General features: G+C 72.5%; 57 protein-coding genes (2 of these 57 only partly in view). 27 read left to right on the top strand and 30 right to left on the bottom strand.

From position 1 onward, the window contains the following. The 3 genes from ACGFI1_RS08090 to ACGFI1_RS08100 form a co-directional block, all read left to right on the top strand. Window positions 1-799: the 3' portion of a serine/threonine-protein kinase gene (locus tag ACGFI1_RS08090; protein ID WP_138639861.1), read on the top strand. It extends 656 nt beyond the left edge of the window; 799 of the gene's 1,455 nt are visible here — the last part of the coding sequence; its start codon lies off the left edge, out of view; it ends in the stop codon at window positions 797-799. 93 nt (window positions 800-892) lie between these two features. Then, on the top strand, window positions 893-1,804 hold the full coding sequence (gene mshB / locus ACGFI1_RS08095; protein WP_301175241.1) for an N-acetyl-1-D-myo-inositol-2-amino-2-deoxy-alpha-D-glucopyranoside deacetylase: 912 nt from the start codon (window positions 893-895) through the stop codon (window positions 1,802-1,804). 34 nt (window positions 1,805-1,838) lie between these two features. Continuing rightward, window positions 1,839-2,342 (top strand): DUF6113 family protein, encoded by a 504-nt coding sequence (locus ACGFI1_RS08100; protein WP_301175242.1) that lies wholly within the window; start codon window positions 1,839-1,841, stop codon window positions 2,340-2,342. 28 nt (window positions 2,343-2,370) lie between these two features. Here the strand turns inward: ACGFI1_RS08100 and ACGFI1_RS08105 are convergent, their stop codons facing one another. The 4 genes from ACGFI1_RS08105 to rocD form a co-directional block, all read right to left on the bottom strand. Then, window positions 2,371-3,987 (bottom strand): DHA2 family efflux MFS transporter permease subunit, encoded by a 1,617-nt coding sequence (locus ACGFI1_RS08105; RefSeq protein WP_301175243.1) that lies wholly within the window; start codon window positions 3,985-3,987, stop codon window positions 2,371-2,373. Continuing rightward, on the bottom strand, window positions 3,984-4,613 hold the full coding sequence (locus ACGFI1_RS08110; protein WP_392784068.1) for a PadR family transcriptional regulator: 630 nt from the start codon (window positions 4,611-4,613) through the stop codon (window positions 3,984-3,986). The genes ACGFI1_RS08105 and ACGFI1_RS08110 overlap by 4 nt, the downstream gene beginning before the upstream one ends. A 120-nt stretch (window positions 4,614-4,733) precedes the next feature. Then, the gene (locus ACGFI1_RS08115; protein ID WP_386872626.1) at window positions 4,734-5,705 is read right to left on the bottom strand and encodes an LCP family protein; all 972 of its coding nucleotides are present in this window, start codon (window positions 5,703-5,705) and stop codon (window positions 4,734-4,736) included. Window positions 5,706-5,871: 166 nt separating this feature from the next. Next, window positions 5,872-7,038: an ornithine--oxo-acid transaminase gene (gene rocD / locus ACGFI1_RS08120; protein WP_392784563.1), complete on the bottom strand. Its 1,167-nt coding sequence runs from the start codon at window positions 7,036-7,038 to the stop codon at window positions 5,872-5,874. A gap of 207 nt (window positions 7,039-7,245) precedes the next feature. Between rocD and ACGFI1_RS08125 the strand changes: the two genes are divergently transcribed. From ACGFI1_RS08125 to ACGFI1_RS08140, 4 genes are all read left to right on the top strand, one after another. Beyond that, window positions 7,246-7,719, top strand: a complete 474-nt coding sequence (locus ACGFI1_RS08125) for an Lrp/AsnC family transcriptional regulator (RefSeq protein ID WP_138641159.1) — start codon at window positions 7,246-7,248, stop codon at window positions 7,717-7,719. Between the two features lie 9 nt (window positions 7,720-7,728). Then, complete coding sequence (gene rraA / locus ACGFI1_RS08130) at window positions 7,729-8,211, top strand: ribonuclease E activity regulator RraA (protein ID WP_138641158.1); 483 nt, start codon at window positions 7,729-7,731, stop codon at window positions 8,209-8,211. Between the two features lie 118 nt (window positions 8,212-8,329). Then, on the top strand, window positions 8,330-10,396 hold the full coding sequence (locus ACGFI1_RS08135; RefSeq protein ID WP_392784071.1) for a M6 family metalloprotease domain-containing protein: 2,067 nt from the start codon (window positions 8,330-8,332) through the stop codon (window positions 10,394-10,396). Window positions 10,397-10,535: 139 nt separating this feature from the next. Beyond that, the gene (locus ACGFI1_RS08140; protein ID WP_392784073.1) at window positions 10,536-11,771 is read left to right on the top strand and encodes a hypothetical protein; all 1,236 of its coding nucleotides are present in this window, start codon (window positions 10,536-10,538) and stop codon (window positions 11,769-11,771) included. 5 nt (window positions 11,772-11,776) lie between these two features. Here ACGFI1_RS08140 and ACGFI1_RS08145 read toward each other — a convergent pair whose 3' ends face one another. The 6 genes from ACGFI1_RS08145 to ACGFI1_RS08170 all read right to left on the bottom strand — a co-directional run bounded on the left by ACGFI1_RS08145 (window position 11,777) and on the right by ACGFI1_RS08170 (window position 20,982). After that, window positions 11,777-12,961, bottom strand: a complete 1,185-nt coding sequence (locus ACGFI1_RS08145) for a Cmx/CmrA family chloramphenicol efflux MFS transporter (protein WP_392784075.1) — start codon at window positions 12,959-12,961, stop codon at window positions 11,777-11,779. A gap of 78 nt (window positions 12,962-13,039) precedes the next feature. Next, the gene (locus ACGFI1_RS08150; RefSeq protein WP_138641155.1) at window positions 13,040-13,615 is read right to left on the bottom strand and encodes a TetR/AcrR family transcriptional regulator; all 576 of its coding nucleotides are present in this window, start codon (window positions 13,613-13,615) and stop codon (window positions 13,040-13,042) included. A gap of 43 nt (window positions 13,616-13,658) precedes the next feature. Then, window positions 13,659-17,972: an SAV_2336 N-terminal domain-related protein gene (locus tag ACGFI1_RS08155; RefSeq protein WP_392784077.1), complete on the bottom strand. Its 4,314-nt coding sequence runs from the start codon at window positions 17,970-17,972 to the stop codon at window positions 13,659-13,661. Then, the gene (locus tag ACGFI1_RS08160; RefSeq protein WP_364547035.1) at window positions 17,969-18,943 is read right to left on the bottom strand and encodes an AAA family ATPase; all 975 of its coding nucleotides are present in this window, start codon (window positions 18,941-18,943) and stop codon (window positions 17,969-17,971) included. Before ACGFI1_RS08160 ends, ACGFI1_RS08155 begins: the two co-directional genes overlap by 4 nt. Continuing rightward, window positions 18,944-20,617, bottom strand: coding sequence for a VMAP-C domain-containing protein (locus tag ACGFI1_RS08165; RefSeq protein ID WP_392784079.1), 1,674 nt, complete (start codon window positions 20,615-20,617; stop codon window positions 18,944-18,946). A gap of 8 nt (window positions 20,618-20,625) precedes the next feature. Beyond that, a complete protein-coding gene (locus ACGFI1_RS08170; protein WP_138637516.1) occupies window positions 20,626-20,982 on the bottom strand; it encodes a CU044_2847 family protein in 357 nt (118 codons plus the stop codon). Window positions 20,983-21,063: 81 nt separating this feature from the next. Here ACGFI1_RS08170 and ACGFI1_RS08175 point away from each other — a divergent pair, with 81 nt between their 5' ends. Beyond that, the gene (locus ACGFI1_RS08175; protein WP_240807764.1) at window positions 21,064-21,411 is read left to right on the top strand and encodes an MmcQ/YjbR family DNA-binding protein; all 348 of its coding nucleotides are present in this window, start codon (window positions 21,064-21,066) and stop codon (window positions 21,409-21,411) included. 27 nt (window positions 21,412-21,438) lie between these two features. Here ACGFI1_RS08175 and ACGFI1_RS08180 read toward each other — a convergent pair whose 3' ends face one another. The 8 genes from ACGFI1_RS08180 to ACGFI1_RS08215 form a co-directional block, all read right to left on the bottom strand. Further along, window positions 21,439-22,179, bottom strand: a complete 741-nt coding sequence (locus ACGFI1_RS08180; RefSeq protein ID WP_387069602.1) for a hypothetical protein — start codon at window positions 22,177-22,179, stop codon at window positions 21,439-21,441. Between the two features lie 48 nt (window positions 22,180-22,227). Next, the gene (locus tag ACGFI1_RS08185) at window positions 22,228-24,078 is read right to left on the bottom strand and encodes an endonuclease/exonuclease/phosphatase family protein (RefSeq protein WP_392784082.1); all 1,851 of its coding nucleotides are present in this window, start codon (window positions 24,076-24,078) and stop codon (window positions 22,228-22,230) included. Window positions 24,079-24,184: 106 nt separating this feature from the next. Beyond that, the gene (locus tag ACGFI1_RS08190; RefSeq protein WP_392784084.1) at window positions 24,185-25,606 is read right to left on the bottom strand and encodes a hypothetical protein; all 1,422 of its coding nucleotides are present in this window, start codon (window positions 25,604-25,606) and stop codon (window positions 24,185-24,187) included. Window positions 25,607-25,878: 272 nt separating this feature from the next. Further along, entirely contained in the window at window positions 25,879-26,916 is a 1,038-nt protein-coding gene (locus ACGFI1_RS08195; protein ID WP_392784085.1) for a DUF3466 family protein, read from the bottom strand. Window positions 26,917-26,975: 59 nt separating this feature from the next. Beyond that, window positions 26,976-28,043, bottom strand: a complete 1,068-nt coding sequence (locus ACGFI1_RS08200) for a DUF6348 family protein (RefSeq protein WP_392784087.1) — start codon at window positions 28,041-28,043, stop codon at window positions 26,976-26,978. Between the two features lie 113 nt (window positions 28,044-28,156). After that, the gene (locus ACGFI1_RS08205) at window positions 28,157-28,900 is read right to left on the bottom strand and encodes an alpha/beta hydrolase (RefSeq protein ID WP_392784089.1); all 744 of its coding nucleotides are present in this window, start codon (window positions 28,898-28,900) and stop codon (window positions 28,157-28,159) included. Between the two features lie 203 nt (window positions 28,901-29,103). Beyond that, on the bottom strand, window positions 29,104-29,637 hold the full coding sequence (locus tag ACGFI1_RS08210) for an AAA family ATPase (RefSeq protein WP_392784091.1): 534 nt from the start codon (window positions 29,635-29,637) through the stop codon (window positions 29,104-29,106). 61 nt (window positions 29,638-29,698) lie between these two features. Continuing rightward, window positions 29,699-30,835, bottom strand: a complete 1,137-nt coding sequence (locus ACGFI1_RS08215) for an FAD-dependent oxidoreductase (RefSeq protein ID WP_392784092.1) — start codon at window positions 30,833-30,835, stop codon at window positions 29,699-29,701. Between the two features lie 80 nt (window positions 30,836-30,915). Between ACGFI1_RS08215 and ACGFI1_RS08220 the strand changes: the two genes are divergently transcribed. From ACGFI1_RS08220 to ACGFI1_RS08235, 4 genes are read left to right on the top strand one after another with little or no spacing between them, the layout of a single operon-like run. Continuing rightward, window positions 30,916-31,407, top strand: a complete 492-nt coding sequence (locus tag ACGFI1_RS08220) for an RNA polymerase sigma factor (protein WP_392784094.1) — start codon at window positions 30,916-30,918, stop codon at window positions 31,405-31,407. Beyond that, window positions 31,404-31,838, top strand: a complete 435-nt coding sequence (locus tag ACGFI1_RS08225; protein ID WP_392784096.1) for a hypothetical protein — start codon at window positions 31,404-31,406, stop codon at window positions 31,836-31,838. Before ACGFI1_RS08220 ends, ACGFI1_RS08225 begins: the two co-directional genes overlap by 4 nt. 56 nt (window positions 31,839-31,894) lie before the next feature. After that, on the top strand, window positions 31,895-32,710 hold the full coding sequence (locus ACGFI1_RS08230) for a metalloregulator ArsR/SmtB family transcription factor (protein ID WP_392784098.1): 816 nt from the start codon (window positions 31,895-31,897) through the stop codon (window positions 32,708-32,710). Between the two features lie 17 nt (window positions 32,711-32,727). Then, entirely contained in the window at window positions 32,728-33,285 is a 558-nt protein-coding gene (locus ACGFI1_RS08235) for a dihydrofolate reductase family protein (RefSeq protein WP_392784099.1), read from the top strand. 394 nt (window positions 33,286-33,679) lie between these two features. On the opposite strand, the gene ACGFI1_RS08240 is transcribed toward ACGFI1_RS08235, so the two are convergent. Together ACGFI1_RS08240 and ACGFI1_RS08245 are read right to left on the bottom strand one after the other, a co-directional pair. Beyond that, on the bottom strand, window positions 33,680-33,865 hold the full coding sequence (locus ACGFI1_RS08240; protein WP_392784101.1) for a DUF397 domain-containing protein: 186 nt from the start codon (window positions 33,863-33,865) through the stop codon (window positions 33,680-33,682). Continuing rightward, complete coding sequence (locus ACGFI1_RS08245; RefSeq protein WP_392784103.1) at window positions 33,856-34,638, bottom strand: helix-turn-helix domain-containing protein; 783 nt, start codon at window positions 34,636-34,638, stop codon at window positions 33,856-33,858. The genes ACGFI1_RS08240 and ACGFI1_RS08245 overlap by 10 nt, the downstream gene beginning before the upstream one ends. Window positions 34,639-34,779: 141 nt before the next feature. Here ACGFI1_RS08245 and ACGFI1_RS08250 point away from each other — a divergent pair, with 141 nt between their 5' ends. Further along, window positions 34,780-35,160, top strand: coding sequence for an ATP-binding protein (locus ACGFI1_RS08250; RefSeq protein WP_392784105.1), 381 nt, complete (start codon window positions 34,780-34,782; stop codon window positions 35,158-35,160). Then, window positions 35,157-36,053, top strand: a complete 897-nt coding sequence (locus tag ACGFI1_RS08255) for a hypothetical protein (RefSeq protein WP_392784107.1) — start codon at window positions 35,157-35,159, stop codon at window positions 36,051-36,053. Before ACGFI1_RS08250 ends, ACGFI1_RS08255 begins: the two co-directional genes overlap by 4 nt. A gap of 125 nt (window positions 36,054-36,178) precedes the next feature. On the opposite strand, the gene ACGFI1_RS08260 is transcribed toward ACGFI1_RS08255, so the two are convergent. From ACGFI1_RS08260 to ACGFI1_RS08270, 3 genes are read right to left on the bottom strand one after another with little or no spacing between them, the layout of a single operon-like run. After that, window positions 36,179-38,020: a serine/threonine-protein kinase gene (locus ACGFI1_RS08260; protein ID WP_392784109.1), complete on the bottom strand. Its 1,842-nt coding sequence runs from the start codon at window positions 38,018-38,020 to the stop codon at window positions 36,179-36,181. Next, entirely contained in the window at window positions 37,924-38,685 is a 762-nt protein-coding gene (locus tag ACGFI1_RS08265) for a hypothetical protein (RefSeq protein ID WP_392784111.1), read from the bottom strand. Before ACGFI1_RS08265 ends, ACGFI1_RS08260 begins: the two co-directional genes overlap by 97 nt. Window positions 38,686-38,708: 23 nt before the next feature. After that, a complete protein-coding gene (locus ACGFI1_RS08270) occupies window positions 38,709-39,302 on the bottom strand; it encodes a hypothetical protein (protein ID WP_364546981.1) in 594 nt (197 codons plus the stop codon). 156 nt (window positions 39,303-39,458) lie between these two features. On the opposite strand from ACGFI1_RS08270, the gene ACGFI1_RS08275 reads away from it, so the two are divergent. After that, complete coding sequence (locus ACGFI1_RS08275; protein ID WP_392784113.1) at window positions 39,459-40,412, top strand: zinc-binding dehydrogenase; 954 nt, start codon at window positions 39,459-39,461, stop codon at window positions 40,410-40,412. Here ACGFI1_RS08275 and ACGFI1_RS08280 read toward each other — a convergent pair. The 3 genes from ACGFI1_RS08280 to ACGFI1_RS08290 form a co-directional block, all read right to left on the bottom strand. Next, window positions 40,409-41,584: an alpha/beta hydrolase family protein gene (locus ACGFI1_RS08280; protein ID WP_392784114.1), complete on the bottom strand. Its 1,176-nt coding sequence runs from the start codon at window positions 41,582-41,584 to the stop codon at window positions 40,409-40,411. The two genes, ACGFI1_RS08275 and ACGFI1_RS08280, sit on opposite strands and share 4 nt — an antisense overlap. Window positions 41,585-41,690: 106 nt before the next feature. Further along, window positions 41,691-42,344 carry a hypothetical protein gene (locus ACGFI1_RS08285; RefSeq protein WP_301175793.1) on the bottom strand — a complete coding sequence of 218 codons (654 nt, stop codon included), beginning with the start codon at window positions 42,342-42,344 and terminating at the stop codon, window positions 41,691-41,693. 32 nt (window positions 42,345-42,376) lie between these two features. Beyond that, entirely contained in the window at window positions 42,377-43,183 is an 807-nt protein-coding gene (locus ACGFI1_RS08290; RefSeq protein WP_301175792.1) for a class I SAM-dependent methyltransferase, read from the bottom strand. A gap of 46 nt (window positions 43,184-43,229) precedes the next feature. Between ACGFI1_RS08290 and ACGFI1_RS08295 the strand changes: the two genes are divergently transcribed. Both ACGFI1_RS08295 and ACGFI1_RS08300 read left to right on the top strand, forming a co-directional pair. Beyond that, window positions 43,230-43,565: a hypothetical protein gene (locus ACGFI1_RS08295; RefSeq protein ID WP_301175791.1), complete on the top strand. Its 336-nt coding sequence runs from the start codon at window positions 43,230-43,232 to the stop codon at window positions 43,563-43,565. Window positions 43,566-43,631: 66 nt separating this feature from the next. Beyond that, complete coding sequence (locus ACGFI1_RS08300; RefSeq protein ID WP_392784565.1) at window positions 43,632-44,504, top strand: crotonase/enoyl-CoA hydratase family protein; 873 nt, start codon at window positions 43,632-43,634, stop codon at window positions 44,502-44,504. A 33-nt stretch (window positions 44,505-44,537) separates the two neighbouring features. On the opposite strand, the gene ACGFI1_RS08305 is transcribed toward ACGFI1_RS08300, so the two are convergent. Continuing rightward, a complete protein-coding gene (locus ACGFI1_RS08305) occupies window positions 44,538-45,602 on the bottom strand; it encodes a CU044_5270 family protein (protein ID WP_392784117.1) in 1,065 nt (354 codons plus the stop codon). Further along, window positions 45,602-46,201: an RNA polymerase sigma factor gene (locus ACGFI1_RS08310; protein ID WP_392784119.1), complete on the bottom strand. Its 600-nt coding sequence runs from the start codon at window positions 46,199-46,201 to the stop codon at window positions 45,602-45,604. Before ACGFI1_RS08310 ends, ACGFI1_RS08305 begins: the two co-directional genes overlap by 1 nt. A gap of 178 nt (window positions 46,202-46,379) precedes the next feature. Between ACGFI1_RS08310 and ACGFI1_RS08315 the strand changes: the two genes are divergently transcribed. Then, entirely contained in the window at window positions 46,380-47,261 is an 882-nt protein-coding gene (locus ACGFI1_RS08315) for a polysaccharide deacetylase family protein (RefSeq protein WP_392784121.1), read from the top strand. 55 nt (window positions 47,262-47,316) lie between these two features. Here the strand turns inward: ACGFI1_RS08315 and ACGFI1_RS08320 are convergent, their stop codons facing one another. Continuing rightward, window positions 47,317-47,586, bottom strand: coding sequence for a putative acetyltransferase (locus tag ACGFI1_RS08320; protein WP_138639076.1), 270 nt, complete (start codon window positions 47,584-47,586; stop codon window positions 47,317-47,319). Window positions 47,587-47,698: 112 nt separating this feature from the next. Between ACGFI1_RS08320 and fdxA the strand changes: the two genes are divergently transcribed. The 8 genes from fdxA (at window position 47,699) to ACGFI1_RS08360 (ending at window position 54,217) form a co-directional block, all read left to right on the top strand. Further along, a complete protein-coding gene (fdxA, locus tag ACGFI1_RS08325; protein ID WP_149260792.1) occupies window positions 47,699-48,025 on the top strand; it encodes a ferredoxin in 327 nt (108 codons plus the stop codon). 161 nt (window positions 48,026-48,186) lie between these two features. Beyond that, window positions 48,187-49,272, top strand: a complete 1,086-nt coding sequence (gene dapC, locus ACGFI1_RS08330) for a succinyldiaminopimelate transaminase (RefSeq protein WP_364546959.1) — start codon at window positions 48,187-48,189, stop codon at window positions 49,270-49,272. Window positions 49,273-49,492: 220 nt separating this feature from the next. After that, window positions 49,493-50,098, top strand: coding sequence for a DUF4178 domain-containing protein (locus ACGFI1_RS08335; RefSeq protein WP_364546956.1), 606 nt, complete (start codon window positions 49,493-49,495; stop codon window positions 50,096-50,098). Beyond that, window positions 50,085-50,600: a DUF2617 family protein gene (locus ACGFI1_RS08340; RefSeq protein ID WP_240808196.1), complete on the top strand. Its 516-nt coding sequence runs from the start codon at window positions 50,085-50,087 to the stop codon at window positions 50,598-50,600. The genes ACGFI1_RS08335 and ACGFI1_RS08340 overlap by 14 nt, the downstream gene beginning before the upstream one ends. Beyond that, complete coding sequence (locus ACGFI1_RS08345) at window positions 50,597-51,031, top strand: DUF4247 domain-containing protein (RefSeq protein ID WP_392784124.1); 435 nt, start codon at window positions 50,597-50,599, stop codon at window positions 51,029-51,031. The genes ACGFI1_RS08340 and ACGFI1_RS08345 overlap by 4 nt, the downstream gene beginning before the upstream one ends. 10 nt (window positions 51,032-51,041) lie before the next feature. After that, window positions 51,042-51,482 carry a DUF350 domain-containing protein gene (locus tag ACGFI1_RS08350; protein ID WP_364546955.1) on the top strand — a complete coding sequence of 147 codons (441 nt, stop codon included), beginning with the start codon at window positions 51,042-51,044 and terminating at the stop codon, window positions 51,480-51,482. 56 nt (window positions 51,483-51,538) lie between these two features. Beyond that, a complete protein-coding gene (locus ACGFI1_RS08355) occupies window positions 51,539-53,131 on the top strand; it encodes a polyamine aminopropyltransferase (protein WP_387069806.1) in 1,593 nt (530 codons plus the stop codon). Window positions 53,132-53,266: 135 nt separating this feature from the next. Beyond that, window positions 53,267-54,217: a DUF1259 domain-containing protein gene (locus tag ACGFI1_RS08360; RefSeq protein ID WP_392784126.1), complete on the top strand. Its 951-nt coding sequence runs from the start codon at window positions 53,267-53,269 to the stop codon at window positions 54,215-54,217. A gap of 78 nt (window positions 54,218-54,295) precedes the next feature. Here the strand turns inward: ACGFI1_RS08360 and ACGFI1_RS08365 are convergent, their stop codons facing one another. Next, window positions 54,296-54,997 (bottom strand): MerR family transcriptional regulator, encoded by a 702-nt coding sequence (locus ACGFI1_RS08365; protein ID WP_387069562.1) that lies wholly within the window; start codon window positions 54,995-54,997, stop codon window positions 54,296-54,298. A gap of 78 nt (window positions 54,998-55,075) precedes the next feature. On the opposite strand from ACGFI1_RS08365, the gene ACGFI1_RS08370 reads away from it, so the two are divergent. After that, window positions 55,076-55,280 carry the beginning of an acyl-CoA dehydrogenase family protein gene (locus tag ACGFI1_RS08370; RefSeq protein WP_364546945.1) on the top strand. It continues 938 nt past the right edge of the window, so 205 of the gene's 1,143 nt are visible here — the first part of the coding sequence; it begins with the start codon at window positions 55,076-55,078; its stop codon lies off the right edge, out of view.

The raw sequence follows: 55,280 nt of genomic DNA on the forward strand, positions 1-55,280 counted from the left end.
GATCAACCGGGTGATGCACGAGCCGCCGATGCTGGACGGCGTCCCGCCCGACCTGCACCGGCTGATCGCGGCGTGCCTGGTCAAGGAGCCCGAGCGGCGGCCGACCGCGCAGCAGATCATGATGGCGCTGATCGGCAGCGGGCCGGGCGGCGCCGGGCAGACCCGCATGGACGACCCCGCGCAGGCCACCACGATGCTCGCGGAGGGCTCCACGCTCGCCGCGGGCGGGCTCGGCGCGGCCGGGCTCGCGGGCGCGGGCGCCACCCACCCGGGCGGCCCCGCCGGCGGGACGCGCCGCGTCTCACCGTCGGAGTACACCGGGAGCCTGCCGCCCGCGGGGCCTCCGGGCGGCGGCGCCGGCCGGGCCCGGTACGACGACTGGGAGCCCGAGCGCAAGTCCAAGTGGCCGATCGTCGCGGCCGTCGCCGCGATCGCCGTGCTGGCGCTCGTCGTCGGCGTGTACGCGGCGACCCGCGGCGGTGGCGACTCGCCGAACGCGCCGGTCACGCCGTCGGTGAGCGAATCGTCGGAGGTCTCCGAGACCCCGACGTCCGAGGAGCCGGAAGAGCCGACGCCGACCCGTACCCGGACGCGCCGCAACACTCCGCCGCCGCAGCAGTCGACCGCGCCGACCTCCGAGGCGCCCACCAGCGAGACGCCGACGTCCGAGGCGCCGACCAGCGAGACGCCCACGTCCGGCCCGCCGACCGGTGACGGCGGCGACGGCGGTGACGGCGGCGACGGTCCCGGCCCCGGTGCGGGCGGCGGCGGTGGCGGCGGGCCCGGCTCGGGCGGCTGACCCGCCGTCAGGACCCGCCGCGGGGACCCGCCGGACCGTGCGGGGCAGGGCGGTCATCGCCGCCGCCCCGTGCTCTGAGTAGGCTCGTTGACTATGAAGGAGCCGCGGATCCTGTTCGTCCACGCCCATCCGGACGACGAGTCCATCGGGACCGGGGCGACCATGGCCAAGTACGCCGCCGAGGGCGCCCACGTCTGTCTCGTCACCTGCACCCTGGGCGAGGAGGGCGAGGTGATCCCGGAGGAGCTGCGCCACCTGGCCTCCGACAAGGAGGACAGCCTCGGCGAGTACCGGATCGGGGAGCTGGCGGCGGCGTGCGCGGCGCTCGGCGTCCGCGACCACCGCTTCCTCGGCGGCGCGGGCCGCTGGCGCGACTCCGGCATGATGGGCGCGCCCACCAACGACGACCCGCGCTGCTTCTGGCGGGCGGACGTCGACACCGCCGCCGCCGACCTCGTCCCGGTGATCCGGGAGGTCCGGCCGCAGGTGATCGTCACCTACGACGAGCGCGGCAACTACGGGCACCCCGACCACATCCAGGCGCACCGCGTCGCGTGGCGGGCGTTCGAGCTGGCCGCCGACCCGTCGTTCACGGAGGGCGGTGAGCCGTGGCGGGCCGCCAAGTTCTACGCCTACGCCACCCCGCGCACCGTCCTCGCGCGGGCGATCGCGGTGATGCGGGAGGCGAAGCTGCCGTTCGCGCGCGTCGCCGGGCTGGACGAACTCGGCTCCGGCGTGCCCGACGGGCAGGTCACCACGGTGGTGGACGCCCGCGCGCACCTGCCCGCCAAGCTCGCCGCGCTGCGCGCCCACCGCACCCAGATCGTCGTGGCGCCCGACCAGGTCGGCCCGTTCTTCGCGCTGTCGAACAACCTGGGGCAGCAGGCGTTCGGCACCGAGTACTACATCCTCCAGGCCGGCGAGCAGGGCCCGGTCGGCCCCGGCCGCCGCGAGCGCGACCTGTTCGCGGGCCTCGCCGAGCAGGGCCCCGGCGACGACGCCTGACCGCCGCGGGACCCGCGGCCGGTAGCCTGAATCCGTGCACAAGGACGACGACGAGGCGCGGGTGAGCCTCGCCAAGGACGGCCCCCCGGCGGACGGTGCGGCGGGCGCGTCCCTCGCGCGGGAGCCCCGCGCCGAGGGCCCGCTGGACGCGTTCGTGTCCGGCGCCGCCTACGCCGCGCTCGCCCTGCTCGGCGCGGTCTTCGGCGTGGTCGGCTCGTTCAGCCAGGACTGGACGCTCGGCCCGGTCCCGGTCGCCGCGATCGTCCTGGTCGCGCTGGTCTTCGCGATGGCCCGGCTGGCCGGGCACGGGATGGGCGGCCGGCTCGGCGCGACGGTCCCGGCGGTGGTGTGGGGCGTGGTGGTGTTCGTCCTGTCGATGCGCCGCGGCGAGGGCGACCTCGTCATCCCCGGCACCCTCCCGGGATACCTGTTCATCGTCGGCGGCATGCTCGCCGCGGTTGCCGGCATCATGACGGTGCCGCCGGCCCGCCCGCCGGGCGACTGGCTGCTCGGCAGGGCGGGCCGGGTCCGCGACTAGCGGTTCCGGTCGGGGCCGGCTGTCCCGGTCAGGACGCCATCGGGGCGGGCTCTGCGTCGAGCCGCGGCATGGCCGTGTTGTCCTTGTGCCCCTTCAGGGTGAGGCACGCGGCCGCGCTGAGCAGGATCACGACGATCGGCAGCCACATCGTCGGCTTCATCGCGTGCACGAAGCCGTGCGAGAAGACCTGCCCGGCCAGCTCGTGGACGCGGTGCGCGACGTTCGGCGGGATGCCCGGCGGGAGCTGCTGCTTCGCGCCGCTCTGGCCCGCGCCGACCTCCAGGCCGCTCTTGGCCGCGTTGGCGAACCCCTGCACGAACCCGGGGCGCACGTCGGCGGGCAGCGCCGCCGAGCGGGTCGCGGCCTCGTCCCGCAGCGAGGAGGCGAGCTGGTTCTGCAGGACGGCGCCGACCGCCGCGCTGCCGAGCACCGACCCGACCTGCCGGATCGTGTTGTTGACGCCGGACGCGGCGCCCGCGAGGCGCGGCGGGACGTTCCGGGTCGCCTCGGTGGCCATCGGCGCGAACACGCCGCCGATGCCGATGCCGGACACGACGAGCGCGGGGATGAACGCCTTCCAGTCCGTCCCGACCTCGGCGGCGAGGACGATCCACACCATCCCGGCGCCGTAGAGGGTGAGGCCGCCCATCAGGATGAACTTGCCGCCGATCCGGTCCGAGAGCCGGCCCGCGACGGGCGCGAGGAACATCGACACCAGCGACGACGGCGCCATGACGAGCCCGGCCTTGAGGGCGCTGAAGCCCAGCACCGACTGCAGGTAGATCGTCATCGGCAGGAACATGCCGACCATGCCGACCGAGACGGCCGCGCCGACGAGGTTCAGCACGGTGAAGTTGCGGTCCTTGAACAGGGAGAACGGGACGAGCGGCTCGCCGTCCTGGCGGGACCGCTGCTGCACGACGAAGATCACGAACAGGGCGAGCCCGGCGCCGATCAGGCCCCAGATGCCCGCGTTCCACTCGTACTTCTGGCCCTCGGTGAGCGCGAACGTGAGGCAGAACAGGGCGGCGGACGCCAGCAGCACGCCGACGATGTCGAACCGGTGCCGGACGCCGGGGGTGCGGCCGGGCAGGATCGGCACCGCCATGGCCAGCACGAGGATCCCGATGGGCAGGTTCACGAAGAAGATCCAGCGCCAGTCGAGGCTGGTGACGAGCAGCCCGCCGATCGTCGGGCCGGCGATCGTGGAGACCCCGGCGACCGCGCCCCACACGCCGAGCGCGGCGCCGCGCCGCTCCGGCGGGAACACCCCGATGATGATCGACATGGTCTGCGGCATCAGCAGCGCGGCGCCGAGGCCCTGCACGGCGCGGGCGGCGATCAGCTGCGTGGGGTCCTGCGCGATCCCGCACGCGAGGCTGGCCACCGTGAACAGCGCGACCCCGGAGATGAACAGGTTCTTCTTGCCCCACAGGTCGCCGAGGCGGCCCGCGGTGATGAGCAGCACCGCCAGCACCAGGATGTAGGCGTTGACGACCCACAGCACCTCGTCCAGCGAGGCGTGCAGCTTGTCGGTCATGCTCGGGATCGCGATGTTCACGATCGTCAGGTCGAGCAGGGTCATGAAGAATCCGAGGGAGAGCGTCAGCAGGATCGCCCAGGGATTTCCGCGCCATTTGCTCATGGGGCCCCCTTGTCGTCGTGGCGTGGTGGTCGGGGGCGCGGGTGGCAGCGGATCTGCCCCTCGTCGTCCCTCCAGGTGAGGCGGCCGGAATCCAGGTCGTCGACCAGGCCCCGCACGTGGTCGAGCTCGCCGCGCAGCCGGGCGATCTGCCACTCCTGGTCGAGCAGTTTGTAACGCTCCAGGCCCTGCTTGAGGAGCGCGTCGTGCGCCGTCTGGTGCGCGGCCAGCGCCGCCTCCAGCGCGACCGTGCGGCTGCGCAGCAGCCGGGCGACCTCTCCCTCCGACAGCAGGTTGATGAACGCCAGCCCGGTGCCGAAGAGCGGGAACTCCTCGGCGGGGTGGCGCAGCAGCTCGGCGAGCCGCATCTGCGCGGCGTCCCGCCCGGCGGCGGTCACCGCGTAGATGGTGCGCTCGGGCCGGCGGCCCTCCCGGCTCGTCTCCAGCGGCTCGATCAGCCCGGCCGCGGCGAGCCGCTCCACCGAGTGGTACAGCGACCCGTGGGTGATCTTGACGGCCTGGTCGTAGGCGTGGTCGCGGATGCGCTGCTGCATCTCGTACGGGTGCATCGGGCTGTCGCAGAGCATCCGCAGCACGGTCAGCGCGAGCGGTGTCAGCGGTCGGGACATGGTTCCGGCCCTATGGTCGATTCCGATTAGTCCAGACAGACTAATCCAACCGGACCGAACTCGTCACCTTGACCGCGAAGCCGGACATGTCCGTGCAGGTCCGTACCGTTCGGAGGGGCGTCAGCGCACGGCGTCCACCGAGTTGGCCGCGCCGTTGCGGGCGACGTAGTCGCCCACCGTGTCGTCGCGGACGGCGGTGAACAGGGCCCGCACGCCATCATCGTTCAGGAGTACGACACTCTGCCCGTCCCGTTCGGCGGGCCTGTCGACCGGGGCGGTCAGGTACTCCACCAGCGAGGTCTTGAGGAGCCGGTGCGCGAGCCCGCGCAGCGTCCCGGCGGTGACCGAGTCGTCCACGGTCACCGCGCCGGTCACGGCCCGGACGAACCGGTCGATCTTGATCGGGTTGCGGGTGTCGAGGGCCTTGGCCGCGAGCGCGTGCAGGAACGCCTGCTGCCGCTTGATGCGGTCGAGGTCGCCGTCCGGCAGGTTCCACCGCTGCCGGACGAAGTCGAGCGCCTCGACGCCGTTCAGGTGCTGGCTCCCCGCCTTCCACCGGCGCTCGTGCATCGGGTCGTAGGTGTCCTTGGTGATGGTGACGTCCACGCCGCCGAGCGCGTCGGTCATCTTCACGAACCCGCCGAAGTCGAGCGCGGCGTAGTGGTCGACGCGCACGCCGCTGAGCCGCTCCACGGTGCGGATCAGCAGCGAGGGCCCGCCGTGGGCGAACGCCGCGTTGATCTTCGTGGTGCCGTGCCCGGGGACCGGCACCCAGCCGTCCCGGGGGATGGAGATCAGCGACACCCGGTCGCCGCGCCCGGACAGGTGCACCAGCATGATCGTGTCGGCGCGGGCGCCCATCGACGGGATGTCCGCGCGCCGGTCGGAGCCGATCAGCAGCCAGTTCTCGCCGCGCCCGGTGGACGCCGGGCGGCCCGCCCCGCTGGGCAGCGCCCCGGCGACCCTCCTGACCTCCCCGTTGTAGGCCCGTTGCAGCAGGTAGAGGCCGCCCGCGAGCAGTATCAGGACGCCCACCGCGAGCCCGCCGCAACCGATGGCGACCCGGCGCCGGCTCGTGTTCCGCAACAGCATGCCGCCCACCCTGCCGCCGCGGGCGCCGCGCGCCGCGCCGCCGGGCGGGCGGGGGCCAACTCTTTGACGACTCGCGGGTTTCGCGTTAGCCGGGCGAGACGCCGCCGGGCGCCGTTGACCGGCGGCGTCTCGGGCCGTGGGGACCGCGCGCCCGCGCGCGGCGCTGCTAACCCTTGAGGGCGATCTCCAGCTGGTCGAGGGCCCAGTCGAGGTCGTCGCGCTCGATGACCAGCGGCGGCGCGAGGCGCAGCGTGGTCTCGTGGGTCTCCTTGGCGAGGACGCCGAGGTCCATGAGCCGCTCGCTGACCGGGCGGGCCGGGCCGGCCAGCTCGACGCCCGCCCACAGCCCGCGCCCGCGCACCTCGCGGACGAGGTCGCCGGGCAGCCGGCCGAGCCGGTCGTGCAGGTGCGCGCCGAGCGTGCGGGAGCGCTCCTGGTACTCGCCGGTCTTCAGGATCGCGATGACCTCGCGGCCGATCGCGCAGGCGAGCGGGTTGCCGCCGAACGTCGAGCCGTGCTGGCCGGGCTTGAACACGCCGAGCACGTCGCGGTCGGCGACGACGGCGGACACCGGCATGATGCCGCCGCCGAGGGCCTTGCCGAGGATGTAGACGTCCGGGACGACGCCCTCGTGCTCGACGGCGAACGTGGTGCCGGTGCGGCCGAGGCCGGACTGGATCTCGTCCGCGATCATCAGCGTGCCGTTGGCGGTGCACAGCTCCCGCACCGCGCGCAGGAACCCGCTCGGCGGGACGTTCACGCCGGCCTCGCCCTGGATCGGCTCGATCAGCACGCCGACGGTGTGCTCGTCCATCGCGGCCTTGAGCGCCTCGGCGTCCCCGTACGGGACGGTCCGGAAGCCCGGCGTGTAGGGGCCGTAGGAGTCGCGGGCGTCGGGGTCGGTGGAGAAGCTGATGATCGTGGTGGTGCGGCCGTGGAAGTTGCCCTCGAACGTGATGATGTTCGCCTGGCCGGCCGGGACGCCCTTGACCTCGTAGCCCCACTTGCGGGCGGTCTTCAGCGCGGTCTCGACGGCCTCGGCGCCGCTGTTCATCGGCAGCACCATGTCCTTGCCGCACAGCTCGGCCAGCTCGCTGACGAACGGGCCGAACTGGTCGTGGTCGAAGGCGCGGCTGACCAGCGTGACGCGGTCGAGCTGCCGGCGGGCGGCGTCCGCGAGGCGGGGGTTGCGGTGCCCGAAGTTGACCGCGGAGTAGGCGGCCAGCATGTCGAGGTAGCGGCGGCCCTCGGCATCGGTCAGCCAGGCGCCGTCCGCCTCGGCGACCACGATGGGAAGGGGATGGTAGTTGTGCGCGCTGTGGTCCTCGGACATCGCTCGCAGCTGGTCGGTTTGCGTCACGACGCTCCTTCGCGGCTCGGCCCGGCCGGTCGGGCCGGGGCATGGCTGGACACCGGACGAAGGGTCCGGTGCCGAGGGGAGGGCCGGGCGGGGTCCGGGTGGCCGCCGGTCCACTTCCCAGCGTATGTTCGGAAATGACCGCCGACCAATGACGAAAACCGACTTCGGGGGTGTTATTTGTTGCGTCTTGACGACCTGGACCGTCGAATCGTTGCGCGACTCCTGGAGGACGGGCGCGCCTCGTACGCGCAGATCGGGGACAAGGTCGGGCTGTCGGCCCCGGCGGTGAAACGGCGTGTCGACCGGCTGCGCGCGGACGGTGTGATCAACGGTTTCGCGGCGGTCGTCGACCCGGCCGCGCTCGGCTGGACGACCGAGGCGTTCATCGAGATCTTCTGCACCGGCGCGACGTCCCCGGAGCAGATCTACTCCAGCGTGCGCGGCCACCCGGAGGTCGTCGCGGCGTACACGATCAGCGGGGACGCCAGCGCGCTCGTGCACGTGCGGGCGCGCGACATCCAGCATCTGGAGCAGGCCCTCGAACGGCTGCGCCGGGAGGACAACATCACCGCGACCAAGACGGCGATCGTGCTGTCCCGGCTGATCGGCCGGCCGACCGACGCGCCGTCCGGCGGTCCGGTTACCGAGCAGTAGGCTGCCGTCATGGACTTCGCGACCGCTGACCTCATCGACGACTTCGGGGCCGAACTGCGCAGCTGCGAGACCCAGTTCCGGCAGTACGGCGGCCGGACGGCGTTCGCCGGCCCGGTCTCGACCGTGCGCTGCCACCGCGACAACGGCCTGGTGAAGAAGCTGCTCAACACGCCGGGCGGGGGCCGGGTGCTGGTCGTGGACGGCGCCGGCTCGCTGGCGTCCGCGCTGATGGGCGACATGATCGCGGCGGCGGCGGTGGCGAACGGCTGGTCCGGCGTGGTGATCAACGGCGCGGTGCGGGACGTGGCGGCGCTGCGCGCGCTGGACCTCGGCGCGAAGGCGCTCGGCTCGAACCCGCGCAAGAGCGCCAAGGACGGCGCCGGCGAGGTGGACGTCCCGGTGTCGTTCGGCGGCGTGGAGTTCCGCCCCGGCGACTGGCTCTACAGCGACGAGGACGGCATCGTGGTCGCGGAGCGCGAACTTCCGCGCTGACCTGCGCGCATCGCGCGACATGACACGCTATTCGGTACAAGATCGGCTAAATCGGCCCTAGCCGGTCGGAACCGTGTGGTCTTTCCTGCTCTCAGCAACCACCAGAGGTAGGGGAGACATGCGCGTCAAACAGATGCTGCTGGTACCCGCTTCGGCGCTGCTGCTGGTCGCGGGGCTCGCCGCCGCCCCGGCCGCCGCGCAGGCGAAGCCGCCGATCCCGGACGAGACCGCGAACCCCTGGCAGATGCGGCACTGGCCGCAGACGCAGCCGTGGCAGCGCGAGCAGCCGTCCGCCCGCACGTTCGCGGCGGGCGCCCCGCGCCCCATCGACCCGCAGAACTACGAGCTTCCCGACACGATGACCTGGGACGACTACAAGCGCATCCCCGGCACGTCGTGGGCGGACCCGTCCCGCAAGGGGTCGGTGGAGAACTTCGACGTCGCGATCGTCCTCGTCGACTACCCGAACCAGCCGTTCGAGGTGACGCAGCCGCAGAACTCCTCCATCTTCGGCAACCCGGTGAAGGTCGGCGACGTCCCGCGCGAAGGGGTCGCGAAGTTCTACCAGGACCTGCTCAACAGGCCGCAGGAGCTGAACCACGGCCACACCCTCCACGAGTACTGGATGGAGGACTCCGGCGGCCGGTACGGGGTCGACCTCACCGGGTTCGGCGCCTACCGGATGCCCGCCAAGGACCACGAGTACGGCGTCGACCGCATGCAGGGCGGCACCGGCTGCCCCGCCGGCGACACGTGCAACCGCGACCTGCGGGCCGACGCCCGCGCCGCGTGGGTCGCCGACGTCGGCGAGGAGACCGCGAAGAAGTACGACTTCGTGTTCTTCCTCAGCGCCGGGCAGGACGAGTCGTCCACCTGGCAGGAGTTCGGCGAGATGAAGTTCACCGCCAAGGAGGACGTCCCGCCCGAGTGGGGTCCGGGCGACCCGGGCCTGACGAACTGGGTGAAGACCCGGTACGTCCCGTGGACGTCCTGGCAGGCGGGCTCCACGCTCTGGCCGAACGCCATCTTCGGCGTCTCGTCCACCCAGGCGGAGAGCTCCGGCATGTCGGTGTACGCCCACGAGTTCAGCCACATCCTGGGTATCGGCGACAACTACAACAACCCGTACAGTGACCCGCCGCGCCGCGCCTACAGCGGCCCGTGGGACATGCTGAGCCGCGGCACGTTCAACGGGCCGGGCGGCCCGCACAGCCGCTGGACGATCCCCGCGACGGGCGGCGGCTCCATGGGCGCCCAGCACATGCTCCGCAACAAGATGAAGCTCGGCATGGTGAACCCCGGCAACGTGCTGCAGCTCAGCCGGGAGGCGCTCGCCTCGTCCGGCATGGTCGTCGCGCAGGTGACGGCCCGGGCGGTCGACCCCGGGAAGAACGGCCTCGCCGGCATCAACGTGAAGCTCGGCGCGGGCGGCGACAAGAGCCCCGGCTGCGACACCGGCACGGATCCGCTCTGCGACGACGGCGGTTACGACAACTACACCCTCGAGGTCGTCGACCGGATGGGCACCGACTCCTTCACCCCCGACTCCGGCGTGCTGCTGGCGAAGACGAAGGACGAGGACGACGCCCCGTTCATCTGGGTCAAGGACGCCAACCCGCAGGACATCGACAAGGTCGACTTCGTCCGCCCGGACGGCACCCCGGTGAAGATGACGATCGGCGACTACCGGCAGCTGTCGGACGCCCTGTACCACGCGGGCACCGGCTCCGGCAGCGAGTACGAGTACGTGGACGAGGCCAACCGGCTGCACTTCTACGTCCTGAACCTGAAGCGCGACCGGCGCGGCGTCCTGTCCTACACGGTCGCGGTCGGCTCGCTCGACGGCGCCGGCCCGCAGCGGCGCGGCGTGAAGGTCGACTCGGGCCGCGCCCGGCCGGCCGGCGCCGGCTGGACGAAGTGCACGCTGACGCTCCGCAACACCGGCCGCGGCGGCGCCGGCCGCCACGGCTCGGACGTGTTCCGGCTGAGGGCGGACGTGACCGGTGACGGCTGGACGACGTGGCTGCCGAACGAGCTGGCCACCGCGCGGGCGGGCGGCCGGACCGGCGTCGAGGTGTGGGCGAAGCCCGGCCCCGGCGCGTCCCGGCACGCGCGGCTGCGGCTGACCGGGACCTCGGAGAGCGACCCGTCGAAGTCGGACTCGGGGACCTGCGCGCTGCGCTGATCCCTGAGCGGGACGGCCCCGGCGGCGGGGTCGTCCCGCTCCTGCGCGCGCGGCGGCGTAAATAGAAATTGCCCATTGCGAAAGGTGCGGCCGCCTTTACCCCGACCCGGACGCGGCAACGTTGCGGAACGTGATGATCATGCAACGCACGGCGACCGGGACGGGGCTGGCGGCCGTCGCCGCTCTGGTGGCCGGTGGCCCGACGGTCGCACTGGCAGCCGCCGTACCCGCCTCCCAGGCGGCTTCCCCGACGACGACGGCGGCTGCGGCCACCGCGACGGCCCCGGCCGCCCTCGATCCCCGCGACTTCGAGCTGCGCCGGGGCGCCTCCCTTGTGGCGCCGATCCTGGCGCTCGACCGCAGGCTGCGCAGCACCGGCGTGGACGGAGTGATCCGATCGTCCGGGCAGCAGAAGCTGGGCCGCGGCTGCGGCGGCCCGGCCGGGGTGCCCGCGGGCTCGCTCGTGTACTGCTTCAACCGGGCCGACACCGCCACGAAGGCGTGGGTTCCGCAGGGCGTCACGACGGCGTCGGACGCGTCCGCCGGTGAGCGGTCACCGGGCGGCGGCAGGCCGATCCTCGTGTCGTGGCACAACGGCGGCAAGGTCAGGGTCACCTTCGTCAACCCCGACCGGCGCACCTACCGGCACGTCCTGCTCGTCGAACCGGCGATGCGGGGCGGGCGCGCCACCTTCAGCGACGTCGGCATCCACGCCGGCGGGATCGCCTGGTACGGCGACACCCTGTACGTGGCCGACACCCGCCACGGCCTGCGCATGTTCGACATGCGCCGGATCTACGACCTGAGCAAGAGCGGGGCGGGCTCCACCGGCCACGCGGGCCGGGTCGGGCTGCACAACGGCAAGTACTACGGGCACGGGTTCCGCTATGTCCTCCCGCAGTCGGGCAGCTGGCGGTTCGCCCGCGGCAAGGTCGGCCGCACGTGCCGGGGTTCCGGCCCGCCGCGCATGTCGTGGATCTCCGTCGACCGCACCGACCTGCCGCACGTCCTGGCCGGGGGCGAGTACTGCCGCCCGAACTGGGCGCGGGGACGGGTGGTGACCTGGCGGCTGGAGGCGCTCGCCGGCGGCGGGAACGTCCGCCCCACCGGCGGAGCTGAGCTGCCCGCCGACCGGATCCAGGGCGCCGTCAGGACGAACGGCCGCTGGTGGTTCTCCCAGAGCCGGGGGCACGAGCGCGGCCGGCTCCTCACGGCCCGCTACGCCGGCTCCGGCTGGGGCAGGGTGCAGCGCTACGCGTCCTCCCGCGGCCCCGAGGACCTGTCCTGCCAGCGCGGCGCGCACCGCATCTGGACGGTCGCGGAGTACGCCGCCAAGCGCGCGCTGTGGAGCTTCGGCGCCGACTCCTGCGCCTGACCGGGTCACGCGTTCACCGACGTACGGGCCCGTGCGGCGTCCTTGACGGGGCGCCGCCGGGCCTGGCCCAGCGCGACCGCACTCAGCGCGGCGATGCCCAGCGCCGCACCGATCCAGGCCGTGGCCGGGTAGCCCATCCCTGCGTCGAGCGCGAGGCCGCCGAGCCAGGGCCCGACGGTGATGCCGATGTTGAACGCCACCACGTTCCCGGCGGCCACCAGTGTCGCCGCGCCGTCCACCATCCCGAATGCCCGCGTGTTCAGCGTCGGATTCGTTGCGAACCCGACGAACCCCAGCAGGAACACCAGAGCCACCACCGGGACGGGGGACTCCGCCGTCAGCGCCAGTAGCACGGACACGACCGTGAGCCCCGCGAACCCCGCGTACAGGGTCGGGACGGCCCACGTGTCGGCGGTCCGCCCGCCGGCCGTGATCCCGATGAGCGCGCCGACGCCGTAGAGGGCGAGGACGCCGGGCACCCATGCCTCCGCGATCCCCGTCGTCTCCGTCAGCAGCGCGCCGAGGTAGCCGAACGTGACGAGGAGCCCGCTCGTCGCCAGTGCGGTCGTCCCGTACAGCAGCCACAGCCGGGGGACGGCCACCGCGCGCAGCTCGGCCCGGACGCGGGGCGCCGCGCCGCCGGTGCGCCCGGCGGGGATCGTCGCGGCCACCCCGGCCATCGCGGCCGCCGACATCGCCGCCACCGCCCAGAACGCCGCCCGCCAGCCGAGGTGCTGGCCGATCATCGTCCCGGCGGGCAGCCCCACGATCGCCGCGACCGTGAGCCCGCCCGCGACGACCCCCATCGCCCTGCCGCGCGCGTTCTGCGGGACGAGCGCGACCGCCGTCGCCGCCGCCACCGCCCAGAACCCGGCGTAGACGAACGCGCCCACGATCCGCATCGCGAACAGAAGCCAGTAGCCGGGGGCCAGGGCGCTGACGGCGTGCGTCAGGATGAACACCGCGAGGAACGCCAGCATCGTCCGCCGGTGCGGCCACCGCAGCGTCAGCACCGCCAGGACAGGGGCGCCGGCCAGCATCCCGATCGCGAACGCGGAGATCAGCAGCCCCGCGTCGGGCACCGACACCCCGAGGTCGGCGGCCATCTCCGGCAGCAGGCCCGCGAGCATCAGCTCCGACGTCCCCTGGGCGAAGATCGCCATCCCCAGCACGTACACGGCCAGTGGCATCGCTGCCCCTCTCGCAGTTTTAGATAGATCAGTACAAAACAAGGACGGAAGAAAGGGCGGCCCGGAGCCGCCCTCGTCTCAGATGGAGTTCATGGCCGTGTCGGCGATGCTCCGCAGCGTCGCCCGGTCGGCGCCGCCGCGCGCGGCGACCTGGATGCCGCTCACCGTCGCGATCACGAAGTGCGTCAGGGCCGCCGCGTCCCGGTCCCGGTCGAGCTCGCCGGTGCGGATGCCGTCCTCGATGCCGGACTTCAGCAGCTCGAAGCGGCGCCGCCGGTCCCGGTCGAGCCGCTCGGCGATGTCGGGGTCGTGCGGCCCGAGCTCGACCGTCGCGTTCACGACCAGGCACCCGGCCGGGTCGCCGGCGTCCGGCTCGACGGCCCATTCCAGCACCGTCCGCAGCTTCTCGCGCACGGGCTTGGCGCCGTCCTCCATCAGTTCGGCGAGGCGGCCCGTCCGGTGGTGCATGTAGTGCGCCAGCGCTTTGACGTACAGGTCGCGCTTGCTGGCGAACGTGTTGTAGATGCTGCTGCGTCCGAGACCGGTCGCCTCGCACAGCTCCTGCGTGGAGGTCGCCTCGTAGCCGTCCGCCCAGAAGGCCAGCATGGCCGCCTGGACGGCCCGCTCTTCCTCGAACTTCCTCGGCCGCCCCATGTCCGTAGGCTAACACTTTATGTATCGGTCGGTCCAATATCGTTCAGAGGACGGACGCGACCTGGACGAACCGGCTCTCGTACCCCTGGCTGAGCACCCCGCGCCCGGGGACGCGCTCGGCCGGCGTGGGCCCGCCCATCAGCAGGGCCGCGCACACCTGCGGGTGGAGCTCGTCGAGCAGCGAATCGAGCCCGCCGGACCGCCTCCGCTCCGTGCGGGCGACGACGAGGTGGAGGCGCCCCCCGCCGAGGTGCGGCCCGAGCGGCTGGAACAGCCCATGGTCCAGCAGGCCCTGGTCGTCCACGAGCAGGTAGAACTCCTCGGCGGGCGACCTCTCCAGGCGCCCGAGGAGCCTGTCGATCAGTGACCGGACCTGCGACGACGTGGCGGCGTACTCACCGGAGGAGATGCGGGGCCGGCCCGGCAGCCGGAAGTCCATGTCGTTCAGCCCGCCGCTCGGATCGATGACGTACGGTTCCTCCCCGCCGGCGCTGAGGGCGTCGAAGACGAGGTACAGCACGTTGGTCTTGCCGGAGCCGGGCGGGCCGACCACGGTGAAGTGCGGCACCTCCCGGAAGTCGAGCACGGCCGGGGCCTCGGTGCCGTACTCGACGCCGATGGGGATGCGCCCGTGCGACGCCATCGCGAGTTCGCCGCGCGGCAGGTACTCCGGCAGCGGGGACACGTGCCCGCCCCACTCCACCGGAGCGATCATGCTGAACCGGTCGGCGGTGGCGGGCGGCAGCAGGGTGAGCACGGCGCGCATGGCCGGAACCCGCCCGCACAGGATGATCAGCGGGTCGTCGTCCCGCACGGCCAGGTTGACGATCTCCTTGAGGACCGCCTCGCTCGTCGGGCCGTTCTCGGCGCTCACCAGGGCGTCCGCGTCCCGCACGAGCAGCACCCCGCCCACGGGCTCATGGGCGAGCCAAGAGCCGGGCGTGTCACGGTCGCCCGAGTCCTGCCCCACCAGCAGGCGCCAGGACGTCGTGGTCACGCGCCCGTGCGGCAGACCGTGCCGGGCGGCGAGCTGTTCGCCGCACCACTCCGCGGCCGCCAGCTTCTCCGGCCCGTAAGGGCCGCAGAACACCAGATGGCCGCCCCCGAGAGCGCCGCCGAGCAGTGCCTTGATCGATTCGCCGGGCTCCTGCGCGGCCGGGGGCTCCGCCTCGCCGGCACGGTTGCGGGACGTCCGCGCCTCGGCGGGGGGCGGGACGCGTTCGCGCGTCCGGCGGACGAAGTCCTCGACGGCGGGCGCGGGCGGTTCGTCGGCCACGGTGAAGCGGCGCGGCGCACCGGTGCCCGCGCGGAGGTAGGCCGCCCGCTCGCCGGTGAACGGCAGGGACGGGCGCCCGAGGACGCGCCGGAGCACGGCGGGCGGTTGCTCGCTCGCGGTGACCCGCCAGCCGAGGAGGGGCAGGAAGCGGTCCCAGACCGTCGTGTCCTCGACGGTCGACGAGCCGACCAGGAGCTGGACGCCGAGCGCCGCGCCCTTCTGGGCCGCGGTGAGCAGCGCCTCGGCCGCCTCGGGCCTGCTGGACGGGAAGGTCAGCGACACGTCGGCGAAGACGACGAGGCCCGGGGGATCGGCCGCGACCCCGCTCGCACGGGCCTCGATCTCCGCCGCCAGGAAGCCGGTGAACCGCCGGAGGCGGTCCGGCGACCCGAGCAGTTCCTCCTCGGAGTACCGGACGTGCGGGAGGTCGAGCGGCTCTCCGAGCGGATGCTCGCCGAGCCCCGCGAAGGCGAAGGTGAGATCGCTCGGCGAGTAGGCCGCGGCGAGCGCGAAGGCGATCGCGCGGAGGACGCGGCGCCGCGCCTCGGTGTCGCCGACGATCAGGCCGTGGGGGAATCCGGCCGAGATGTCGAGCGGGTAGAGGGTGACGACCTCGCCGCCATCGTCATAACCGATGCTCGGGCTCCGCGGCTCGGACGCGGGAAGCGCCCACGTCTCGTGGAACATGCCGCTGGGGCCGCCGCCGTTCAGTCGGAGGACGTCGAACCTGGGCGCGGCCTCGGGCGCCGGGGGTTCCGCCGGGTCCAGGGACCCGGGGAGCGGGTCCACCTGCGGGGCGCGCCGGCGGATCGCCTCCAGGATGGAGAAGGCGGCGTCCGGGGAGACGTGCGCCGGCCGGAACTCCTGGCGGACCTGCCCTCCGGTCGGGAGCCTCATCGCCATCTCGTGGTCGCGCGCGTCGGCCTGCCAGGTCGTGAGCTCGGCCGCCCAGACGGGGAGGCGGGCATCGTCCGGCAGGCAGAAGACGAAGCGGATCCCCTGGTCGGCGCCTTCCCTGCAGAGCGAGGTGAGGGAGCCGAGGAGATCAGGCCCCGAGTCGACGAGGTCGGCGGCGTCGTCGATGACCACGACGAGTGCGGGGAGCGGGTCGAGCGTGCGTCCCCGCGCCAGGCCCGTCTGGTACTCGTCCCACGTGGCGACACCGGCGGCCCTGAGGAGTGCCTGGCGGCGCCTCCGCTCGGTGCCGAGGATCTGCGGGAGCGACGCGTTCGCCGAATCGGGGAGGGCCGAGGCCGTGTGCGGGAGTTCCACCAGCTCGGCGAACGCGGACGCCTGCGAGACGTTGCCGAACGCCAGGTTCACGAGTTCGGGCGCGTGGGTGAGGGTGAGGCTGAACACGATCGTCCGCAGCAGCGCGTCGCGGGCGGGGCGCGGGCCGATGATCAGGCCGTGCGGGAGGTCGGGGCGTCCGCTGAGGAGGTCCAGCGAGAACCAGCCGCCGTCGCCGATCGCGCCGATGAGCGTCTTGCGGGACGGGCCGTGCCAGAACCGGGCGATCAGCTCGTCGGGCGAGGCGCCGAAGAGTTCCAGCAGGTCGGGCGCGCGAGCAGAGACCGGAGCGGGGGCCGGGGCGGGCCCCGGGGCGAGGTGGGTGCGGGTCTCGGGGGTGACGAGGGCGAAGTGGTCGGTGTCGGCGGTGAGGGTGACGGGGCCGCCGTCGGCGGGGAGCAGCGCGCGGAACGTCTCGGCGGCGGTGCCGGCGCGGCGTTCGATCTCGGCGGAGACGGCTTCGAGGACGCGCCGCGTGTGCAGCGCCTCCGGGCGCGGGAGGGTGTCGAGGAGGGCCTCGCGGGCGCCCGGCACGAACTCGTAGCGGACGCCGCCCGCCGGGCGCAGCAGGCCGCTGAGCAGGACTTCCGCGAGCCGGCCCGGTCCGGAGCCGCCGAGGATGCGGTGCTGGATGAGCCGCATCACCGGCAGGGACGGGTCGGACACGGCGACGTGCGCGGCGAGTTCGGCGGCGTCCGGGGAGGCCGTGGTCAGGAACCGGCGGACGCGCTCGCCGATCGGCAGTTCGCGTTCGCGGCGGACGGGCGCCGCGCCGGACGGGCGGGCGGGCAGCGCCGCGACGGCGGCGGGCTGCGGACCGGAACCGGCGACCAGCCGGGCCCAGGCGGCGAACCAGCGCGGCGCCGCCTCCAGCACCGGGACGGGCACGCCCGGCGGCGTCGCGCCGTCGTGCGGGGTGAAGCGCAGGTCGGTGTTCGGGGCGCCGGGCCGGGGGAGGTCCGCGAGGCCGGGGACGGCCGGTGCGGCGGTGCGGCGCCACAGGCGTTCGGCGAGCGGCTGGAGGATCGCGGTCGGCCCGGCCTGCGCCCAGCGGCGGACGGCGCGCGCGGCGTGCCCGCTCCACCAGTGCGGGCCGGAGCAGTCGCTCAGCACGAGCACGGCGTGGCGGCCCGACGCGTCCAGCAGGGTGCCCGGGTCCTGGGGCGGGGCGCCGGGGGACGAGGCGACGCGGCCGGTCTCGTCCAGGTAGGAAATGTGGACGTTCTGGAAGGCGCCCTGGCGGATCAGCGTCTCGGTCAGCTCGCGGGCGAGGGGCTGCCAGAGCCGCATCGTCGGCCCGGTGTCGACGACGAGGCCGAGCGTGAGCCACCGCTCGGACGACGGGACCAGCACCGGCGCCCACAGGCGGGTGTCGGCGATGCGCGCGGCGGTCGCCTCCTCGTCCAGTTCGCGGCGGTGCCGGGACGGGACGCGGCGCTTCAGCGGGCGCAGCGCGCGCTGCACGCCGAGGGCGTCCGCCAGCATCGGCGCCGTCGGGACGAGCACCTCCGCCGCCGAGCCGGCCGGTTCCGCGCCGGGGCCGGGCCGCGGGTGGAGGCCGGTCAGCGGCTCCGGCGCGGGCGGCGGCGACGGGGCGGCCGGGGGCGGCGGCGCCGGGGGCTCCTCCGGCGGTTCGGCCGCGACGGGCGGGGCGGCCGGCGGGGCCGGGGAGGGCTCCTCCTCGGCGGGGGCGAGGTGGCAGGCGAGCCACAGCATCTCGCTCAGCTCGCGGGCGTCCGGCGGCGGCCCGGTCGCCGCCAGGGCCGCGCGGAGCCGGTCGATCCCGCTCATGCGTCGTCGTCGATCGGCCCGGTCAGGTACGGCATGATCCGGTCGGCGAGGGCGTGCCGGTCGCCGGCGTCGGCGTGGCGGCACAGGTAGACGGCGTTGAGCAGCTGGTCGGTGGCGAGCGTCCCGGACGAGGACCGGTCGAGGAACCGGCGGACGAGGTCGTCGCTCCGCTCGGCGAGCGGCCCGAGATGCTCCCGGACGATCGCCGCGAGCTCCGCCTCCCCGGACGGCTGCCGCAGCTCGACGGTGACGCAGCGGCGCAGGAACGCGGGCGGGAACTCGCGCTCGCCGTTGCTGGTCAGCACGATGAACGGGAACGCGTTGCAGCGGACGGTCCCGCCGGTGACGGTGACCCGGGCGCCGGGCCCGTCGGCGGTCATGACCTCGGCGGACGGGTCGGCCCGCCGGGTCAGCTCGGGCAGCTCGTACTCGCCCTTCTCGAAGATCGTGAGGAGGTCGTTGGGCAGGTCGATGTCGCTCTTGTCGATCTCGTCGACCAGCAGGACGCGCGGGCGCCTGTAGGGGAGCAGCGCCGTGCCGAGCGGGCCGAGCCGGATGAAGCGGCCGATGTCGTCGTCGGCGGGCATGTCGTCGCGTCCAGCGGCGTACAGGCGGGTCAGGGGGTCGTACTGGTAGAGGCCGTCGCGGAGCGTGGTGCGGCTGGTGATGGGCCAGTGCAGGACGGGCCCGAGACCGAGTTCGTGGGCCACGGCGTAGGCGAGCGTCGACTTCCCGGTACCGGGCGGCCCCGTCACCAGCAGCGGCCTACGCAGGTACAGCGCGGCGTTGACCTGCTGTACGGCGTCGTCCGACGGCCGGTAGGTGGTGGCCTGATGCTCGTTCCCGGAGCCGCCGGACGGGGTGTCCAGGACGGGCTCGCCGTCGAACGTGCGCCATGGCGGCGGGCCGGGGAGCCGGTCGATGCCGTCGTGGGTGCGACGGCTCCCTGTGTAGAGCAGCCAGTCGGACACCTATACCTCCATGGCGAGCGGGGGGTCGGGAAGGCGGGACGGGTCGTCCCACAGCAGGGTGAGGTCGCGTCCGCAGTGCGGCTCGTCCTTCGGCGCCACCAGGGCGGCCTTGCGCAGGGCGAGCGCCACCTGCGGCAGCTCGCCCGGATGCCTGCCGCCGACGGCGGCGGTCAGCTCGTCCATCACGCGGTGCCCCCGGCAGTCGCCGTGGGACGGGGCGTCGCAGGGCGTGCGCGTCCACAGCATGACGGGGATGCCGTTGTTGAGCGCGGCCGTCAGCCAGCTCTTCACCGGGCGCGACCCGTAGACGAGCACGCAGAAGTCGATGTTCGCCTCCAGCCAGTCCTGGAAGTCGCTCCCTTTGCGGGGCGCGTCGCAGGCGATGGGGCGCGGGTCGCTGCGGCCCCGCTCGTGCAGCAGCCGCCAGCGGTGGTGCGCCTGGTCGCGCCGGAACGAGTCGGGCCGCATCCGCTCGACGTCCCGCACGACGACCGGGTAGCGGCGCATCGGGATCCGGTTGCGCGGGTCGAGGTGCCACTGCTCGAACGGCTTGCCGAGCCAGCTCTCCGGCACCGCGAACTCGATCATCCAGTCGCGGCCGAACAGCGCGGGCGCCAGCGCCGCCACGCCCGCCTCGGCCACCGCCCGCACCCGCTTCTCCGGGACGCGCTCGGTCGGCCGGCGCGGGCCCTCGGCGCCGTCGATCCAGGTGTGCACGGTGACGTCGAAGGCGTTGTCGAACGTGACCCGCTCCAGCCGGACGATCACCGACGCGGGCCCCGGCCCCGCCGCGGCGGCGGGCGCCGCGCCCGGCAGGTGCCGTGCCGACCAGGCGGTGAGCCGCCCGCGCGCCGCGTCCGGCAGGTGCGGGCCGAGCGCCGCGAGGTAGCGGACGAGCCGGTCCTCCGGCCAGCCCTCGGCGACGTACCGCACCGACCCCCACGCCGACCGGAACCCGCCGGACGCCCGGCGCCCGGTGACGCGCTCCAGGGCGGCGTCGAGCGGGTCGGTCCAGCGCACGCCGTCGAGGAGTTCGCGCAGCTCGCGGCGCGCGTCCGGGGTGAGCCAGCGGAGCGGCAGCAGGTCGTCCAGCTCCTCCCAGTACGTTCGGATGTGCGGGAGGGGCAGCATCCAGCCGAGGTCGGCGCGGTCGCCGTCGCGCAGCTCGGCGTTCGTCACCATGCCGATGACCTCGCCGGTCGCCGCGTCGTACACGGCCGACCCGCTGTAGCCCTCCTCCAGCCAGTCGCCGGGCCCGGTCTTCAGCTCCCACCATTCGCGCCGCATGTCCCGGTGCGGGGACGTCGTCACGTGCGCGTGCCGCTCGTTGCCGTCCTTGCGGCGGGGGAACCCGCAGACGGCGAACGTCCGCCCGCCGAGGGCGTGCTCGTGCAGGTCGTCGGGGGCGGCCAGGCGGGCGGGCTCGTAGGGCACGGGCCGGCGCAGCTCCAGGACGGCGACGTCTCCCGGGTCGCCCTCCCGCCGCCACTCGCCGCGGCGGACGACGTCGGCGGGCAGGTCCTCCAGCAGGCCGGGGAAGCCGACGCGCGCCTCGTCCAGGCCCTGCACGGTGTGGGCGCAGGTCAGCAGCCGGGTCTCGGTGATGAGGAACGCCGCGCCGAGCTTGCCGCCGGACGGGTGGCCGACCCAGGCGCGCCACTGCCAGTCGTCCACGGTTCCGGCTACGCCCCCTCTTCGGCCGTCCCGCCGCCCGCCGGCGGGCTCGGCTGCGGCCCCCAGGTCATCTTGACCTTGAGGTGCCCCTCGACGGACGTCTTCGCGATGACGGCCCCGGCCGCCGCGTTGAGCTTCACGCCGAACTCCAGCTCGACCGCGTCGGGGTTCAGGTCGCCGCCGCGCAGCGCCGCGAGCGCCGACTGGGCCGCCTCCCGGACGTTCTGGAACGCCTCCTCGAACCGGCCCGCCGCGTCGCGGAAGATCTCGCCGCTCCGGGAGACCGACGCGAATCCGGGCTCGCGGTCGTCGCTCTCGACGATGATCGTCCCGTGTTCGGTCTGCCACCGCACCAGTTCGTTCACGACCGCCCCCTCACGCAGGCAAATCTAACAAGATCGTCGGTTCCGGGTGCTTTGCTGGGGGAAACGGGGCCACAGGAGGACATGATGATCACGGTCGAGCAGGTGCGGGCGCTGGCGATGACGCTGCCCCGCACGACGGAGCACCTCATCCGCGACCGGGTGAAGTTCCGCGTCGGCTCCATCGTCTACGTCGCCTTCTCGCGGGACGAGACCGAGATGGGCTTCGCGTTCCCCAAGGAGGAGCGCGCCGCGCTGGTGGCGTCCGAACCGGAGAAGTTCCATCTGCCCCGCGAGTCGGAGATGCGGTTCAACTGGGTGGAGTGCCGGACGGCCGCCCTGGACGAGCCCGAGATGCGCGAACTCGTCATCGACGCGTGGCGGATGGTCGTCCCGAAGAAGGTCGCCGCCGCCCGCCTCGGCGACCTGTAGCGCGGCGGGGCTCCGCCGCCGGCGGCCTCAGTGCGGGGGCGGCATCGGGTGGAGGGCGTTGCCCGTCGTGCAGCCCGCCTCGCCCAGCGTCCGCTGGATGCGGGGCGGCGTCCACACACTCGTCCGGCCCGGCGCGACCCGGGCGAGGACGCAGTCGAACACGTCCGACAGGTACGGCCTCACCTTCAGGACGAGGCCGACCGAGTCGCCCTCCGCCTGGAACTCCCTGCTGATCTTCGGGTCGAGGCGCAGCGACGCGACCGCCGCGCGGACCTTCGCCTCGTCCGCCCGCCCACCGGCCGGGACGCGCGGCAGCGCCTTGGACAGCCTCTCGTGGGGGATCTTCGGCGTCGCCGGCCACGGCCCGAACTTCACCGGCTCCCCGGCCGGGCAGTCGACGTGCCGGGTGCCGTAGTCGCGGAAGTCCCCGGACGTCGAGAACCGCATCCGGAAGCACCGCTTCACCGTGATCGGCTCGTCGGGCACGAACCCGGCCTCCGCGCCCGTGCCGGGGACCCGGATGACGAGGGTCACGCCCGCCCCGGCCGTCGAGGTCCCCGACACCCGCATGACCTCGACGTCGTCCATGTCCGCCGCGCGGTGCGCCAGGTCCCGCGCGGGCCACACGCGGGCCGTGTAGAGCTTGTCGCCGACCAGTTCGGCGGTCTTGCGCGCGTCCTCGGTGGCCCGTTGCTCGGCCGTCCCGCCGGCGGCGGCGCAGCCGGCGCTCAGCAGCACGGCGGGCAGGAAGATCGTGAGTCGGCGCATCCGCTCATGTTCGCGGTGCGCGGCGCTGTGCCGCATCCGTACATGTACTCATCTGGTGGTGAGTGTGACGGCGATCGGCCGGTGATCGGAGTGGCGGACGTCCGGGTTGGCGGCGTTCCGTCCGACCAGGCCGGACGTGACGAGCACATGGTCGATCTGCTCCGCCGAGTCCGGTGTGGTCGGGAACGGGCGGGACGGCGCGAGCGCGTCGGTCAGCCCGGCGCGCATCAGCACGTCCCAGGGGCGGGAGCCCGGCTCCAGGTTGAGGTCCCCGGCGAGGACGACCTGCCGGCCGTCGCGCGCGACGTCCCGGACCAGGCCGCCGAGCTGCTCGGCCTGCCGCAGGTCGGACCAGTCCGAGGGCGGCTGCGTGTGCGTGGCGATCACCGTGATGTCGCGGCCCTGCCAGCGCAGCCCGACGGCGAGCGCCTGCGCGCCCGTCGGACCGCCCTCGGCCAGCGGCATGTTCCGGACGGACGTCACCGGCAGATCGGTGAGCAGCGCGTCGCCCCACACCTCGTCCGCCGCCGGCGCCCAGACCGCCCGCAGCCCCAGCCGCTCGGAGAGCAGCCGCAGCGAGTCGCGTCCGCCGTTCAGCAGCCAGGCCCGGTCGACCTCGCTGAGGACGACGACGTGCGGGCGCAGCGTGCGCAGGGCGTCCGCCTGCCGGGTGACGGTCATCGTGCCGTCCATGCCGTAGCCCATGCGCACGTTGTACGCGGCGATCCGCAGCCCGCCGTCGTCGACCGGCCGCCAGCGCGGCCCGGTGTCGCGCCACAGCGGGACGGCCGCCACCGCGAGGACGGTGACGATCGCCGCGCCCGCCGCCCACCGTTCGAGCCCGAGCTCCCGTGCCGGGCTCGGGGCGCGGACGACGAGCGCCGCCACGCCGAGCGCGGTCACCACCGGCACCCACCGGTTCGGGGTGCCGAGGTCGTAGGCGGAGTAGTAGGCGAACATCAGCACGACGAACAGCAGCCAGCCGCCCGCCATCGCCGTCCCGCGCCGTCCCGCCCGGTCGGGACCGGGGACGGACGCGGCCCAGCCGAGGCACCCGGCCAGCGCGACCTGCCCGAGGACCTGGGCGGCCACCGTCCAGGCGGGGGAGACGCCGTGGATGCCGTCGACCGTGGCGCGCCCGGCGGCGAACCCGAGCACCGACAGCACGAGCCCCGCCGCCGGGGCGAGCGGATGCCGCGTCCAGAACCGGGGCCGCGCCGCGACCGCCACGGACAGCACGGCGGCCGCCGCCACGACCGCCGCCGCGACACCGCCCGGCCATCCCGCGCTGGCCTGCGCGTGGGCCGCGTTGCCCGTCCACATGCCCCACAGGAGGAACGCGGGCCCGGCCGCCAGCCAGATCCGCGGCGCGGCGACGCCCTCACCCTTACTGGGCTGCCGCGTCAGCGCGAACGCGAACAGCCCCAGGTAGGCGACGAGGGGAAGCCAGGGGACGACGCCCGTCCGCCACACCAGATCGATGCCCTCGACGGCCGCGTGCAGCGCCGTGGCCGCCGCGAGCCCGCCCGCGAACCCGGTCATCACCGGCGCCGTGTCGCGGACGGTCATGGCGGTCGCGGTTAGCCACACCAGTCCGCCGAGCAGGCCCGCACTGGCCGCGTAGAGCTGGAGGTCACCGCCGTCCGCGGCCTGGAGGACGACCCGCGCGACCACCATCAGCGCACCGCCGCCGACCGCCAGCCGGCCCGCCGGGACCAGCCGCGCCAGCGGGACGGTGAGGAACGCGGCCACGAACCACGACACCGCGTACGCGCCCATGACCTCGGCCGGGGTCGAGCCCGCGCTGCCGACCAGGGTGATCAGCGACGGCAGGAAGACGTGGAGCACGTCCGCCAGCACGACGACGCCCAGCAGGACGTCCCACCGGATCCGCGACATACAGGCCCTCCCGCCCAGAATGCGAGAAAGTCTCACGTATCCGGGTTGGGAAGCGCAAGAGGCGCACGGTGCCCAGGCGACGCCGAGGTGTTCAGGCGTGGGGTGTTCAGGCGTCGGCGGGCTGCGCCTCGGGGGCTTCGACCGGCTCCGGCTCCTCCGCCGTCTCCGCCGGCCTCCGCCCCCACGCCATCGCCGCCGCGAAGCACGCGAACGGCAGCGCGGGCAGCATGTAGCGGTAGTCGAAGTCGACCGTGATCGGCGGGACGGCCAGCAGAGCCACCCCGGTCACCCAGAACAGCGCCGTCCGCGCGCGCGCCCGCCGCCACACGATGCCCGCCGCGCCCGCGAGCAGCACGACCCCGAGCACCGTCCCGGGCACGCTCACCCGTTCCTGGTAGCCGCGCATGAAGCCCGCGTACGGTTCGACGATGTGCGTCCGGCCGGTGCCGTGCGAGTACTCGTAGACGACCGTCCGCCGGTCCCCGCCGCCGAGCACCGGGAGGTCGGGCTTGCGCGCGGTGGGCTTCGTGGGGAAGTGGTACCGGGCCTCGGTGCCGACCGTCGGGTACTGGGACCGGTGCCACGAGAACGTCCGGACGAAGAAGTCGTACGAGACGACCCGCGCGTAGTCCAGGGGCTGGTTCTGGATCGCCCAGAGCGCGAAGCGCTGCGCCCGCGCGTTCGTCTCCTCGTCGAACGGCTTCCCGTTGGACCACCCGGTCGGCGAGTTGGCCTCCCAGATCTGGTGGGACGACGCGGGCCGGTCGCCCTTCTGCCCGTAGGGGCACAGGCTGGCCAGGTCCGCGGGCGGCGTGTGCGCGTCGCAGTCGGCGAACGCGGCCGTCCGGCCCCACAGGAAGATGCCGTCCACCCCGGACATCGCGAAGCGGCTGTGCTCTTGCTGGAACCACATCCCGTACGCGCCGACCGGCAGCACGAACGCCACCGCGAGCGCCGCGTACACGGGCCACCGCGTCCGCCGCACCACCAGGTACAGGACGACGATCAGGAACAGCGGCACCCCTACCGTCCGCGTGACGGCCGCCACGCCCAGCAGCGCGCCCACCGCCGCCGCACGCCGCCACCCGGTCGCCCCGGGCTTGGCCAGCAGCAGCATCGCGCCGAACACCAGAACGGTGAACAGGGTGTCCGACAGGAGCAGATGCTCAAGTGTGATCTGGAACGAGTCCAGCAGGATCGGCACGACGGCCAGCGCCGCCCACGTCCGCCGCACCTCGAAGTCTCGGAGGAGCATCCGGTAGCCGACCACCGCGAGCCCGACGATCGCCGCATGGTGCAACGCCGTGATCAGCGCCAGGCTGTGGAACGGCTTCAGGGCCCACAGGAACAGCCCGTAACCGGACGGCCGCAGCGGATGCGGGAACGGATCGTCGGCGATCCGCAGGAAGTCGTAGCTGTCGTTGAACCACAGCACGCCCCGGAACCCCAGCATGGTGACCACCCGCAGCGCCACACCGGCGACGAGCACCACCGCGAACAGCCAATGGCCCCTCACCGCGCTGACCACGGCACCAGCCTTCGCGCGACGGTCGGCAAGAGGGAAGAGCGGCACAGGGGGAACCTTTACTGTGGACGTGCGGGCGACGAATCCCGCGCCGAGCGATTATCGGCCGTGTTCACGCCGGGGCGGGCCTCCAGGCTGCGTCACCGCAACCGCCCACGCATCGGCCGCGATCCTACCAGCGCCTCCGGCCGCTTCCCGGTCGTCCGTTCCCCTGGGAGACGACGGTCGGGGCGCGCCCGGAGACCGGGCGCGCCCCTCTGACCGGCGTCGGCGGGTCAGTCGTTCGGGACGAGCATGAAGGCGCGAGGCGAGGCTGTGCCGACGATGACGCCGTCGTCGTTGATCGCCGCGGCGTTGTAGAGGACGGTCCCCGTGGGCAGGTTCACGGTGACCTTGTTCAGGTCGGTCATCTTCCCGTTCTCCCAGATGAAGGCCCGGCGGCCGGCGCCCCCGCTGGAGTCGGTGTCGGAGATGCCGACGATCTGGCCCCGGTTGTTGATCCCGCCCGCGAAGCTGGCGGGCCCGCCGAGGGTGCCGAGGTCGGTGATCTTCCCGTCGCTCCAGCTGACGGCGTGCATGTAGCCCGTGAGCTTCTGCGAGTCGCCGACGACCGTGCCCTGGTCGTTGACGTCGAGGGCGCGGGTGCCGGGATACCCGCCGCCGCCGAGGGTGCCGAGGTCCCGCACCGTGCCGTTCTCCCAGATGACGGCGCGGTTCGCCCCCGACTTCGTCACCGCGGTGCCGACGACCTGGCCGCCCTCGTTGATCGCCGCCGCCTGGCTCTCGGTGCCGTAGGAGACGCCGCCGAGGCCGGGCAGGCGGTGCATGGTGCCGTCGGCGTCCCAGACCGCGGCCCGGGTCGGCTGCCCGGACTCGCGGAACGCTCCCGCCACGGTGTCGGACTCGTTGATGGCGAGCGCGGTACTGCCGTTGGCGGCGCCGTAGGGGGCGCCGAGGTCGACCAGCTCGCCGTCGCGGTACACCACGGCGTGCGCGGGCTCGTTCGACGCCCCCGTGTAGGCGCTGCCCACGATGCGCCCGGCGTCGTTGACGCCCAGTGCGGTGTTCATGGGCAGCCTGCCGATCTCGCCGTCCTGCCAGAGCACGGCTTTGTCGGCCGAGCCGACCACCACGCCGCCGGCGTTCACGTCGTTGGCGACGCTGGAGGCGTAACCGGGCACGGACCCGAGGTCGACGTAGGTGTAGGTGGTCGCCTGCTCGGCGGCGTTGGCGGGCACGGTGACCGCGGCGGCGGCCAGGGCGGTCGCGGCGGCGGCCGTGGCGGAACGGCGCAAGAGTGTGCTGATGGACATGTAAACGATCTTGCTGACCGTGCGCACCCGGCGATAGGCCGCGGACCATTACCGGGTTCTTACACGTCGGCGGGCACCAGCAGGCCGAACAGCCGCACCGCGACCCTCCCGTCCGGCAGCGGCGCCGGGCTGCGCGCGGCGACCGCCTCGCCCGCGGGCCATGCCGCACCGTCCAGCAGCACCTCGTTGGTCTGCAACTGGCCGTTGTGGTGGGCGACGAAGAAGCGCATCCAGTGCACCTGCCGGGTGAGCGGCTGCGAGCGCAGGGCGTCGAGCAGCCCGTCGAGGAGCGGCGCGGCGGGCGGCACCGGCCGGTCGGCGAACATGTTGAGCTGAGCGCCCAGGACCAGCTCGAACGCGCCGCCCGGATGCTCGTACCGCTCCCGCTCGACCTGGCCGGGCGCGGACCCGGGACGCAGCAGCCCCTCGACGATCGGATGCAGCGCGCCGCGCTCGAACTTGCGCACCGCCTCGCTGATCGCCTCGCGCCAGGTGGCGCCGGGCCCGGCGAAGCTCTCCACCAGCCGCGGCCCGGCGAGCGCCGGATGCGACACCGCGAAGTCGATCTGCCCCATCACCAGCCCCGCCGGCGCGGGATGGACGAACAGCCGCGCGTCGACCGCTGTCCCGTCGCCGGGCACCACACCGTGGCCCCGCAGCAACTCCTCGAACACGACGCGCGGCGAGGGCACGCCGCCGTCGCCCGGCACGGGCGGGGCCAGGTCGTCCATCAACCTGACTTCGCCGAGCGCCAGGTCCGACATCTGGGACCCGTCGTTCAGCGCCTGGTTGATCACGTTGAACTCGGCGCTGCGCAGCGCCACCCGTTCGATCTCGCCGCGGTCGGCCTGCTGGGCGCGGGCGAACGCGGCGGTGAACACCGGCTCGTCCGCCAACCGGATCTGGCCGCCCGGCGCCGTCACCGCGTCCGTGTAGGAGACGTCCGGCAGCAGCCGCCGCGTGAACGCCATCGGCAGGAAGACCAGCAGCCGCTCGGCCAGCCACGGCTCGACCCCGGCCCCGGTCAGCCGCTCCCGCACCTCGTCGTCGCTCGGCGGCTCCGCCCCCGCGCAGAACGCGGCGATCCCCACCTCGACGGCGCTTTCGAATCCCACGGACGTGATCATCGCGAAACACTATCCCGGCGGGCGGATCGCCCGCAGGCGTAAATACCGCCCGGTGCCGGACATCCGCCGCACCGGCGCCCGGCCCCGCCGGACCGGGCGCCGACACGCTCACATCACCCTCGGCCGAGGTGCCGCGCGAAGAACCGGACCGCGCTGCCGGCCTCGAACCTCGGCAGGTCCTTGTGCCTGCCCGTGTTGGCGTGCAGCGTCTTCTCCGCCGAGGCGAAGGCGTCGAACAGCGCGAGACCGGCCGGGCGCGGGATGTGCTCGTCGTCCCACTGGAGGACGAACTCCACCGGGACGGTGATCTGCTTCGCCGCCTCGGCCAGCCGGTCGGGCCAGTGCAGACCGAACACCGCGGCGGTGATCCGGGAGTCGGCCGCCGTCAGCGGCACGCCCACCGCGGTGCCCATGTTCAGCCCGAAGTAGCCGACCGGCCCGCCGGCGCCGATCTCGGGGAGCCGCTGGAGGGCGTCCAGGGCCGCGCGGTACTCCGGGACGGCGCGTTCCGCCAGGTGGGCGTTGTAGCGGACGACGATCGGGCCCTCCGGCTCGCCAGCCGCCCGCGCCCGGTACAGCGCGGCGATCTCCTCCTCGTCGTGCGCCGTGCGCGGCCGGTCGCCGTGCCCGGGGGCGTCGAGGACGGCGACGTGGAAGCCGCAGCCCTCCACGAGGAGACGCGCGCGCCCCGACATCGCCGGGGACTTCTTGTGGTTGCCGCCGCCGTGGCCCATCAGCACGAGCGGCGCGCCGCCGGTACCGGCCGACCAGAGCACACCGGGGACGCCGTCCACGGTGAAGTCGCGTTCGATGACGCCGCCGGACGACGTCTCCGCAGTGAAACGCAAGGAATGCACAGGTGATGCCTTTCGGGAGTGCCTGACTGTCGAGGCGCTCCCGGCGACCCCTACGTCAATCGCCCGACCGTGACGACGAGGGGAGCACCCACATCGATACAGCGTTCATGGGTCTCACCTCCAAGCGTCAGAACACGGCCGACGGCAACCTATCAACCGTCCACGTGCGCGGCCCACTCCTTTTTCGCGCGCTCGGAGCGCGCTCAGCGCAGCTGGTCGGTGACGAACCGGACGCGCTCCTCGACGGGCACGCGGGGCAGTTCCACCAGCTCATAGCCGTACTCGGCGTAGGTCGTCACCATGGACTCGTAGGTTCGTTCCGCCTCGGCCAAGGACTGCTTGCGCTCGGTGTCCTGCTCATAGATCTCGGGCCAGGGCGGGGCGATGAACACGCGCCGCCGATAGCGGAAGGTGCGCGCCGCAGTGTGGACATGCGGCGGGACGGGCCGCCCCTCAAGGCGGAGATAGCCGACGATGTCGGGGATTCCGCGATCGAAGAAGACCGGGCCCGCCTGCGCCTCCATGCTGCGGTAGGAGCGCATCTCCCAGCAGAGCATCATCTCGGCGAACAATTCGACGTCCTGCCAGGGCAGCGCACGGCCCCCGATGGCCACCTGATCCTGGATGACACCCCGCCCGGCCTCCTGGGACCGAGCGAACCCCGCCAGCTCCAGGCGGTCGATCAAGGTGCTCTTCCCGGACCCGGGCCCTCCGGTGACCACAACGAACCCCTCCACCGCCGCAAGCCCCTCTCCACGCCGCCAGAACACCCGCCGACCGCACCCTACGACCCCAAGATCATCGGTAATGGCTGCCCGCCCGCAAACGGTTCTGGACGGCGAGTTGCACGGCGGCGATCCCGACCTCACCCAGCAGCCCCGGCGCGGCGGACTGATCGGTGGCCACGGCGAGCCCGCCACCGCGCTCGACGGCCGGACGGTCACGCCAGGTCGTCCCCGGCAGATCCAGGGCTCCACTGCACTGCGTGCGCAGCGCGCCGCGCCGCCACGACACCGCAGCGCGCCACCCTGGCCAAGCCTGGTCGAGAAGGCGGTGCACTCGCCGTTCGGCATCGGTCTTGCGCTCATCGGGGGCGCACGCAGCCGAAATCTGCACGAGCTCGTGGCCAGGAGGCGCCAACGTCGGGTCGGCCATGCTGTAGCGGGCGACGTAGATCCGCTCGTCCAGGTCCATGATCCGGAACCAGTCGGGGCCATTGTCGGCCCGCATGCCCAGGTCGAACGTTGCCACGCGGGCGCCGGGCCAGGCGAGCGATCCGTCGCCGGTGATCTGCCGCGCCGAGGCGAGGCTGGTCGCCAGGATCGTCGGGCCTGCGGGCAGCGCGGACACCCGCGTCCGAGTACGCATCTCCACGCCAAGACCGGCGGCCCGCTCGGCGAGCAACGAAACCAGGACAGACCACCCGCCGACCACGTACCGCGCACCACCGGCGAGCGCCCGGCGAAGCCCCTGCCGGACGAAGGCGGCCGAGAGCCGTCCCGAATCATGATCGAAGGTGAAGATGAAGGCGACCCCGATGATCGCCTCGGCCATCCCGGCATCGACATGGCGGAGCAGCCACCCCCGGAACGACTCGTCCACCGGCGCCTCCTCGGGCAGCCCGCCGATGGCCTCGCTGAGTTCGGACGGCCAGGGTCCGAGCCGGCCGCCCACCCGGACGAGACCGGCACCGCGCGGCGCCGCCACGACGGGCGGCGTGAGGCCGCGATGCTCCAGCCACGTCCACCACGGCCCGTCCACGTAGATCGCGTGGGGACCGGCGTTGGCCCGGTAGGGGCCGTCCAGCGTGCGCGCTCGTCCGCCCGGCTCGGAATGCGCCTCGGCGACGGTCACCCTCCGGCCGAGCTCGGCCGCCTCGATCGCCGCGGTCAGCCCGGTCAGCCCCGCGCCGATGATCGTCAGTTCTGGTGCCACGAGGGAGCCCTTCTCTGCGGTGTTTCCTCCTCTCGAAGGTGGCGGGGAACCTTGGGAAGGTTCCGAAGTACCTTCCCAACGTGGATCCGGAGATCGTCGCGGCCGCCCAGCGAGGGGACGCGCTCGCGCTGGACCGGCTGCTCGACGAGCTGGCCCCGTACGTCCGCCGCCTGTGCGCGCGGATCGCCCCGGCGGTGGCCGACGACGCGATGCAGGAGGCCCTCCTCGCCGTCTTCCGGGGGCTCCCTTCCCTGGACGCCCCCGAAGCGATCATGACTTGGACGCGGTCGATCGCCGTCCGCACGGCCATCCGCCTGGCCCGCCGCCACGACGCGGAGATCGCCGCGGAGGAGACGGTCATCGACCGCGGCGCGTCCTCCCTCGAAGGACTGGTGGACATCGACGACGCCCTGGCGCGCCTTCCCGTCTCCCAGCGCGCCGTACTGGTCCTGCGCACGCGCGAGGGCCTCAGCGAGGACGAGATCGCCGCCACTCTGGGCATCGCGAAGGGCACCGTGAAGTCCCGGCTGCATCGGGCCAGGGCCGCGTTCCGGGAGGTATGGGAATCGTGACCGGCATCGACCCGATCGACCGCCTCACCATCCTCGCGGCCGCGCTACCAGGCGCCGCCATCGGCCAACGCCGCCTCGCCGTCCCTTTCGACGACGTATGGCAGGTCATCGAAGCCCTGGAGGAAAACCTGCCCCGCTATGAACCGGGCCTAGCCCACGTCCACATCACCGAACGGCACGGCGAGTTCCTCCGCCTACAGGTGCACCACACCACCGGCCATCAGGACTCGATGGAAGCCAGACTCCGTCCGGGCTGGTGCCTGATGCAGTCGCCCACGGTCGTAGTCGCCTTCGCCGCCCGCCCAGAAGGCGACGAGACCCTGCTGGCCCACCTGGAACACCGACGCACCGCGCCCCAACCGCACGACGACGCCCTCGCAAAGATCGACAAGGAGCTCCGAACCATCGAAAGACTCGCCCGCGCCACCTGAGACGTCCCACAAGTATTCCTTGACAAGAATATTCTCTACGAGGAATACTTTGAGGCATGGACGCAGCACTCCTCACCGCACTGGCCGACCCGGCCCGCTGGCGGCTCGTGAGCCTGTTGGCCGAGCGCCCCCGCTCGGTCGGCGTCCTGGCGCAACTCGCCGAGGCGCGCCAGCCGCAGACGACCAAGCACCTGCAGACCCTCGAACGCGCCGGCCTCGTCACCTCCCAGCGCTCCGGCCAGCGCCGCATCTACGCGCTCCGGCCCGGCCCGCTGCGAGACCTGGCGGCGGCGCTGAACCGGCTCGCCGACACCGCGGACCGGACCGGCGGCCCCTACGAGACCTTCGACCGCTACGGCGCGAACCTCGACGCCGAGCGGCGCGCCGCCGAGACCGAGAGGTGGGCCGACGGCCGCTCGTTCCGGTTCGCCCGCTCCCTGCCGGCCCGCAGCGAACTGGTCTGGCGGCACCTGACCGAGGAGACCCTGCTGAGCCGCTGGTGGGCGCCCGAAGGCTTGCGCATCTCCGAACTCGTCTTCCAGACGCGCCCCGGAGGCCGGATCGTCCTCGCCTACCGCGACGCCGAGGACACCACCGACTCGGACGACGTCGTGGGCCGCGCGGAAGGAGCCGTCGAGGACGTCCTCCCCGGCGAGCGCCTCTCCTACCGGCTGTCCCCGCTGCTTCCCGACGGCGGCCTCGCCTTCACCGCCCACATCACCTTCGAGCTGCGGCCCACCGACACCGGCACGCACCTGGACGCCCACTGGCGGCTCACCGACAGCACCGTCCAGTCCGCCGACTCCATCGCCGGCATCGAGATCGGCTTCGGCCAGAGCCTCGACAAGCTCGCGGCCGTCCTGGCCGCCTAGAACACCAGGAGCTTCCCATGGGACGACTGATCATCAACGTGGCCATGACCGTCAACGGCGCCTTCGAGGCCCCCGCGGCCGAGCCGCAGGGATGGCTCGTCACCGACCCCGACAGCATGCAGTCCGGCCGCGAGATGTGGGAGGCGGCCGACGCCATGGTGCTCGGCCGCAAGACCTACGAGGGACTGTCCGTCGTCTGGCCCCAGCTCGCCGAGGTGCCCGGCTTCGAGGCGTACGCGGCCCGCATGAACGGCATGCCCAAGTACGTCGCGTCCAGGTCGCTGACCGGGCCCCTCGACTGGAACGCCACCCTGCTCGAAGGCGACCTAGCCGAAAGCATGAACCGCCTCAAGGAAGAGCACGCCGGCAACCTGATCGCCCCCAGCGCCGGCGAACTCACCCGCGCCCTCATCGCCCACGACCTCGTCGACGAGTTCTGGTTCAACGTCAGCCCTTACCTGTGGGCGACGGGCCCCCGCATTTTCGACGAGATCGGCCCCGTCCGCCTGCAACTCGTCAACACAACGACGTTCCCCTCAGGCGTAGTCCGCCTCTGCTACCGCCCCACCAAGTAACCCCCCCATGCTGGTGCCCACCCAGGGCACCAGCACCGGCCATCGCCCCCCAGAACCCTCACCAACGAAGCCCGCGAAGCCCAACCGACGACCCGCTACGACCGCCGCTTCGACTCACGCAAAGCACCGAAACGCAACCGGATCGAGGAGCAGCCTGGGCCCGTCCAGATCCTTGGAGTCCCGACGGCCACAGCCTCGGTTAGGACGACCAACTCGACGCCCGAGCCGCCGTGATCTTTTGCTTTGCTGCGCTTTATGCCACTTCACTTGCTTCACAGTGACACTCCTACTGCGGGGGTGCATGAAGCTAAGCGTGCATACGCGGTGCTGGATCGTCTAGACGCGGGAGGGCCCTAACCGAGCAACCTGCACGATGTGGCTCGTCAGGGGTTAGCTACCGCTGCTTGAGGTCCCTCAGAAGTGCGCGGAATGCGGTGGAGGTTAGACGGATTTGGGGTCCGTCCGGACTCTTGGAGTCGCGGATGGCGATCATGTCGGGGAAGGACGCCAACTCCACGCAGTTGTCTCCCGACTCACTGCTCCGACGTGACTTTCGCCACTGCACGCAACTTACGTCCACAGTTCGCGCACGACCTTCCGCATCATCTCTACAGACTGGCCCGCAGATAGTGAGTGAGCTTGCAGCCTACTAAATGTCTCGTTGGCACTCGATAGGTCGCTAACCTCTGTGCTGGTCTCGCCTCCTACCGCGGTCTCGATGTAGACCGCTTCGCTTCGGTCGGCCTGGGTGGCGATCGTGAAGGATGCCCTTGCGTCACGATGGTAAGCGATGGGGGCGATCTGGAGGATGACGTTGTCGCGCGCGGACATCGCGATCAGATGCTCAAGCTGCTCACGCATCACCTCTCGAGAGCCGACCTGTCGGAGGAGAACGCTCGCATCCAAGACCACGAACAAGATAGGTGCGCCCTCTTTCGTCAGTAGGTCTTGGCGGCGCATGCGGGCTTGGACGGCTTCCTCGGAGCGAAGGATGACGCGAGCGTACGCCTCGACCTGCAGGAGGCCGTAGACGAGGCGAGTCTCGTAGGCCCGAAGTAGCGCTGCAGTGCCCTCGGCTGTTGAGAAATCTGCAAAGTACTTTGGATAGCCGGTTTCTCTGATGTGCTGATGCCAGGCCTTGACAAGTGCCTCGCCGGTGCTGAGCGCGTCATCAAGGCGCTTTGCGAAATCTTCCCGACACCGCGTGCTCCCAGACTCCACTTGGCTGACGTAAGAACGGCTGACGGCTACGCGTATCGCGAGGTCCGTCCGAGTCAGGCCCGCGCCTTCGCGTGACTTGGTGACCTCCGCGCCGAACGCTCGCAGCTTCGGCGATGGCTTACGAACAGGCACAGTCGCTCCAAGGCGTCAGTGAACGTAACTGCGTCAGGGTGAGCGTTACCGGAACGTCTCTATCTCCCCGCTTCGCTAGTGACCCTACGCTTCGGAGTGGATTCTGTGCGCAGAGTCACAGAAATCCGGAGGTGATCGTTTATGCAGGGGCGTGCGGAGATCGTCGTCCCGGTTCGGGCGGAGTCGGTCAAAACGGCTCGGGACTGGGCGGGGAACGTCCTGGAGAGGTGGGGGCAGGACGCCTACGTGGCGCAGGTCGTGGTGTCGGAGCTCCTCACCAACGTCCTGCAGCACACCGGGAGCGCCTCGGCGACAGTGCGGCTCATCCAAGCGGACAGGGGCACCGTCGTGGAGGTGTGCGACTCCTCCGACGTCCTGCCGGCCGCGGGCTCGGCGGATCTGCTGAGCGAGGACGGACGCGGACTGGCCATGCTCGGCGCGCTCGTCAAGGAGTGGGGCGCGCAGCCGCTCGGTGGCGGCGGGAAGGCAGTGTGGGCCCTCCTGCCCGACGGGACGGCATGACCGAGGCCGACGCGCTGGCTCGGCTGCGGACGCGCTTTCCCGGCTGGGCCGTGTCGGTGGAGCGCGGCATGTGGCGGGCCTCCGGAACGCGGTGCATCTCGGCGACGTCGCCGGAACTGCTGGAGGCGGCGATGCGCGGCGAACCGCCGTTCTCCGACGACCTCTCAGCGCGCAGGGTGAGGGTTGGGCGCACCGGCGCTTTGGTGAGGCGCGGCCTCACTCTGCATTCCCTCGCACGGGGGATTGGATCTGCCCGTGCGGGGGAGTTGTGCGGCGGGCGTTGCGGCGAGCGTGGAGGCATGCGACGTCACGAAGCAGCCGATGTGCACTCTGCCCCTGTGATTCCGCGCCGGGCCCGCTGGATCGCCTACGCCGTCCCCTTGTGCGTGCTGCCGTCCTCGGTCTTCCGGCTCACGCTGACGCCCGACGACGCGACTCTCGGTGAGGCGATTTACATCCCGGCGCTCAGTGCCGTGTCCTTCGCTTTCGCTCTGCTTGCGCTCGGGCTGGTGCGGCCATGGGGCGAGACCGTCCCCCGATGGGTCCCATTCGCAGCCGGACGGACGATCCCAACGCGCGTGGTGGTGGTCCCGTTCGCCACGGCCGCAGTGCTGATCACCCTGCTGGCCGCCTACGGCGGACTGAACGCGGTGTTCGGGTTCGTAGATTCGGCGCCGGTGCTCATCGGCAAGGAACGCCCCGATCGTCCCGCGGGCTCCGAAGACATCGGCCCGCTCGGCGTCGCCTCGTACGCGCCCTTGCTGGCGTGGGGGCCGCTCCTCGGAGCCGCGACCCTGTCCTACTACCGCCGCCGCACGACCGCGCGTCCCGCACAGGCATCGGTCCCGCCAACGGACACTTTGGCTGGGACCTCGAAAGGGCACCGCTCGTGAAAGCGGGCCCTACCTGGAAAGGGTCAGCGTCCGGCGCCGACCGCGGCGGCGATGACGAATGTGATCAGGCCGCCGGTGACTCCCAGAAGTCCTGGCGGTCGTATGGGCGGCCGTGCCCGGACGGCTCAGTCTTCCAAAACCTCGATCAGCGGGGCCGAACCCTGGTTGACCGTCCCCATCGCCTCCTGTGACACCCCGTCGCGTTCGCCTGTGATCCGCATGGGGGAGATCGATGTCACGAGGTAGGTGCCGGGGGCGAGAGTCCTGGGACCCGGAATTCGAAGCGTGTACGTTTGGGTCCACTTGCTGTGGTAGGCGCAGTCGGCCTTGACGTAAGGCTCTGTTTTGCCGGTCAGCTTGTGAGTCGCCCGGACGAATACGGCGCCGGTTCCGGTGGGCAACCGCTTCGGCTTCGCCGGAGGAACGCGGTAGAAGGCCAGGTCGTACGAGGACTGGTTGGGCGAGTCGCTGTCGAGCCAGCCGAACTTGTAGTTGCCGGCGACGTCGTCGCGGTTCGGGTGTTCGCCGAAACACTGGCGACGTCCGCCGGGCAGGTATTTTCCGCCCAGTGGTGAGCGGGCCCGGAACAGCTGGACGAGCCGCAGTGACGAGCCGCGCTTCACTCTTGCCGGGGTGACCGTCATGGTCACGTCCATGGTGGGCGTATCGGACGCGGGCATGTTCGGCTGTCCCACGAGAATCCCCGGCCGGGTCCAGTGGGCGTGGATCCCGCCGTGGCTCTCACCGCCCACGCCGGGGCCGGAAGGCCAGAGCACGTAGGCGGCGATCACCGCGCCCACCCCGCCGACACCGATGCCCGCGATGCCCTTCGCTCCGCCGACCTTGCTCAGGACGCCCTTCGAGACGGAGGTGCCCGTCTTCGCCATCACGTCCATCGACGTGGCACCTTGCGCGAGACCCGCCGACAGATGTCCTGCCGCCGTGGAGGCCGCCGCGCCGGTCGCGGTAGCGCCGGGGGCCAGGAGAGCGCCGCCGAGCATCGCCAGCGGGACGGCCGTCACCACCATCGCGGCGATCGCGCCCAGCGCGAGGATTCCGCGGCGTTCCCAGTCGGGCCCGTAGGTCCGGACGGCGACGCTTTCCAGTTCGCTCACGAATTCGTAGGCGTTCCAGACTCGGTCGCCGGGGCTTCTCGCCAAGCCTCGCTGCACGAGTGGGTGCAGAGGCTCGGGCACACTCTCGAACGATGTGAAGCCCTCGTCGTGTGCGGCCCTCAGTTCGGCGAGGGTGGCGCCGCTGAAGGGCTTCGTGCCGGTGACGCACTCAACGAAGACGCACGTCGCCGCGTACATGTCGGTCGCGGGAGTCGCGGGGTCGCCCGCCCATTGTTCGGGAGCCATGTAGGCGGGTGTCCCCGACCGGCCGCCCTGCCCGGTGAGGACGGCGATCCCGAAGTCGATGAGTTTGCTCTGACCGTCGTCCTGGACGAGGACGTTCCCGGGCTTGTAGTCGCGGTGGACGACCCCGGCCCCGTGCGCGGCCCCCAAGCCGAGCAGCGAGCCCTTCAACGTCGCTAATGCGGCTTCGGGCGCCAGTGGCCCATTGTGCTCGTCCAATACCTTCCGGAGCGGACGGCCCGGCACCGCCTCCAGAATGAGCGCCGCTCCCCAAGGGGATTCCAGGTAGTCGAGTAATCGCGCCACATGCGGGTCGTTCACCCGCTTGAGCATCTGCGCCTCGTCGCGGAAGACGCTCCTGGCGGCCGTGTCGCCGAGCAGGTCGGCGGCAAGGTACTTGATCGCGACCGGTGGCCCGCCGGACTCGTGCCGGGCGAGGACGACCTCACCCTGCGCGCCTGTTCCCAGCTGCGCGGTCTCGACGAACCCCGGCAGTCGACGTCGTTGCTGTGTCACTGGCCCGTGTTCGTCTGGATCTCGCTGACCACCAGCGGTGTAGCGGGCGAGGGCATGGACTCGTTGCCCAGGGTGCCCCCTTGCGGATCGCACGCGGGCCCCGCACAGGTCCAGGTGAGTTCCCAGGTGACGGTCGCGGTGATCTTGTAGGTGCCGCCGGGTTCCCCGGCGGACGACCGCCGGTAGGTGTGGCTGCAGGTACTTCCGTCCTTGCGGCCGGCGTCCTTGCAGGTCTTCTGCGTCTCACCGAGGTTCCAGGTGACGGAAACGGGTGTGGCCGTGGCCTGGATCATCTGCCCGCCGCCGCCGATCGGCCGGGTCTTCACCACGTCGAAGCCCTCCACCCACAGGGCGGTCCGGACGCGGACATAGGTCTTGTCGGACGGCGCGGTGTGGACCGTGGGCGTCGGCAGCTCCGCCGCGCTCTGCGCCGCTCTCACCCAGTCGAGGGTGGTGGGCGCCGCCGGCGGTGGTGGCCCGCCCCCTTCGACCGGAATGAATCCCGGTGCCTCGCTGTCCGTCAGACCTTCGGGGTCGGGCGGTTCCACGGGACCGGAGGCTCCGCCCCCGGAGGGGGAGCCCTGCCCGCCGGAGCCGCCGGACCCGGTCCCTCCGTCGCTCCAGTGGCAGCCGAACGGATTCCCCTTCTTGCAGTCGTCGGCCTGGGCGGCGGTGGCGCTCAGCAGGGGTGTCGCGAGGGCGACCACGAGGATGGCGGCGGAGCTCACGGCGCGGTGGGCTCGGAGGGTGCGAGGCATCGTGTGTCCTTGCCTGCCGGCGGTCAGCATTTGTCGTCCCGGACGAAGGCGGCGGCCTTCCAGACGCCGGAGTCGTACTGGAGGGTCGTCCGGAAGACCCGGGCGTCGCCCGGCCCCCCGTCGATGCGCTTACCGGTCCTGGCCGAGTACCGGTAGCTGAGAAGGGTGCGGATGCAGTCGATGACGTAGACCTTCGTGCTGTCCTTGGACCTGGCGTAGACGCGCGGATTGAAGGTGCTGCTGAAGCGCCAGATCTCGCCCTTGGCCTTGACCGTCTCCACTTCCTTCGTGACCTCGGTGAGGAGGGGGTCCATGGCGACGTCGGCCAGGCCGGACGGGTCGTTGGTGTCGTACGCCTTCTTGTAGGCGTCCTGGTAGGCGCGGTAGCGCTTGAGGACGGTCTTGAACAGCTCCTCCGTCGGGACGGCCGAGGGGGCGTCGGCGACCTGGGAGGGGGTGGCGGCGCCGTTGTCCAGGGAGCCGTTCGGGTCGAGCCGGCCGTTGGAGGACGGGCCGGACGATCCGCACCCCGCGACGGCGAGGAGGGACGCGACGGCGAGCAGGGACGCGGCGCGGCTTGACCGGAGCGGGGAGGAACGTACCAACCGGGCGCGCATCGTCTTCCTTGAGCGGCAGCCGACAACGGGGCGGAATACGCGGAAAGCTTACAGAGGAGCGTGGGGCGGGAAAAGGGATTCGTTGCGAAACAGTTTGACCTCGACCTTGGTTGAGGTAGCACGCTGGCGGTGTCACCACTGACAGGAGGGGTTCTGATGCGTGCGGTGTGGTTGAAGGAGTTCGGCGGGCCGGAGGTGCTCGTCCCCGGGGAGGCGTCCGACCCGGTCCCCGACGAGGGGCAGGCGCTCATCGACGTCGAGTTCGTCAACATCACGTTCGTGGAGACGCAGATGCGGTCCGGGACGGGGCCGGCGCCGGTGAAGCTGGAGCCGCCCGTGATCCCCGGGAACGGGGTCGGGGGTGTGGTCGCGGCGGTCGGCGAGGGTGTGGACGCGGGGCTCGTCGGGCGGCGCGTCGTGAGCAGTACCGGGGGCAGCGGCGCCTACGCGGAGAAGGTGGCCGTCGACGCCGAGGGCCTGTTCGAGGTGCCGGACGGTCTCGCGCTCGATGACGCCGTGGCGCTGCTCGCCGACGGCCGGACGGCGACGATGATGGTCGGCGCGGCCGGTGTGCGTGCGGGGGAGCGGGTGCTGGTGGAGGCGGCGGCCGGTGGGGTCGGGACGCTGCTCGTCCAGTTGGCGAAGGCGCGGGGTGCGGCGGTCGTCGCGGCGGCCGGGGGTGCGAGCAAGGCCGAGGTCGCGATGGGTCTCGGCGCGGACGAGGCGGTCGACTACCGCGAGCCCGGCTGGGCCGGGAAGGTCGGTCCGGTGGACGTCGTGTTCGACGGTGTCGGCGGTGATGTGGCGCGGGAGGCGTTCACGCTGCTGCGGAGCGGTGGCCGCATGGTCAGTTTCGGGCTGGCGTCCGGTGAGTGGGCGAGCATCCCGGAGGAGGACGCCGCGGGACGGGGTGTGACGCTCGTCCGGCCGCAGGCCACGCCTGAGCAGCTCCGGGAGTTCACCGTGAGCGCGCTTGAGGAGGCGGCCCAGGGGCGGCTTCGTCCTGTCATCGGTCGGCGGTTCCCGCTTGAGGGGGCGGCCGACGCGCACCGGGCGATCGAGTCGCGGTCGACCGTCGGTAAGACGCTGCTGGAGGTCCGGCCGGGCTAGGCGACCTTCTTCAAGAACGTCTGGAGGTTGGCTTCGTAGGCCGACGGGTCGACGTTCCACGATTCGGTGTGGTCGCCCGGTGTGGGGATGTGCGTCACCATGCCGGGCGGTGCCGTGCGGGCGAAGGTGTAGGCGGGGCCGTTATCGACTGTGGCGTCGTCCCTGGTGGTGAAGAGGAGTACGGGGGTGCGGAGGCGGGGTGCGAAGCGGCGCTGGTCGTAGTCGGCCAGGTCGATGCCGATGCGCCATTCCAGGACTTGCTTGGCCACGTCCGTCATGAAGCCCGGCAGGTTGCGGGCGGCGCCCTGCTTGTCCAGGGTGGCGCTCCAGTCGAGCACGGGGGAGTCCAGGACGACGCCCCGCACGAACGACGGGTCCTTGCGCAGGGCCGTCATCACCATCGCGCCGCCCATCGACCATCCGTACAGGACGACACCGGTCGCGCCGTGTGCGCGCGCATAGCCCATCGCGGAGATGACGTCCTGCCACTCGGTGTCGCCGAGATGGTTCTTGCGGTCGCCGGATGAAGGCGCGCCCACGTCGTTGCGGTACGCGATGGCCATCAGCGGCATGCCCATCTCGTGCACCGACTTCATGACGCGGAAGGTCTCCGCCTTGTCGGCGTTCCGTCCGTGGACGGCGATGACCCATGTCCCCTTAGAGGACGCCCCAGGCACCAGCCACGCCGGCATGGGCCCCGCCTTGGACGGATACGTGACGTCCTCGAAGGGCAGCCCCACGGCCGTCTTGGGGTCGCCGTCGTACATCCAGTGGTCGATGGCGGCGGGCACGTCCTTCGCCAGGGAGCCCGACAGGACGGACGAGACCTTCCGGACGACATGCCCGTCATCGCCGCCGACGACCGGCCCGAGCACGGCGCGGCCGTCCTTCCAGACGAGCGACCAGGTCCCGGGGCGCTCGGTCACCGGGACGCGGGGGAGGGTGACGGTGCCGTCCGCCGCGTCCACGATGGTGAGCGGGTACTCGGCGGTGTGGTCGACCTCGATCGCGACGCCCGCGAAGTACCAGCCCACCCCGCCGACCGCCGCGGACAGCAGCACGGCGAGCGCGACGAACGTCGCCATCAGCGGGCGGACGAGGCGGCGGCGCCGCGGGCGGACCGGCGGTTCGGGCGGCGCCGGTGCCGGGGATTCTGGGGCTTCGGTCGACACGACATACGAAGTTAGCTTCTCCCGGGCGCCGCGAAAGCCCGGGTCACCCCGTGGTGCGGATCATCTGCCGGTCAGGTGCCATCAAGGGAACCCCCGGTGTACCCCCTCAGGCGGTGCCGATGGCGGACACCAGGCCCAGCGCGAGCACCAGGTCCAGGTGGATGAACGTCTCCAGCTTCGCGCCCGGCGGCACGTCGGGGTCGGCGGCGAGCCGGTCGAGGACGGCGAACGCGCCCGGGGTGTCCAGGTCGTCGGCGAGCGCGGCCTCCGCCCGGGTCGCGTACTCCCGGTTCATGGGACGGCCCGGAGCCGTCGCCCACTCGGCGACCTTGCCGCGCCAGCCGTTCAGCCGTTCGGCCGCAGCGGAGAGACGCGCGTCGGTGAGGTCGGCAGGCTCCCGGTAGGGGACTTCCAGCATCGCCAGACGGGCCGCCACCGCGTCCGTGGGTCGCGGGCCCGTTTCGGTGGGCACCGTTAGGCACAGGGCGTCCACAGCGGTGTCCGCGGAGACGTACACGTCGGCGTCGGGGAGCGGCGCGTCGAGTACCTCGAACGGGGCGACACCGTAGTCAGCTGAGGCACCGCCATCAAGGGTGCTCACCAGGCGGACGCGGCGCCCGCCCCGCTGCGCCACGCGGCGCAGCAGGTCCGCGACCACCAGCGTGCGGTACCCCGCACCGGGCAGGGCCTGGACGCGCAGTCCCGGCCCGGCCGGTAGCGGCTCCGTGCGTCCCGTCCGGTGGTCGTACAAGCGCAGCATGACCCCACCCTAGGCGGGCCTCTGCGCGAGGCTCAGAGCGGGCGGTCGGACGCCAGGGGGCCGAACGGCAGTGGCGCGGCCCCGTCCGTGCGGCGGACGGCGGCGAACCGCAGCCGCACGTAGTCGGCGACCCAGCCGGACTCGCGGCGCAGCGCGGGCGCGGCGAGGTCGTTGACGCGGTCGAGCAGCGGGTCGACCATCTCCGGCGGGACGTCCGCGAGCGCGCGCCCGGCGTAGGCGCGGACCCAGTCGGCGGCGCCGTTCGGGCCCTCGGTCATCCGGGTCGGGCGCTCGGCGTGCTCCAGCAGCCGCAGCGTGAACCCGCCGTCCTCCAGCTTCGCCGCGTACTCGGCCGGCGAGGGGAAGTACCAGGGCAGCTCCGGCTCGCCCAGGCCGAACACCCGCCAGGCCGTCTGCATCGCGACGATCAGCTCGGCGCAGTTCCCGGCGCCGCCCATCTCGCCGACGAACCGGCCGCCGGGGCGCAGCGCCGCGTGCACCCGCGCGATCACGGCGTCGGGGTCGCGGGTCATCCAGTGCAGCGCCGCGTTGGAGGCGACCGCGTCGAAGGACTCGCCGACGGCGAAGTCGTGGGCGTCGCCGACGATGAAGGACAGCCCGGGTTGCATGGCGGTCGCCTGCGCGACCATCTCGGGGCTGCCGTCGATGCCCAGCACCTCGGCGCCCCGCTCGGCGATCTCCGCGCTGAACGCCCCGGTGCCGCACCCGAGGTCGATGATCCGTTCGCCGGGCTGCGGATCGAGCAGATCGACCAGGGGCGCGCCGTGCGCGGAGACGTACCCGAAGACGGAGTCGTACGTCGTCACGGCCCAATTCACTGTCATAATTTATCGGAGAAAGTCCTGCGAGGAGGCGGCGTTGGGAATGGCGGACGTCACGTCCGAGGTCCGGATCACCGGAGCCGAGCGCCCGGACGGCCTGACGCTGCGCACCGCCGGCCTGGCCGCGCGGGGCCTGCCGGAGCTGCGCGCCGAGGGCCTGCCGCCCTATCTGGGGGACGGCTGGGCGCGCGTCCTCGGTCTCGCGGCGCAGCGGCTCGCGGCGACCGGCGAGCCGCCCGCCGAGCTCGCCCCCGGCGTCGAGATCCGGTTCGAGCCCGCGGGGGACGGGGCGCTCGTCGCCGTCCCGCCGCCGGGGCGCGACGCCGCCGAGTGGCGCCGGGACGTGCTGCTCCGGCTGTTCCCCGAGGCCCGAAGCTGAAGTCTCGTTCTAGAATCGAGTTCTGTCCAGCGTGAGAGGGGCTCGCAGGTGCCGTACCAGGAGCAGGTGTCGTACCGGGAGATCGAGTACGAGGTTCGCGACGGGATCGCCAGTGTCACGCTGAACCGCCCGCAGAAGATGAACGCCTACACGTTCACCATGCGCAACGAGATGCTCGACGCCTTCGACCGCATCGACGCCGACGACGACGTGCGCGCCGTCGTGGTGACCGGCGCGGGCCGCGCGTTCTGCGCGGGCGCCGACCTGAGCGGCGGCGGCGACACCTTCGACAAGGAGAAGTCGAAGGACATGTTCGCCGGCGAGGACGACGTCCTGGAGGACGGCACCCCGCGCGACGGCGGCGGCACGGTGGCGCTGCGCATCGCCCGCTGCCTCAAGCCCGTCATCGGCGCGTTCAACGGCGCCGCGGTCGGCGTCGGCGTCACCATGACCCTCCCGATGGACGTCCGGCTCGCCAGCGAGAAGGCCAAGTTCGGCTTCGTGTTCGCGCGGCGCGGCATCGTCACCGAGGCCGCGTCCAGCTGGTTCCTGCCTCGCCTCGTCGGGATCGCGCAGGCCATGGAGTGGGCCGCGACGGGCCGCGTGTTCGACGCCCAGGAGGCCCTCGCGGGCCGCCTGGTCTCCCGCGTCTACGCGCCGGACGAACTGCTCCCCGCCGCCTACGCCCTCGCCCGCGAGATCGCCGACAACACCTCGGCGGTGTCGGTCGCCGCGATCCGCCGCCTGATGTGGTCGGGCCTGTCCGCCCCGTCCCCGTGGGACGCGCACGCCGCCGACTCCCGGCTGATGGCCGCGCTCGGCGGCGGCGCCGACGCGGTCGAGGGCGTCTCGTCCTTCCTGGAGAAGCGCGACGCCGCCTTCCCGATGCGCGTCAGCAAGGACCTCCCGGCCGAAGTGCCCGACTGGCCCGTCCGCTGACCCCCGCCCGGCGGCCGCCCGCGAGGGCGGCCGTCAGGGCCGCTGCCCGGGGCGCTGGACCATGCCCGTCGCCTCCAGCGCCGTGTCCACCAGAACCTTTCCGGCCGGGACGTGCTTGGGCTTCAAGAGCGGCCTCGACGTCGGCGTGCTCTTGCCCAGCGAGTACGGGAGCGTCTGCGCCTTCACGTTCACGAGGCGCATGCCCAGGTAGGCGTAGGAGCCGGGATCGAGGACGAACTCGGTGCGGACGCCGTCCCCGCCGGTCCTGGCGAGGCCCACGCCGGGGCGTCCGAGCGCGTCCCGCACGCCCTGCCGGATCTCGACGCCGGGTATCAGCGCGATGGTGCGGAAGATGGCGCCGCGCGCGGGCTCCGGCATGGACTGCTCAAGACTCAGGTAATGTCCGAGCCGCGCGAAGACCCATTGGTCGCGGCCCTGCCGGAACCCCGCCTTGCCCATCCCCCTCTGGGCCGCGTACGCGTCGGCCTGCTTCCGCAACTCCGACAGCTGCTCTTCCGGAGTCTTCGGCAGTGTGCGGAGGTAGTCGTACCACTGGGCGGGGGTCCGCTCCTCCCCGTCCGGTTCGGTCTTGACCCAGCCCTCGTCCTCGATCTCCAGCTTCCGCTTACCGTCCGCCCCCATGGTGTAGCCGGCGCTCTTCAGGCCGTCGAAGCGAACCCAGGTCTCCCGCTGCACCTCGTACTCGGGCACCCTCGGATCGGCCCCGGCGTGGAAGACCTTCGTGTAGACCCACTGGTGGTTTCCCGGACGGTAGTCGAACCGCTGCTCGATCTCCCGCGCGGCGCCCTCCAGGAACGCGGCGGCGCCCACGGGGGTCGCGGAGACCGATGGCCTTCCGCCGCCGTTTCGCGCCGGTCCGTCGTCCAGGACGGCGATCGCCGCCGGCACGCCCAGCACGGCGACGGCGGTCCCGGCCGCCGCGAGCCGCCAGGCCGGAACGCGCGGCCCGGACCGCTTCCCGGACCGCCTCCCGGACGCCGCGGCCACCAGCCGAGCGCGGCCGGGCGCCAGCCTCTCCGCGTCGGGCTCCGCGATCTCGTCGCGGAACGCGCGGACCCGCTCCTCGATGTCGTTCATCAGGCCTCCTCGTGGACGAGCGTCGGGTCGGATCCGCCGAGCGCCTCGCGGACCTTGCGCCGGGCGCGGTTCAACCGGGAGCGCACCGTCCCCAGCGGGATGGACAGCGCCTCGGCGACCTGCTGGTAGGAGAGGTCGGCCCAGGCGACGAGCAGGAGCACGTCCCGGTCCCGGGCGGACAGCCCGGCCAGCGCGCCCGCCAGCGCCCGGGACGACGCGGACGCGCTCACCCGGGCGTCCGCCCCCTCCATGGGGTCGGTGACCGGGTCGGCCCCGGTGCGGGCCAGGGCGCGCAGCATCCGCGTCTCGGACCTGCGGTGCTTGCCGATCAGGTTGGCGGCGATCCCGTACAGCCAGGGCAGCGCGTCCGGCCGGTCCGGGTCGTAGCGGCCCCGCCGCCGGAACGCCGCCAGGAACGTCTCGGCCACCACGTCGTCGGCGGCCTGGTCGCCGAGGCGCCGCCGGACGTAGCGGTGGACGGCCGGCGCGTGCCGGTCGTACAGCGCGGCGAAGACCTCGGGTTCGCGCAGGGAGCGCTCGATCAGGGCCGCGTCGTCGCCCGGGGGCGCCACCGGTGAGTCCCGTGAGCTGATGGTCATACGGCTCCGTCCTCGATCGCCCGTGCGGGAGGCCGCACGCTCGGCGTCGTCACCCGTCATCACCCGTCATCACCCGCAACCCGGGACAGAGTTCACGTTCTTATGGTGCTGGCGGTGTGTGTCGTATGAGTGACGGAGGGTATTAGCCGCCCGAAAGCGACATGTTCGGGGGTGCGTGGTGCAGATCAGTAAATACGCCGCCATCGGCGCCGGACTGCTGCTCCTCGCGGGATGCAGCCACGCGGACAAGCGGCAGGCCAGGACGGCGGGGCAGCACGCCGAGCTGGGGAGCAAGGCGCAGGCGTCCAGGCAGCCGACTCCGCCACCGCCGCGGAAGATCGACTGCGACCAGGTCAAGTGCGTCGCGCTCACGTTCGACGACGGCCCCGGTCCCTACACCGCGGGCCTGCTCGACACGCTGAAGAAGAACGGGGCGCGCGCCACGTTCTTCATGCTCGGCGAGAACGTCGGCGCGCACGCCGCCGTGGTGCGCCGGATGGCGCTCGAAGGGCACGAGCTGGCCAACCACAGCTGGTCCCATCCGCAGCTCACCGGGCTGTCGCCCGCCGGGGTGCGGTCGCAGATCCAGCGGACGCAGCAGGCCATCGCGCAGGCGTCCGGCGGGGTGCGGCCGACGCTGATGCGCCCGCCGTACGGGGCGACGAACAAGCGCGTCGGGCACGACATCGGGATGCCGCTGATCCTGTGGAGCGTCGACACGCTCGACTGGCGCTACCGCGACGTCGCCCGCGACACCCGGGTCGGGATCAAGGAGCCGCAACCCGGCGGCATCGTCCTGTACCACGACATCCACAAGGCGAGCGTGGAGTCCATCCCGAAGGTGGTGGACGGCCTGAAGAAGCGCGGGTTCACGTTCGTCACCGTGTCGGAGCTGTTCCAGGGGCAGAAGCTCACGCCGGGCGTGACCTACACCGAGCGGCTGAAGCCCGCGCCGGTCACGGCGAGCCCGCCGCCGGCCGGATCGTCGGCCGGGCCTGCGAGCCCTGGGCCGACACGCCCGGGGAGCCCGGCGTCTCCGGCGCCGTCCAGCACCGGCTGACGGGCACGGGCACGAGCACCGGCAACAGGTACGGGCAACGGCGCGGCCGACCGCGTCAGCCGTCCTCCGGCTCCTCTCGGCGGGGGCGGCGGCGCGGCGGCGGCTGCGGCGGGACGACCTTCGCCGCGACCATGATCTCCTCGGGGACCTCGACCAGCTCGCCGGTGCGGCGGCGCACCATGAGGGTCTTGCCGGACCACGATTCGAGGACGCCGACGACGTCGCTGTACTCTCCCGTAGGCAGACGGCGGCGCAGCGAGATCCGCTGGCCCACGTCCGCGCCACTGATGGACACCACCAGCCGCGCGGCGAAGCGGGCGGACATGTGAGGACCCCCATGTCGAATCGACTGAGCCGTCGTGGCCATACTATTCACAGCGAGCTTGCGGTGAGCCGTGACGTGCGGCGGGGCCGGAAATCCGAGAGGAGTCACTGACGTGACCTACGTCATTGCGCAGCCCTGCGTGGACCTGCTCGACAAGGCATGCATCGAGGAGTGCCCGGTCGACTGCATCTACGAAGGGAAGCGTCAGCTCTACATCCACCCGGACGAGTGCGTCGACTGCGGTGCGTGCGAGCCGGTTTGCCCGGTTGAGGCCATCTACTACGAGGACGACGTCCCCGAGCAGTGGAAGGACTTCTACAAGGTGAACGTGGAGTTCTTCGACGACCTCGGGTCGCCGGGCGGCGCCTCCAAGGTCGGAAAGATCGACAAGGACCACCCGATCGTCGCCGCCCTGCCTCCGCAGAGCCACGACGACTGAGCCGGGGGACCGGAGGGCGCGCCCGGCGCGGGCGCGTTCCCGAGGTCTCCCCGCGTCGATTTCTCCGGGCCGCGGCCTCCCCGGGTGCGGGAGGGCCGCGGCCCGTCGGCCGTGTCGGGCCCTGTGCGGCCGGGCAGGATCTTGAGTGAAGGAGCAGGTCAGTGTTCACGTTGCCGGACTTCCCGTGGGATCGGCTCGCGCCCTACAAGGAGCGGGCGCTGGCGCACGCGGACGGCATCGTCGACCTGTCCGTCGGGACGCCCGTCGACCCGACGCCCGCGCCGATCCGGGAGGCGCTCGCCGCGGCCGCCGACGCGCCCGGCTACCCGCAGACCTACGGGACGCCCGCGCTGCGCGAGTCGGTCGCGGGCTGGCTGCGCCGCCGCGCCGGCGTGTCCGGCGCCGACCCGGACGCGGTGCTGCCCGTCATCGGCACCAAGGAGCTCGTCGCGTGGCTGCCGACGCTGCTCGGCGCCGGCCCCGGCGACAAGGTCGTCTTCCCCGAGCTGGCCTACCCGACCTACGACGTGGGGACGCGGCTCGCCGGGGCGACGCCCGTCCCGGCGGACGGGCTGCTCGCGCTCGGCCCGGTGAACCCGAAGATCGTGTGGGTGAACTCGCCGTCCAACCCGACCGGCAAGGTGCTGCCCGCCGAGCACCTGCGCAAGGTCGTGGCGTGGGCGCGCGACCGCGGCGCGGTCGTGGTCAGCGACGAGTGCTACCTGGAGTTCGGCTGGGACGAGGCGAACCCGCCGATCTCGATCCTGCATCCGGACGTGTGCGGCGGCTCCCACGAGGGCCTGCTCGCCGTCAACTCCCTCTCCAAGCGCTCCAACATGGCCGGCTACCGGGCCGGGTTCGTCACCGGCGACCTGGCGATCGTGAAGCGGCTGCTGGAGGTCCGCAAGCACGCCGGCATGATCGTCCCGGCGCCGGTGCAGGCCGCGATGGCGGTCGCGTTCGCCGACGACGCGCACGTGGACGAGCAGCGCGAGCGCTACGCGCGCCGCCGCGCCGTCCTGCGGGCCGCGTTCGAGCGGCACGGGTTCCGCATCGACCACTCCGAGGCGTCGCTGTACCTGTGGGCGACGCGGGACGAGCCGTGCTGGGACACCGTCGCCCACCTGGCCTCCCTCGGCATCCTCGTCGGCCCCGGCGAGTTCTACGGCGCGGGCGGCGCCCGGCACATCCGGATCGCCTTCACCGCGACCGACGACCGCGTCGCCGCGGCCGCCGACCGCCTCTGACGCCGGCCCGTCCGACACCGCCCGCTTTGAGGCCCCCCGTCACGGACGGTGTCGGGGCGGTTCCGGCCTTGCATCGGATCCGGCGTTTCCGTATGAAACCGCCGGATCATTTGATACGTCTCATCGCGGTATGGGCTAGCGGAGCCCCAGTCGGTAGGATCCGCTGGTCTGCGTCCGGCATGTCGACGAAATGACGGAGGTGTCCGTGGGCGGAACGGCGATGGTTGTTCTTCTGGCGCTGATCCTGATCGCTTTGATCGTGCTCATCGTCGTCCTGCTGCGACGTCGTTCGGGTTCCCCGGCCCCCGCCCCGGCCCCGGCCGCGCCGCGCGACCCGTTCGCCGCCGAGGACCAGGTGGCCGGCGACCCGCGGACCCTCAAGGCCGGCGACATGGTCGAGTACCTCGGCACCCGCTACTTCGTGCGCGGCTCGCTGCGGCTGAAGGAGGGCGGCTTCACCTGGAGCGAGCACCTCCTGGACGCCGACACCATCGAGGGCACCAAGGTGTGGGTCTCCGTCGAGGAGGACCCCGACCTCGAGGTCGTCTGGTGGACGGAGTACGACGCCGGCGACCTGACCCCCGGCGAGAAGACCGTCGTCGTGGACGGCGTCGAGTACCGCCGCGACGAGCACGGCACCGCCGACTACACCAGCGAGGGCACGACCGGCGTCGGCGTCCAGGGCCGGGTGGAGTACGTCGACTACGAGGGCCCGCGCGGCAAGTACCTGTCGTTCGAGCAGTACGGCGGCGGCCAGTGGGAGGCGGGCCTCGGCGAGCGCGTCCCGACCGGATCGATGACGATCTACCCGGGTGGCGGTAGCTGAGTTGCGCGCGACCCTCGACACCCCCTACGCGGACGCGCGCGCGGACGGGCTCTCGTTCGTGCTCGGGCTGCCCCCGCTCACGGCGCTCGCCGTGCTGCCGCTGGAACGGGCGGGCCTCGCCGTGGAGATGCGCCTGCTCGGCGCGTCCCACCAGGTCATCGCGGGGCCGCTGAGCGAGACGGTGGCGTGCCTGCCGGACCGCACCGAGCCGCTGCCGGGACGCGCCGCCACCAGCGTGCCCGGCTGGGCCTACGACTTCGCCGCGACGACCGCCGCGCACAGCGACGGGACGGCGTTCGCCCGCGCCGTCGAGGCCGTGTGCGCGCGGCTCGCGGACCGCGGTGACGCGCTGACCGGGGCCTTCCCCGGCTCCCCGCACGCCGTCACCGCACTGGCCATGGAAGAGACGCAGGAACCCGGCTTCGGCTGGCGGACCTGGCACGCCTACCCCCAGACCCGGGAGATCGTGATGACGCGCAGCCGGTTGGTGAGACCCTCGTGAACAGCAGATACCGGACGGCGGGCGCGGTGGCGGCCGCCGCCGTGGCCGCCGCGGCGCTCACCGGCTGCGGCCAGTCGCAGTCGTCGTGGATCGGCGACAAGTACTCCCGCGTCAGCGCCGACACCTACCGGTCGCCGAAGGCCCCGCAGTCGGTCGCCGGGGAGATCAGCCGGAAGTTCAAGCCGATCGACCGGGTGGACGACATGGTGGTCAAGGGCGCCGCGGGCGGGATCTTCCTGCGGTACCCGAAGCTCGTCGTCGGCGTCCTGCCGAACGGCGCGGGCAGCCGGATCACGGTCGACAAGCCCCGCCGCGGCTACAACCGCTACTACTCCCATGTCGGCGGGCACTGGGCGAGTCCCGGCAGCAACGGATGGAACAGCAGAGGCGCCGCGTCGTTCCGGGGCGGCGGCCCAGGGTCGGGCAAATGAGGAGCGACAGATGAACGACGACATCCTTCAGGAGATCGGCGCCACGTTCGCCTACGGCGCGGTCGGCATCGCGCTGATGGCGCTCGGCTACCTGGTGGTGGAGGTGACGACGCCCGGCCGGCTCGGCAAGCAGATCTGGACCGAGGGCAACCGCGGCGCCGCGCTGCTGCTGGCGGCCAAGCTCCTCGGCATCGGCGCGATCGTCACCACCGCGATCGTCACCAGCGACAGCGACCTGTCCGAGGGCCTGATCGACACGGCCGTGTTCGGCGCGTGCGGCATCGTGCTGATGATCGTCGCGTACTTCCTGCTGGACGTGACCACGCCGGGCAAGCTCGGCGCGACCCTGGTGAACGCCGACAGCGGCGGCACCGCCATCCACCCGGCGGGCTGGGTCGTCGCCGCCGCGGACCTCGGCGTCGCCGCGATCGTGGCCGGGGCGGTCTCCTGACGTCCCGCGACCTGGGCCAGGCAGCCCCTGACCAGTCCGACCTGGAGCGAGCCGACCTGGAGGAAGCCGCCCCGGCGCCCGCTCCGGCGGACGGGCCGGGGCGGTCGCGCGTATCCGCACGGCTGGCCCGCACCCTCGTCCTCGCGGCGGTGTTCACGTGCGCGGCGTGCGGGCTGGTGTACGAGCTGGCGCTGGTCGCGCTCGGCAGCTACCTGGTCGGCAACTCCGTCACGCAGGCGTCGATCGTCCTGTCGGTGATGGTGTTCGCGATGGGCGTCGGGTCGCTCGCGGCGAAGCCGCTGCAGGGCCGCGCGGTCGTCGCGTTCGCGGTCGTGGAGGGCGCGCTCGCGCTGATCGGCGGGGTGTCGGTGCTCGCGCTGTACGCGGCGTTCGCGTGGCTCGACCTGTACGTCCCGGCGCTGGTGGTGGTGGCGTTCGCGGTCGGCGCGCTGATCGGCGCGGAGATCCCGCTGCTGATGACGCTGCTGCAGCGGATCCGCAAGCAGGACGCGGGGTCGGCGGTCGCGGACCTGTTCGCCGCCGACTACGTGGGCGCGCTGGTCGGCGGGCTCGCGTTCCCGTTCCTGCTGCTGCCGGCGTTCGGCCACATCAAGGGCGCGCTGCTGGTCGGGGTCGTGAACGCGGTCGCCGGGATGGCGGTCGTGCTGTGGCTGTTCCGCCGCGACATCGGACGCGTCGCGCGGGGCGCGCTGGCGCTCGGCATGGTCGCGGTCCTCGCCGTCCTCGGCGGGACGTACGCCCTCGCGGACGGTTTCGAGGTGTCGGCGCGGCAGGCGCTGTACAGCGACCCGATCGCGGTCTCCAAGCGCACGAAGTACCAGGAGATCGTGATCACCCGGCAGGCCGGGCTGGGGCCGTCCGACCTGCGGCTGTTCCTCAACGGCGACCTGCAGTTCTCGTCGGTGGACGAGTACCGGTACCACGAGTCGCTCGTCCACCCGGTGATGTCGGGGCCGCACGGCAGGGTGCTGGTCCTCGGCGGCGGGGACGGGCTGGCGCTGCGCGAGGTGCTGCGCTACAAGGACGTCCGCAGCGCGACGCTGGTCGAGCTCGACCCGGAGATGCTGCACCTCGCGCGCACCTACCGGCCGATCGTGTCGCTGAACCACCGCTCGTTCGAGGACCCGCGCGTGCGGACGGTCGCCGCCGACGCGTTCTCGTGGCTGCGCGGCCTGCGCGAGCAGTTCGACGCGGTCATCGTGGACATGCCCGACCCCGACGACGTGTCCACGGCCAAGCTGTACTCGGTCGAGTTCTACGGGATGGTGAAGCGGGCCCTCGCGCCGGGCGGGCGGATGGTCGTCCAGTCGGGGTCGCCGTACTTCGCGCCCAAGTCGTTCTGGAGCATCGAGAAGTCGATCGCGGCGGCCGGGTTCGCGGTGAACCCGTACCACGTGGACGTGCCGAGCTTCGGCGACTGGGGCTTCGTGCTCGCGTCCGCCGGGAGGGAGCCGCCCGCGCTGCGGCTCGCGCCGGACGTCCCCGGCGGCCTGCGCTTCCTCGACGGCTCCGTGCTCCAGGCGGCGACGGTGTTCCCGAAGGACCGCCGCGGCCGCGACGTCGAGGTCAACACGCTCGTCCACCCGCGCCTCGTCGAGTACGAGGGCGAGGAGTGGAAGAACTCCTGAGCAGGCCGGCTCCGATGGGCGGCATGGTCCGCCACGTCGGAGCTTGACTACTTCCCGTAAACACTTGACTACTCTCCGGCCTTTCTGCGGTCGGGCTCCGGGAAGGGGGCGAAGCGAGACCCGAAGGAGGATTCAGTGACAGGTTTCCTGACAGGTGGCGCGCGGCGCAGGGCGTGGTGCGGCATCCTGGCGTTCGTCCCGCTCATCGTGGGACTGACCGCGGCGGGCGTACCGGCCGGCGCCGCGCCGGGGGCCGGGCGGCTCCCGGTCAAGAAGATCGAGAGGATCATGCAGGCCGAGGGGACCGTGAGCAAGAGCGGTGTCCTCGAGATCGACATCGATCGCTCGGACCTGAAGGTCACCGGCGGCAAGCCGCGGGTGCGGTTCGAGAACGGCTTCCAGATCCAGCACGAGGTGTACTTCCAGTCGATCGGCCGGAACAAGGCGATCATGAACGGCGATCTGGCGCTGCGCCCGCAGGAGATCCAGCGGGTCATCGACGGCTATCTCGCCCACGGCATCATCTTCCAGGCCCAGCACCAGCACCTCTACGACCTCGAGCCGATGGTCTGGTTCCTGCACTTCCGGGCGGTGGGCGACCCGCTCAAGCTGGCCGGGGCCATCCACGACGTCATCCGCCGCAACACGTCCACCCCGCTGCCGCAGACCCTGCCGAAGCACCCCCGGACCCCGCTTCCGGCGAAGCGGCTGGGCAAGATCCTGGGCGGGGACGCCATGGTCGGCGAGAACGGGATCGTCACCGTGACGGTGCGGCGCACCGACAAGATCCGCCTCGGCGGCATCCGCATCGACCCGGACCTGGGCGTGTCCACCAGCGTGCAGTTCCAGCCGGTCGGCAAGGGGATGGCGGCCGTGGTGCCCGACTTCTCGATGACCTCCGGGGAGGTGCAGCCGGTCATGAGGACCATGCGCCGCCACCGCTGGGAGGTCGGATGCCTCTACAACCAGGAGACCGCGGAGCAGCCTCAGCTGTTCTTCTCCCACATGTTCAAGGTCGGCGACCCGATCACCCTCGCTCGCCAGGTCCGCGAGGGGCTCGACCACACCGCCGCCCAGCGCGCCTGATCCCGGATCGTCGGGGACGACGGGCAGGCCGGCCCGCAGCCGTCCAGGCCGCGGGCCGGCTTCGTCGCGCCGGGCGGGTCAGTCCGGGACGGACCGGCGGATGGCCTTGTCCACGGCCCGCTGGAACGACGTCACCAGCGACTGGATCATCAGCGGCTTGAGCTTCCCCGCCATCTCCATGAGCTGCTCGCGCTCCTGCGGCGCCCGCCCGCCCTCCCGGTAGGGCCGGACGACGGTGTCCTGGAAGACCTGCTGGAGCTCGGCGGCCAGCGCGGTCGTGTGCCGGTCGACGGCCTCATGGGACGCGATCAGGGTGTCCAGCGGCATCGGCAGCGCGGCCAGCTCGGCGCTGATCCCGAGCAGCGCGGGGCTGACGACCCGGACGACGTCCTCCGACACCCGCTCGACGACGCCGAGCGCCGCCAGCCGCTTGATCGTCGCGTCGTCGAGATGGCGCCCGGCCCGCCGGTCGAGCTCGTGGCGGTCGAGGTCCTCCGGACGTTCCGGCGCCCAGGGCGACAGCAGCGCGCGCTGGAGCGCGAGGTCTTCGGCGGGGGCGTCCAGGGGGATCTTCTTGAGGTGCTTCTCGATGGAGGCGAGGGTGAGCCCGAGCGACTGGAGCTCCCGGACGAGTTCGAGCCGCGCGAGGTGGTCGGGACCGTAGAGGCCGGTGCGTCCGCGCAGGCGGGGCGGGGGGAGCAGGCCGCGCCCGGCGTAGAACCGGACGGTGCGGACGGTGACCCCGGCACGCGAGGCCAGCTCGTCGACGGTGAGCTCCATCCCGCCTCCCTCTATGTGACAGCACCAGTGTTACATTAATCGTGTATCAGCACGCGCTTACTTGAGGGAGACCGCCGGATGGGACGGGACATCTACACCGAGGAGCACGAGGCCTTCCGCGACATGGTGCGCTCCTTCATCGCCAAGGAGGCGGCGCCGCACCACGAGCAGTGGGAGAAGGACGGGATCGTCTCGCGCGAGGTGTGGCTGGCGGCCGGCCGCGCGGGCCTGCTCGGCATCGACATGCCGGAGGAGTACGGGGGCGGCGGCAACGACGACTACC

Origin of the sequence: Actinomadura geliboluensis (genome assembly GCF_043197915.1) — a bacterium.
Taxonomy (GTDB): domain Bacteria; phylum Actinomycetota; class Actinomycetes; order Streptosporangiales; family Streptosporangiaceae; genus Spirillospora; species Spirillospora geliboluensis.

Excerpts from the sequence above, each read along its gene's own strand:
- ACGFI1_RS08235 (WP_392784099.1), top strand. The coding sequence starts at position 32,728 with ATGGGACGACTGATCATCAACGTGGCCATGACCGTCAACGGCGCCTTC.
- ACGFI1_RS08270 (WP_364546981.1), bottom strand. The coding sequence starts at position 39,302 with ATGCGCGCCCGGTTGGTACGTTCCTCCCCGCTCCGGTCAAGCCGCGCC.
- ACGFI1_RS08200 (WP_392784087.1), bottom strand. The coding sequence starts at position 28,043 with ATGATCACGTCCGTGGGATTCGAAAGCGCCGTCGAGGTGGGGATCGCC.
- ACGFI1_RS08275 (WP_392784113.1), top strand. The coding sequence starts at position 39,459 with ATGCGTGCGGTGTGGTTGAAGGAGTTCGGCGGGCCGGAGGTGCTCGTC.
- ACGFI1_RS08230 (WP_392784098.1), top strand. The coding sequence starts at position 31,895 with ATGGACGCAGCACTCCTCACCGCACTGGCCGACCCGGCCCGCTGGCGG.
- ACGFI1_RS08305 (WP_392784117.1), bottom strand. The coding sequence starts at position 45,602 with ATGAACGACATCGAGGAGCGGGTCCGCGCGTTCCGCGACGAGATCGCG.
- ACGFI1_RS08110 (WP_392784068.1), bottom strand. The coding sequence starts at position 4,613 with ATGTCCCGACCGCTGACACCGCTCGCGCTGACCGTGCTGCGGATGCTC.
- ACGFI1_RS08145 (WP_392784075.1), bottom strand. The coding sequence starts at position 12,961 with ATGCCACTGGCCGTGTACGTGCTGGGGATGGCGATCTTCGCCCAGGGG.
- ACGFI1_RS08335 (WP_364546956.1), top strand. The coding sequence starts at position 49,493 with ATGGTTGTTCTTCTGGCGCTGATCCTGATCGCTTTGATCGTGCTCATC.
- ACGFI1_RS08185 (WP_392784082.1), bottom strand. The coding sequence starts at position 24,078 with ATGTCGCGGATCCGGTGGGACGTCCTGCTGGGCGTCGTCGTGCTGGCG.
- ACGFI1_RS08310 (WP_392784119.1), bottom strand. The coding sequence starts at position 46,201 with ATGACCATCAGCTCACGGGACTCACCGGTGGCGCCCCCGGGCGACGAC.
- ACGFI1_RS08265 (WP_392784111.1), bottom strand. The coding sequence starts at position 38,685 with ATGCCTCGCACCCTCCGAGCCCACCGCGCCGTGAGCTCCGCCGCCATC.
- ACGFI1_RS08155 (WP_392784077.1), bottom strand. The coding sequence starts at position 17,972 with ATGAGCGGGATCGACCGGCTCCGCGCGGCCCTGGCGGCGACCGGGCCG.
- ACGFI1_RS08180 (WP_387069602.1), bottom strand. The coding sequence starts at position 22,179 with ATGCGCCGACTCACGATCTTCCTGCCCGCCGTGCTGCTGAGCGCCGGC.
- mshB (WP_301175241.1), top strand. The coding sequence starts at position 893 with ATGAAGGAGCCGCGGATCCTGTTCGTCCACGCCCATCCGGACGACGAG.
- ACGFI1_RS08105 (WP_301175243.1), bottom strand. The coding sequence starts at position 3,987 with ATGAGCAAATGGCGCGGAAATCCCTGGGCGATCCTGCTGACGCTCTCC.
- rraA (WP_138641158.1), top strand. The coding sequence starts at position 7,729 with ATGGACTTCGCGACCGCTGACCTCATCGACGACTTCGGGGCCGAACTG.
- ACGFI1_RS08135 (WP_392784071.1), top strand. The coding sequence starts at position 8,330 with ATGCGCGTCAAACAGATGCTGCTGGTACCCGCTTCGGCGCTGCTGCTG.
- ACGFI1_RS08255 (WP_392784107.1), top strand. The coding sequence starts at position 35,157 with ATGACCGAGGCCGACGCGCTGGCTCGGCTGCGGACGCGCTTTCCCGGC.
- ACGFI1_RS08285 (WP_301175793.1), bottom strand. The coding sequence starts at position 42,344 with ATGCTGCGCTTGTACGACCACCGGACGGGACGCACGGAGCCGCTACCG.
- ACGFI1_RS08115 (WP_386872626.1), bottom strand. The coding sequence starts at position 5,705 with ATGCTGTTGCGGAACACGAGCCGGCGCCGGGTCGCCATCGGTTGCGGC.
- ACGFI1_RS08295 (WP_301175791.1), top strand. The coding sequence starts at position 43,230 with ATGGCGGACGTCACGTCCGAGGTCCGGATCACCGGAGCCGAGCGCCCG.
- ACGFI1_RS08365 (WP_387069562.1), bottom strand. The coding sequence starts at position 54,997 with ATGGAGCTCACCGTCGACGAGCTGGCCTCGCGTGCCGGGGTCACCGTC.
- ACGFI1_RS08150 (WP_138641155.1), bottom strand. The coding sequence starts at position 13,615 with ATGGGGCGGCCGAGGAAGTTCGAGGAAGAGCGGGCCGTCCAGGCGGCC.
- ACGFI1_RS08195 (WP_392784085.1), bottom strand. The coding sequence starts at position 26,916 with ATGTCCATCAGCACACTCTTGCGCCGTTCCGCCACGGCCGCCGCCGCG.
- rocD (WP_392784563.1), bottom strand. The coding sequence starts at position 7,038 with ATGTCCGAGGACCACAGCGCGCACAACTACCATCCCCTTCCCATCGTG.
- ACGFI1_RS08320 (WP_138639076.1), bottom strand. The coding sequence starts at position 47,586 with ATGTCCGCCCGCTTCGCCGCGCGGCTGGTGGTGTCCATCAGTGGCGCG.
- ACGFI1_RS08175 (WP_240807764.1), top strand. The coding sequence starts at position 21,064 with ATGATGATCACGGTCGAGCAGGTGCGGGCGCTGGCGATGACGCTGCCC.
- ACGFI1_RS08250 (WP_392784105.1), top strand. The coding sequence starts at position 34,780 with ATGCAGGGGCGTGCGGAGATCGTCGTCCCGGTTCGGGCGGAGTCGGTC.
- ACGFI1_RS08350 (WP_364546955.1), top strand. The coding sequence starts at position 51,042 with ATGAACGACGACATCCTTCAGGAGATCGGCGCCACGTTCGCCTACGGC.
- ACGFI1_RS08140 (WP_392784073.1), top strand. The coding sequence starts at position 10,536 with ATGCAACGCACGGCGACCGGGACGGGGCTGGCGGCCGTCGCCGCTCTG.